Source organism: Nocardia sp. CC213A, from assembly GCF_030766805.1.
GTDB lineage: Bacteria > Actinomycetota > Actinomycetes > Mycobacteriales > Mycobacteriaceae > Nocardia > Nocardia otitidiscaviarum.
Map to the genome: position 1 here is coordinate 1 of NZ_JASFXA010000031.1, position 57,245 is coordinate 57,245.

Annotated in this window: 53 protein-coding genes and 1 pseudogene (1 of these 54 running past the window's edge); 32 read left to right on the forward strand and 22 right to left on the reverse strand. The window is 68.9% G+C overall.

What is annotated here, in order from left to right; all coding sequences use genetic code 11:
* The 5 genes from infB to car form a co-directional block, all read left to right on the forward strand.
* Nucleotides 1-2,101, forward strand: a 2,101-nt coding sequence (infB, locus tag QJS31_RS35145; RefSeq protein WP_306358819.1) for a translation initiation factor IF-2, incomplete at its 5' end; no start/stop codon positions are given.
* A 135-nt stretch (nt 2,102-2,236) separates the two neighbouring features.
* A complete protein-coding gene (locus QJS31_RS35150) occupies nt 2,237-2,527 on the forward strand; it encodes a DUF503 domain-containing protein (protein WP_282783785.1) in 291 nt (96 codons plus the stop codon).
* Between the two features lie 24 nt (nt 2,528-2,551).
* Nucleotides 2,552-3,001: a 30S ribosome-binding factor RbfA gene (gene rbfA, locus QJS31_RS35155; protein WP_039815975.1), complete on the forward strand. Its 450-nt coding sequence runs from the start codon at nt 2,552-2,554 to the stop codon at nt 2,999-3,001.
* Between the two features lie 145 nt (nt 3,002-3,146).
* Nucleotides 3,147-4,187: a bifunctional oligoribonuclease/PAP phosphatase NrnA gene (locus QJS31_RS35160; protein ID WP_282783787.1), complete on the forward strand. Its 1,041-nt coding sequence runs from the start codon at nt 3,147-3,149 to the stop codon at nt 4,185-4,187.
* A gap of 333 nt (nt 4,188-4,520) precedes the next feature.
* Nucleotides 4,521-7,991, forward strand: a complete 3,471-nt coding sequence (gene car, locus QJS31_RS35165) for a carboxylic acid reductase (RefSeq protein WP_282783771.1) — start codon at nt 4,521-4,523, stop codon at nt 7,989-7,991.
* On the opposite strand, the gene QJS31_RS35170 is transcribed toward car, so the two are convergent.
* The 3 genes from QJS31_RS35170 to QJS31_RS35180 are packed head-to-tail and all read right to left on the reverse strand — an operon-like array spanning nt 7,971 to nt 9,560.
* On the reverse strand, nt 7,971-8,843 hold the full coding sequence (locus QJS31_RS35170) for a helix-turn-helix transcriptional regulator (protein WP_306358820.1): 873 nt from the start codon (nt 8,841-8,843) through the stop codon (nt 7,971-7,973). The two genes, car and QJS31_RS35170, sit on opposite strands and share 21 nt — an antisense overlap.
* Complete coding sequence (locus tag QJS31_RS35175; protein WP_282783775.1) at nt 8,840-9,361, reverse strand: DUF6879 family protein; 522 nt, start codon at nt 9,359-9,361, stop codon at nt 8,840-8,842. Before QJS31_RS35175 ends, QJS31_RS35170 begins: the two co-directional genes overlap by 4 nt.
* A complete protein-coding gene (locus QJS31_RS35180) occupies nt 9,342-9,560 on the reverse strand; it encodes a hypothetical protein (protein WP_282783777.1) in 219 nt (72 codons plus the stop codon). Before QJS31_RS35180 ends, QJS31_RS35175 begins: the two co-directional genes overlap by 20 nt.
* Before the next feature lie 333 nt (nt 9,561-9,893).
* Between QJS31_RS35180 and QJS31_RS35185 the strand changes: the two genes are divergently transcribed.
* Complete coding sequence (locus QJS31_RS35185; RefSeq protein WP_282783778.1) at nt 9,894-10,394, forward strand: hypothetical protein; 501 nt, start codon at nt 9,894-9,896, stop codon at nt 10,392-10,394.
* A 260-nt stretch (nt 10,395-10,654) separates the two neighbouring features.
* Nucleotides 10,655-12,208: an HNH endonuclease signature motif containing protein gene (locus QJS31_RS35190; protein ID WP_306358821.1), complete on the forward strand. Its 1,554-nt coding sequence runs from the start codon at nt 10,655-10,657 to the stop codon at nt 12,206-12,208.
* Nucleotides 12,209-12,238: 30 nt separating this feature from the next.
* Here QJS31_RS35190 and QJS31_RS35195 read toward each other — a convergent pair whose 3' ends face one another.
* Nucleotides 12,239-12,928 carry a cysteine hydrolase family protein gene (locus tag QJS31_RS35195; protein ID WP_306358822.1) on the reverse strand — a complete coding sequence of 230 codons (690 nt, stop codon included), beginning with the start codon at nt 12,926-12,928 and terminating at the stop codon, nt 12,239-12,241.
* A gap of 158 nt (nt 12,929-13,086) precedes the next feature.
* On the opposite strand from QJS31_RS35195, the gene QJS31_RS35200 reads away from it, so the two are divergent.
* From QJS31_RS35200 to QJS31_RS35215, 4 genes are all read left to right on the forward strand, one after another.
* Nucleotides 13,087-13,311 (forward strand): hypothetical protein, encoded by a 225-nt coding sequence (locus QJS31_RS35200; protein ID WP_306358823.1) that lies wholly within the window; start codon nt 13,087-13,089, stop codon nt 13,309-13,311.
* 168 nt (nt 13,312-13,479) lie between these two features.
* A complete protein-coding gene (locus QJS31_RS35205) occupies nt 13,480-13,917 on the forward strand; it encodes a DUF2628 domain-containing protein (protein ID WP_306358824.1) in 438 nt (145 codons plus the stop codon).
* Nucleotides 13,918-14,087: 170 nt separating this feature from the next.
* A complete protein-coding gene (locus QJS31_RS35210; RefSeq protein ID WP_282783783.1) occupies nt 14,088-14,339 on the forward strand; it encodes a hypothetical protein in 252 nt (83 codons plus the stop codon).
* A 153-nt stretch (nt 14,340-14,492) separates the two neighbouring features.
* Complete coding sequence (locus tag QJS31_RS35215) at nt 14,493-15,917, forward strand: MATE family efflux transporter (RefSeq protein ID WP_306358825.1); 1,425 nt, start codon at nt 14,493-14,495, stop codon at nt 15,915-15,917.
* Here the strand turns inward: QJS31_RS35215 and QJS31_RS35220 are convergent.
* Entirely contained in the window at nt 15,914-17,041 is a 1,128-nt protein-coding gene (locus tag QJS31_RS35220) for a Rieske 2Fe-2S domain-containing protein (RefSeq protein WP_306358826.1), read from the reverse strand. The two genes, QJS31_RS35215 and QJS31_RS35220, sit on opposite strands and share 4 nt — an antisense overlap.
* A gap of 41 nt (nt 17,042-17,082) precedes the next feature.
* Nucleotides 17,083-17,643, reverse strand: coding sequence for a nucleotide exchange factor GrpE (grpE, locus tag QJS31_RS35225; protein ID WP_282785576.1), 561 nt, complete (start codon nt 17,641-17,643; stop codon nt 17,083-17,085).
* 50 nt (nt 17,644-17,693) lie between these two features.
* Here grpE and QJS31_RS35230 point away from each other — a divergent pair, with 50 nt between their 5' ends.
* The 4 genes from QJS31_RS35230 (at nt 17,694) to QJS31_RS35245 (ending at nt 24,906) form a co-directional block, all read left to right on the forward strand.
* On the forward strand, nt 17,694-19,376 hold the full coding sequence (locus QJS31_RS35230) for an Hsp70 family protein (RefSeq protein ID WP_282785577.1): 1,683 nt from the start codon (nt 17,694-17,696) through the stop codon (nt 19,374-19,376).
* 10 nt (nt 19,377-19,386) lie between these two features.
* A complete protein-coding gene (locus tag QJS31_RS35235) occupies nt 19,387-22,410 on the forward strand; it encodes a hypothetical protein (RefSeq protein WP_306358827.1) in 3,024 nt (1,007 codons plus the stop codon).
* 206 nt (nt 22,411-22,616) lie between these two features.
* Nucleotides 22,617-23,561, forward strand: a complete 945-nt coding sequence (locus tag QJS31_RS35240; RefSeq protein ID WP_372341772.1) for a metallophosphoesterase — start codon at nt 22,617-22,619, stop codon at nt 23,559-23,561.
* Between the two features lie 118 nt (nt 23,562-23,679).
* Entirely contained in the window at nt 23,680-24,906 is a 1,227-nt protein-coding gene (locus QJS31_RS35245) for an XdhC family protein (RefSeq protein ID WP_306358829.1), read from the forward strand.
* 59 nt (nt 24,907-24,965) lie between these two features.
* Here the strand turns inward: QJS31_RS35245 and QJS31_RS35250 are convergent, their stop codons facing one another.
* The 4 genes from QJS31_RS35250 to QJS31_RS35265 form a co-directional block, all read right to left on the reverse strand.
* Entirely contained in the window at nt 24,966-25,109 is a 144-nt protein-coding gene (locus QJS31_RS35250; protein WP_282785533.1) for a hypothetical protein, read from the reverse strand.
* A gap of 172 nt (nt 25,110-25,281) precedes the next feature.
* Nucleotides 25,282-26,724: a DUF1254 domain-containing protein gene (locus QJS31_RS35255; protein WP_306358830.1), complete on the reverse strand. Its 1,443-nt coding sequence runs from the start codon at nt 26,722-26,724 to the stop codon at nt 25,282-25,284.
* A gap of 351 nt (nt 26,725-27,075) precedes the next feature.
* The gene (locus tag QJS31_RS35260) at nt 27,076-27,588 is read right to left on the reverse strand and encodes a nitroreductase/quinone reductase family protein (RefSeq protein ID WP_282785531.1); all 513 of its coding nucleotides are present in this window, start codon (nt 27,586-27,588) and stop codon (nt 27,076-27,078) included.
* 88 nt (nt 27,589-27,676) lie between these two features.
* A complete protein-coding gene (locus QJS31_RS35265) occupies nt 27,677-28,024 on the reverse strand; it encodes a hypothetical protein (RefSeq protein ID WP_282785530.1) in 348 nt (115 codons plus the stop codon).
* A gap of 227 nt (nt 28,025-28,251) precedes the next feature.
* Here QJS31_RS35265 and QJS31_RS35270 point away from each other — a divergent pair, with 227 nt between their 5' ends.
* The 3 genes from QJS31_RS35270 (at nt 28,252) to QJS31_RS35280 (ending at nt 30,184) form a co-directional block, all read left to right on the forward strand.
* Nucleotides 28,252-28,569 carry a helix-turn-helix domain-containing protein gene (locus QJS31_RS35270; protein ID WP_282777634.1) on the forward strand — a complete coding sequence of 106 codons (318 nt, stop codon included), beginning with the start codon at nt 28,252-28,254 and terminating at the stop codon, nt 28,567-28,569.
* Nucleotides 28,566-29,513, forward strand: a complete 948-nt coding sequence (locus tag QJS31_RS35275; protein WP_306358831.1) for an integrase core domain-containing protein — start codon at nt 28,566-28,568, stop codon at nt 29,511-29,513. The genes QJS31_RS35270 and QJS31_RS35275 overlap by 4 nt, the downstream gene beginning before the upstream one ends.
* A gap of 68 nt (nt 29,514-29,581) precedes the next feature.
* Entirely contained in the window at nt 29,582-30,184 is a 603-nt protein-coding gene (locus QJS31_RS35280; protein ID WP_282784331.1) for a hypothetical protein, read from the forward strand.
* Nucleotides 30,185-30,217: 33 nt separating this feature from the next.
* On the opposite strand, the gene QJS31_RS35285 is transcribed toward QJS31_RS35280, so the two are convergent.
* The gene (locus QJS31_RS35285) at nt 30,218-30,436 is read right to left on the reverse strand and encodes a hypothetical protein (protein ID WP_306358832.1); all 219 of its coding nucleotides are present in this window, start codon (nt 30,434-30,436) and stop codon (nt 30,218-30,220) included.
* 82 nt (nt 30,437-30,518) lie between these two features.
* On the opposite strand from QJS31_RS35285, the gene QJS31_RS35290 reads away from it, so the two are divergent.
* A complete protein-coding gene (locus QJS31_RS35290; protein ID WP_306358841.1) occupies nt 30,519-30,929 on the forward strand; it encodes a RidA family protein in 411 nt (136 codons plus the stop codon).
* A gap of 29 nt (nt 30,930-30,958) precedes the next feature.
* On the opposite strand, the gene pip is transcribed toward QJS31_RS35290, so the two are convergent.
* The 3 genes from pip to QJS31_RS35305 form a co-directional block, all read right to left on the reverse strand.
* Complete coding sequence (pip, locus tag QJS31_RS35295) at nt 30,959-31,918, reverse strand: prolyl aminopeptidase (protein WP_306358833.1); 960 nt, start codon at nt 31,916-31,918, stop codon at nt 30,959-30,961.
* Nucleotides 31,919-32,125: 207 nt separating this feature from the next.
* Nucleotides 32,126-32,524 carry a VOC family protein gene (locus QJS31_RS35300; RefSeq protein WP_282784325.1) on the reverse strand — a complete coding sequence of 133 codons (399 nt, stop codon included), beginning with the start codon at nt 32,522-32,524 and terminating at the stop codon, nt 32,126-32,128.
* A 62-nt stretch (nt 32,525-32,586) separates the two neighbouring features.
* Nucleotides 32,587-33,561: a YafY family protein gene (locus QJS31_RS35305; RefSeq protein ID WP_282784323.1), complete on the reverse strand. Its 975-nt coding sequence runs from the start codon at nt 33,559-33,561 to the stop codon at nt 32,587-32,589.
* 63 nt (nt 33,562-33,624) lie between these two features.
* Between QJS31_RS35305 and QJS31_RS35310 the strand changes: the two genes are divergently transcribed.
* The 3 genes and pseudogenes from QJS31_RS35310 (at nt 33,625) to QJS31_RS35320 (ending at nt 35,581) form a co-directional block, all read left to right on the forward strand.
* Entirely contained in the window at nt 33,625-33,978 is a 354-nt protein-coding gene (locus QJS31_RS35310) for a nuclear transport factor 2 family protein (RefSeq protein WP_195147649.1), read from the forward strand.
* Nucleotides 33,979-34,020: 42 nt separating this feature from the next.
* A pseudogene (locus QJS31_RS35315) lies at nt 34,021-34,434 on the forward strand (acyl-CoA dehydrogenase family protein); the annotation flags it as partial.
* Nucleotides 34,435-34,558: 124 nt separating this feature from the next.
* Complete coding sequence (locus tag QJS31_RS35320; RefSeq protein WP_306358834.1) at nt 34,559-35,581, forward strand: alpha/beta fold hydrolase; 1,023 nt, start codon at nt 34,559-34,561, stop codon at nt 35,579-35,581.
* Here QJS31_RS35320 and QJS31_RS35325 read toward each other — a convergent pair whose 3' ends face one another.
* The 3 genes from QJS31_RS35325 to QJS31_RS35335 form a co-directional block, all read right to left on the reverse strand.
* Complete coding sequence (locus tag QJS31_RS35325) at nt 35,582-36,289, reverse strand: TVP38/TMEM64 family protein (protein WP_306358835.1); 708 nt, start codon at nt 36,287-36,289, stop codon at nt 35,582-35,584.
* A 366-nt stretch (nt 36,290-36,655) separates the two neighbouring features.
* Nucleotides 36,656-37,789, reverse strand: a complete 1,134-nt coding sequence (locus QJS31_RS35330) for a TfoX/Sxy family DNA transformation protein (protein ID WP_306358836.1) — start codon at nt 37,787-37,789, stop codon at nt 36,656-36,658.
* 49 nt (nt 37,790-37,838) lie between these two features.
* Nucleotides 37,839-38,435 carry a TetR/AcrR family transcriptional regulator gene (locus QJS31_RS35335; RefSeq protein ID WP_282784313.1) on the reverse strand — a complete coding sequence of 199 codons (597 nt, stop codon included), beginning with the start codon at nt 38,433-38,435 and terminating at the stop codon, nt 37,839-37,841.
* A 61-nt stretch (nt 38,436-38,496) separates the two neighbouring features.
* On the opposite strand from QJS31_RS35335, the gene QJS31_RS35340 reads away from it, so the two are divergent.
* Entirely contained in the window at nt 38,497-39,864 is a 1,368-nt protein-coding gene (locus QJS31_RS35340; RefSeq protein WP_306358837.1) for an FAD-dependent oxidoreductase, read from the forward strand.
* Nucleotides 39,865-40,221: 357 nt separating this feature from the next.
* On the opposite strand, the gene QJS31_RS35345 is transcribed toward QJS31_RS35340, so the two are convergent.
* The 4 genes from QJS31_RS35345 to QJS31_RS35360 all read right to left on the reverse strand — a co-directional run bounded on the left by QJS31_RS35345 (nt 40,222) and on the right by QJS31_RS35360 (nt 45,979).
* Nucleotides 40,222-42,024, reverse strand: a complete 1,803-nt coding sequence (locus QJS31_RS35345; RefSeq protein WP_282785941.1) for a hypothetical protein — start codon at nt 42,022-42,024, stop codon at nt 40,222-40,224.
* Between the two features lie 147 nt (nt 42,025-42,171).
* Nucleotides 42,172-44,436 carry a xanthine dehydrogenase family protein molybdopterin-binding subunit gene (locus tag QJS31_RS35350; protein WP_306358838.1) on the reverse strand — a complete coding sequence of 755 codons (2,265 nt, stop codon included), beginning with the start codon at nt 44,434-44,436 and terminating at the stop codon, nt 42,172-42,174.
* Nucleotides 44,436-45,443 carry a xanthine dehydrogenase family protein subunit M gene (locus QJS31_RS35355; protein WP_282784956.1) on the reverse strand — a complete coding sequence of 336 codons (1,008 nt, stop codon included), beginning with the start codon at nt 45,441-45,443 and terminating at the stop codon, nt 44,436-44,438. Before QJS31_RS35355 ends, QJS31_RS35350 begins: the two co-directional genes overlap by 1 nt.
* A complete protein-coding gene (locus tag QJS31_RS35360) occupies nt 45,440-45,979 on the reverse strand; it encodes a (2Fe-2S)-binding protein (protein WP_372341771.1) in 540 nt (179 codons plus the stop codon). Before QJS31_RS35360 ends, QJS31_RS35355 begins: the two co-directional genes overlap by 4 nt.
* 223 nt (nt 45,980-46,202) lie before the next feature.
* Here QJS31_RS35360 and npt point away from each other — a divergent pair, with 223 nt between their 5' ends.
* The 6 genes from npt (at nt 46,203) to QJS31_RS35390 (ending at nt 53,234) form a co-directional block, all read left to right on the forward strand.
* Nucleotides 46,203-46,877: a 4'-phosphopantetheinyl transferase Npt gene (npt, locus tag QJS31_RS35365; RefSeq protein WP_282784958.1), complete on the forward strand. Its 675-nt coding sequence runs from the start codon at nt 46,203-46,205 to the stop codon at nt 46,875-46,877.
* 6 nt (nt 46,878-46,883) lie between these two features.
* Nucleotides 46,884-47,819, forward strand: coding sequence for a tRNA pseudouridine(55) synthase TruB (gene truB, locus QJS31_RS35370; protein WP_282784960.1), 936 nt, complete (start codon nt 46,884-46,886; stop codon nt 47,817-47,819).
* 89 nt (nt 47,820-47,908) lie between these two features.
* A complete protein-coding gene (locus QJS31_RS35375) occupies nt 47,909-49,198 on the forward strand; it encodes a glycosyltransferase family 4 protein (RefSeq protein ID WP_372341770.1) in 1,290 nt (429 codons plus the stop codon).
* A complete protein-coding gene (locus tag QJS31_RS35380; protein ID WP_282784962.1) occupies nt 49,195-51,339 on the forward strand; it encodes a glycogen debranching N-terminal domain-containing protein in 2,145 nt (714 codons plus the stop codon). The genes QJS31_RS35375 and QJS31_RS35380 overlap by 4 nt, the downstream gene beginning before the upstream one ends.
* A 62-nt stretch (nt 51,340-51,401) precedes the next feature.
* Complete coding sequence (locus tag QJS31_RS35385) at nt 51,402-52,226, forward strand: hypothetical protein (protein ID WP_282784964.1); 825 nt, start codon at nt 51,402-51,404, stop codon at nt 52,224-52,226.
* 105 nt (nt 52,227-52,331) lie between these two features.
* Nucleotides 52,332-53,234 (forward strand): LysR substrate-binding domain-containing protein, encoded by a 903-nt coding sequence (locus tag QJS31_RS35390; protein ID WP_306358839.1) that lies wholly within the window; start codon nt 52,332-52,334, stop codon nt 53,232-53,234.
* Nucleotides 53,235-53,291: 57 nt separating this feature from the next.
* Here QJS31_RS35390 and QJS31_RS35395 read toward each other — a convergent pair whose 3' ends face one another.
* Nucleotides 53,292-54,077, reverse strand: coding sequence for a metal-dependent transcriptional regulator (locus QJS31_RS35395; RefSeq protein WP_282784639.1), 786 nt, complete (start codon nt 54,075-54,077; stop codon nt 53,292-53,294).
* A gap of 188 nt (nt 54,078-54,265) precedes the next feature.
* Here QJS31_RS35395 and QJS31_RS35400 point away from each other — a divergent pair, with 188 nt between their 5' ends.
* The 3 genes from QJS31_RS35400 to QJS31_RS35410 all read left to right on the forward strand — a co-directional run.
* Nucleotides 54,266-55,201: a bifunctional riboflavin kinase/FAD synthetase gene (locus QJS31_RS35400; protein WP_282784637.1), complete on the forward strand. Its 936-nt coding sequence runs from the start codon at nt 54,266-54,268 to the stop codon at nt 55,199-55,201.
* Nucleotides 55,202-55,306: 105 nt separating this feature from the next.
* Nucleotides 55,307-55,576, forward strand: coding sequence for a 30S ribosomal protein S15 (gene rpsO / locus QJS31_RS35405; protein ID WP_282784635.1), 270 nt, complete (start codon nt 55,307-55,309; stop codon nt 55,574-55,576).
* A 371-nt stretch (nt 55,577-55,947) separates the two neighbouring features.
* Nucleotides 55,948-57,245 carry the 5' portion of a polyribonucleotide nucleotidyltransferase gene (locus QJS31_RS35410; protein ID WP_282784633.1) on the forward strand. It continues 952 nt past the right edge of the window, so only the first 1,298 of its 2,250 coding nucleotides appear in the window; the start codon lies at nt 55,948-55,950; its stop codon lies off the right edge, out of view.

Genomic DNA, 57,245 nt, shown 5'->3' on the forward strand with positions numbered 1-57,245 from the left:
TCCGGGCGGTGGCCCGGGTGGCGGCGGTCGTCCGGCCGGTGCCGGTGGTCCGTACCGCGGTGGCGGTGGCGGTGGCGGCACGGGTGCTCCGGGTGCCGGTGGCGGCGGTGCCGCCGCGGGTGGTTTCCGCGGTCGTCCCGGTGGTGGCGGCGGTGGCCGTCCGGGTGCCGGTGGTCGCGGTGGCGCGGCCGGTGCCTTCGGTCGTCCCGGTGGCGCTCCGCGTCGTGGTCGCAAGTCGAAGCGGGCGAAGCGCGCCGAGTACGAGTCGATGCAGGCGCCCGCCGTCGGCGGCGTGCGGCTGCCGCGCGGCAACGGTGAGGTCATCCGCCTCGCCCGCGGCGCGTCCCTCTCGGACTTCGCGGAGAAGATCAACGCCAACCCGGCCTCGCTGGTACAGGCGCTGTTCAACCTCGGTGAGATGGTCACCGCGACCCAGTCGGTGAGCGAGGAGACCCTCGAGCTGCTGGGTGCGGAGATGAACTACGTGGTGCACGTGGTCTCGCCCGAGGACGAGGACCGCGAGCTGCTGGAGAGCTTCGACCTCACCTACGGCGAGGACGAGGGCGACGAGGAGGACCTGCGGGTCCGTCCGCCGGTGGTGACCGTCATGGGTCACGTCGACCACGGTAAGACCCGACTGCTGGACACCATCCGCAAGGCCAACGTCCGCGAGGGCGAGGCCGGCGGCATCACCCAGCACATCGGCGCCTACCAGGTGCTCTCGCACGTCAACGACGCCGACCGGCTCATCACCTTCATCGACACCCCGGGTCACGAGGCGTTCACCGCCATGCGTGCCCGCGGTGCGAAGGCGACCGATATCGCGATCCTGGTGGTCGCCGCCGACGACGGTGTCATGCCGCAGACGGTGGAGGCCATCAACCACGCGCAGGCCGCCGACGTGCCGATCGTGGTGGCGGTCAACAAGATCGACAAGGAAGGCGCGAATCCGCAGAAGATTCGCCAGCAGCTGACCGAATACGGTCTGGTGGCCGAGGAGTACGGCGGCGAGACCATGTTCGTCGACATCTCCGCCAAGCAGGGCACCAATATCGAGTCGCTGCTGGAGGCCGTCGTGCTGACCGCCGACGCGGCGCTCGACCTGCGGGCGAACCCGGATATGGACGCCCAGGGCGTGGCCATCGAGGCGCACCTCGACCGCGGTCGCGGTCCGGTCGCCACGGTGCTGGTGCAGCGCGGCACGCTGCGCGTCGGCGACTCCATCGTCGCCGGTGACGCCTACGGTCGCGTCCGCCGCATGGTGGACGAGCACGGCGAGGACGTCACCGAGGCGCTGCCGTCGCGTCCGGTCCAGGTCATCGGCTTCACGTCGGTGCCGGGCGCGGGTGACAACCTGCTGGTCGTCGAGGAAGACCGCATCGCGCGCCAGATCGCGGACCGGCGCAACGCGCGCAAGCGCAATGCCCTGGCCGCGCGCAGCCGCAAGCGCATCTCCCTGGAAGATCTGGACGCCGCTCTGAAGGAGACCTCGGAGCTGAATCTGATCCTCAAGGGCGACAACTCCGGTACCGTCGAGGCCCTCGAGGAGGCGCTGCTCGGTATCGACGTCGGCGACGAGGTGCGGCTGCGGGTCATCGACCGCGGTGTCGGTGGCGTCACCGAGACCAACGTCAACCTGGCCTCGGCCTCGGACGCGATCATCATCGCGTTCAATGTGCGCGCCGACGGCAAGGCGACCGCGCTGGCCAACCGCGAAGGCGTGGACGTCCGGTACTACTCGGTCATCTACCAGGCCATCGACGAGATCGAGAAGGCCCTCAAGGGCATGCTCAAGCCGATCTACGAAGAGGTCGAGCTGGGTCGGGCGGAGATCCGCCAGATCTTCCGCTCCTCCAAGTTCGGCAATATCGCCGGTTGCATGGTGCTGTCGGGTTCGGTCAAGCGCAATGCCAAGGCTCGCCTGCTCCGCGACAATGTCGTGGTCGCCGAGACGATGACCATCGCCTCGCTGCGACGCGAGAAGGAAGACGCCATGGAGGTCCGCGAGGGCTTCGAATGCGGTATGACCGTCACCTTCAACGACATCAAGGAAGGCGACATCATCGAGGCCTACGAGCTGCGGGAGAAGCCGCGCGACTAGGCGAGTGAACAGCGTCCCGCCGGGCCCGAGGGGTCCGGCGGGACGGTGCTCCCGCCGCGCGCAGCGGCGGGTTCTCATATCCCTGACCGGGTAACTCACGCGCATTTCCCGGGGCGCGTTCATATGACTGAAAAGCTGTTTTTCGGAGCGCTGGAGTTCGATATCTTGCTCGGTGACGTGCGTTCACTGAAGGAGAAGCGCTCCGTCATCCGCCCGATCATCGCCGATCTGAAACGCTTCGGCGTGAGTGTCGCCGAGGGCGGGGAACACGATCTGTACCGGCGTTCGCTGCTCGGTGTGGCGATTGCCAGCTACGGCATGAATCATCTGACCGAAGTGTTGGACAAGTGTGAACGGCACGTCGCGTACCGACCGGAGTTAGAGTTGCTGTCGGTACGCCGCCGCGTCTTCGGACCCGAAGACTGAAAGACGAGTTAGGAGGGACGTCCCATGGTTGATCAGGCCAGGGCACGCCGACTCGCGAAGCGGATCTCCACGATCGTGGCCACTGCCATCGAATACGAGATCAAGGATCCGCGGCTGCGTTTCGTGACCGTCACCGATACCAAGGTGACCGGAGATCTACGCGAGGCCACCGTCTACTACACGGTGATGGGGGAAACCCTGGACACCGAACCGGACTACGCGGAAGCGGCGGCCGGACTGGAGAAGGCCAAGGGCATTCTGCGCTCCAAGGTGGGCGCGGGCACCGGGGTGAAGTTCACCCCCATCCTGTCCTTCGCCCTCGATACCGTGCCGAACGCGGCGCGGGAGATGGAGGAGTTGCTCGCCCGCGCCCGGGCCGCCGACGCCCAGGTGGCGCAGGTGGCGGCGGGAGCCAAGCACGCGGGTGACGCGGATCCGTACAAGTCCGACCGCGACGACGACGCCGAGGACTGAGACGGGTGACGGCGCGGGCCGGTGGGTACTACCCCGGTAATGTGTATTACCGACCGGTCCGCTATCGGGCGGGAATGGAGCCGTCGTGAGTGAGGCCGTGGACGCCGATAACAGCACCGCCACGAGCGCCGATCCCTCCCCTGTGATGAACGATTCGGGTGTCGCACCCGTGGTGGCCGGGATCGGCGCCGAAGAACCGAGCAGTCCGGTCGACCTGTCCGCCGCCGTCGACGTGTTGGACACCGCGCGATCGGTCACGGTGCTCTGCCACGTCCAACCCGATGCCGACACCATCGGCAGCGGACTGGCGCTGGCGCAGGTATTGCACCGGCGCGGGGTGCCGGTGCGGGTGTCCTTCGCGGAACCGGCGGAGGTGCCCGTCTCCATGCGCTCACTGCCCGGTATCGAACTCCTGGTGCCGCCCGATCGGGTGCCCGCCGAGGTCGACGTGCTGGTGGCGGTGGACTGCGGCAGCGTGGGGCGCCTCGGAACGTTGCGCGACCGCCTCGCCGGTGCCCGGGTGAGCCTGGTGCTCGATCACCACCGCTCCAACACCCGCTTCGGCACCGTCAATGTCATCGACGAATCCGCGGAATCCACAGCGGGTTTGGTGGTTCGGGTGCTGGACGCCTGGGGCGAACCCATCGACCGCCCCATCGCGCACTGCCTCTTCGCGGGACTGGTCACCGATACCGGTTCCTTCAAATGGCCGCGCCCCGGCTCGCACACCCTCGCCGAACGCCTGCTGGCCACCGGTATCGACGGCGCCGCCATCACCCGCACCCTGATGGACACCCATCCCTTCGCCTGGCTGCCCATGCTCTCCAAGGTTCTCGGCTCCGCCCGCCTGGAGCCCGCGGCCGCCGGTGGCGCGGGCCTGGTCTACGCCTTCGTCCGGCGCGACGACACCGCGGGCGTCCGCTCGGAGGAGGTGGAGAGCGTGGTCGATATCGTCCGCACCACCGCCGAGGCCGAAATCGCCGCCGTCTTCAAGGAATCCCGCACCACCCCCGACCTCTGGACGGTCTCGCTGCGCTCGCACGCCCGCCCCGACGGCACCCCGGGCGTCGATGTCGCCCGCATCGCCACCACCCTCGGCGGCGGCGGTCATCGCTACGCGGCGGGCTACACCACCTCCGGCACCCCGGACCAGCTCGTGGCCACGCTGCTCGCCGAACTCGGCTGATCCACAGGACGATCCATGCCTTCGCGCCTGCCCGGTGTCGAGGAGCCGGTTCGCCGACAGTGAGGATCGTCACCGCGTGTCGTGCCGCGGTGGCGTCGTGTGGACCTGCCGGGTGGGGAATATCGCCGTGATCGGGGGGCGAGCGGCCGACCATCGCATTCGGGACCCACTGGCGGGGAGCGCGCCGCGCGGCCACGTTGTTACCCGATGGTTCTTGACAGCGGCGGCCGTAAGGCGGACGCTGAGATAGTTACTAAAGCTAAGTTAATTGTGACATGTCCCGTCCGCCGCGTGCGGATGTAATGAATCCGGCAATTGTGCAGGAGGTTGGTCATGCTCGATGATGCACGCGCCGAACGGCGTGAACGGCGAATCGCGGACGCGCTGGCCGATGATCAGGTGCGCGAGGCGGTGGCGGACGCCGCCGTGAGCGACTCGGTGCGCCGGGCGGAGGTGCGACTCGCGAGGATCGTCGACGCGGTGATGTCGGGGTACGGGGACCGGGCGGCCCTGGCGTGGCGGCGGTCGGAGCTCGTCGACGGGGCGGTGCGGCTGCTGCCCGAATACTCGACCATGACCTACCGCGAACTGTGGCGACGAGCCGGCGCGGTCGCGGCCGAATGCGGCGCTGATGCCGAATCCCCGGTCCGCGCAGGTGATTTCGTATGCACGCTGGGCTTCACCAGCCCGGACTACACGGTGGTGGATCTGGCGCTGGTCCGGCTGGCCGCGGTGGCGGTGCCGCTCCAGGCCAGCGCCTCGGTGGCCCAGTGGCGGTCGATCATGGCCGAGACCGAGCCGCGGATGCTGGCGACCAGTGCCGAAACGCTCCCGGCCGCGGTCGAAGCCGTCCTCGGCGGATTCGCGCCGCGCCGGGTACTCGTCTTCGACTACCGGCCCGAGCTCGAGGCGCACCGGTCGGCCGTCGACTCGGCGCGCGAGCGGCTGGCCGAGGTGGGCTGCCAGGTCGCCACCGTGGCCGATGCCATCGACCGCGGGGCGAGTCTCCCCGCACCCCTGTGCATTCCGTCCGACCGTGAACGGCTCGCCCTGCTCATCTACACCTCCGGCAGCACCGGTGCTCCCAAAGGCGCCATGTACACCGACCGGCTCGCAGCCGGTTTATGGTTGTCGGCGAACGACATTCGAGTACCGGCCCTCACCATGAACTACATGCCGCTCAGCCATGTCGCGGGCCGGATGTCCCTCTACGGCACGCTGATGCGCGGCGGCACGGCCTATTTCGCCGCCGCCAGCGATATGTCCACCCTCCTGGATGATTTCGGTCTGGCGCGGCCCACCGAACTGTTTCTGGTGCCGCGCGTGTGCGAGCTGCTCCACCAGCGCTATCAGAGCGAGTTGGACCGGCGGGTGCTCGCGGGTGACGATGTCGAGACCGCCGCCACCGACGTGAAAGCGGAACTGCGGGAACGGGTGCTGGGTGGGCGCTACCTCACGGCGCTGTCGGGGAGTGCGCCGCTGGCCGCCGAGATGAAGACCTTCATGGAATCGTTGCTCGACGATGAGCTGCACGATGGCTACGGCTCCACCGAGGCGGGTGGCAGCGTGCTGCTGGACAACCGCATCAAGCGGCCTCCCGTACTCGACTACCGGCTCGTCGACGTCCCCGAACTGGGCTACTTCCGCACCGACAAGCCCCACCCGCGTGGGGAATTGCTGCTGAAGACCGAAAGCATGTTTCCCGGCTACTACAAGCGCCCGGAGATCACCGCCGAGATGTTCGACGCGGACGGCTTCTACCGCACCGGTGACGTGGTGGCCGAACTCGGCCCGGATCAGCTGGTGTACGTGGACCGCCGCAACAATGTGCTGAAGCTGTCGCAGGGCGAGTTCGTCACCGTGGCCGCCCTGGAGGCCGTGTACGCGACGAGTCCGCTGATCCGGCAGATCTTCGTGTACGGCTCGAGCGAACGCGCGTACCTGCTGGCGGTGGTGGTGCCGACGGACGAGGTGCTGGCGCTGCCGGCCGCGCGGGCGCGTACGGAGGTGGGGGAATCGCTGCACCGCATCGCCAAGGAATCGGGCTTGCAGCCGTACGAGATCCCGCGCGAGGTGCTCATCGAATCCGAGCCCTTCACCATCGACAACGGTTTGCTCTCGGGTATCGGAAAACTGCTGCGGCCCAAGCTCAAAGAGCACTACAGCGAGCGCCTGGAGCGGCTGTACACCGAACTGGCACAGCAGCGCGAGGACGAGCTGACCACGCTGCGGCGCGGCGCGCACGAACGCCCGGTTCTGGAGACCGTGACCCGTGCGGCCGGTGCCGTGCTCGACCTGGCCGCCGGGGAGGTGTCGCCCGACGCCCACTTCGCGGATCTGGGCGGCGATTCCCTGTCCGCGCTGTCGTTCTCGACCCTGCTGCGGGATATCTTCGGCGTGGAGGTGCCGGTCGGTGTCATCGTCGGCCCGGCCACGGATCTGGCGCGGATCGCCGAATACCTGGTGGCCGAACGTGATTCCGGCACCCGGCCGACCGCCGCCGCCGTGCACGGCGACGACGGACTGCTGCGCGCCGACGATCTCGCGCTGGAGGCATTCCTCGATTCCGGCACGCTGGCTGCGGCCACGCGCCTGTCGGCCCCGACGGACCCGCCGCGCACGGTCCTGCTGACCGGCGCCAACGGCTATCTCGGCCGCTTCCTCGCCCTCGAATGGCTACAGCGTCTGGACGATTCGGGCGGCACCCTGATCTGCCTGGTCCGCGGCAGCGACGCCGACGCCGCGCGCCGCCGTCTCGACGCGGTGTTCGCCACCGGCGATCCGGAGCTGGAAGCCCACTACCGCGACCTCGCCGGGCGGCGGCTGCGCGTCCTGGCGGGCGATATCGGCGAACCGAATCTCGGCCTGAGCGAACAGGACTGGCGCGACCTCGCCGAATCCGTCGACGTGATCGTCCATCCGGCCGCCCTGGTCAACCACGTCCTGCCCTACGCCCAGCTGTTCGGCCCCAATGTCGTCGGCACCGCCGAGGTCATCCGCCTGGCCCTGACCGCGAGGCTGAAGCCGGTCACCTACCTGTCCACCGTGGCCGTATCCGCCGGTATCGACCCGGAGACGTTCACCGAGGACGGCGACATTCGCGAGATCAGTCCGGTACGCCGCCTCGACGATGGTTACGCCAACGGCTACGGCAACAGCAAATGGGCCGGGGAGGTGCTGCTCCGCGCCGCCCACGACCGTTTCGGGCTCCCGGTGGCGGTCTTCCGCTCCGATATGATCCTGGCCCACAGCCACTACGCCGGACAGCTCAACGTGCCCGACATGTTCACCCGCCTGCTGCTGAGTGTCCTGGCCACCGGCCTGGCGCCCGGCTCTTTTCACGATGCGCACGGCCGCCGCCATCGTACCCACTACGACGGCCTCCCAGCCGATTTCACAGCCGCCGCCGTCACCACCCTGGGCGCTACGCCCACGAGCGGCTTCGACACCTACGACGTCCTCAACCCCCACGACGACGGCATCTCCCTGGACACCTTCGTCGACTGGCTCATCGACGCGGGCCACCCCATAGACCGCATCGACGACTACGCCGACTGGTTCACCCGCTTCGAAACGGCCCTGCGCGCCCTACCCGACCGGCAACGCCAGCACTCCCTGCTACCCCTCCTGCACGCCTACCGCCGCCCCACCCCACCCCTCCCCGGAGCCGCCCTCCCCGCCAAGCACTTCCGCGCCGCCGTCCAGCAGGCGAAACTCGGCCCGGAAGGGGATATCCCGCACCTGGACCGGGAGTTGATCGAGAAGTACGTCAGCGACCTGCGCCTACTGGGACTGCTCGGGTGAGGGTGGCTCTCCGCCGCGTGCTGTCCGAGCCGCTATCGCACGCCGGATCAGGGCGCGGGCAGCGTCTCCTGTCACCGACTGCCCGGCCAGCACGTCGAATGCCCGACCGTACTGGGCTATCTCCCGAGGCTGGGTGACAGTCAGTTCGGCCGTTACGGTTTCGATCATGACCCGGGCATGGTCGAACATGGCGAAGTTGGTCATCGACACCCGATACGGCGACTCGACGGGGACGATCCCGAGCGCGACCCTCGGCATGCCGAGCACGGCGGACAACCGGTCGAGCTGACCGATCATCGTCTGATCGCTGCCCACCGTGGTCCGTAGGGCTTGCTCCGCGATGATGAAGTGGAACCTGTGGTTTCGGCGGTACAGGATCTGCTGGCGTTCCATCCGTTTGGAGACGCCCGCATCGATGTCGTCGGGCACCTGCTGGAACTCGACAACGCTCCGGAGTACCGCCTCGGCATACTCCGCCGTCTGCAGCAGACCCGGAATCAGGAACGGGTGATAGATCCGCATGACCTCGGTTTCGGCTTCCAGCCTGATCGAAACCTGTTGTCTGTGCTTGGTTCCGGTGCCGAGAACGCGTCGCCACTCGAGCCACGCGGCTTCGATGTTCCGCAGGGTTGCGATCAGGTCCGGTATCTGAGCCTCGGAGCCGGTGTGAGCGCACCACACCCGGATGTCTGCATCGGCGGGCTTGGTTTTGCCGTACTCGATCTTCGAGACCTTGGACTGATGCCAGCCGGCCCGACGGGCGAGCTCGGTGCCGCTGATACCCGCGTCCTGGCGGAGCTCTCGGAGTCGAGCCCCGAGCGCTTCCTTTGCCTGTTCCAGCGAACCGGTCACGCCTCGACGTACTCCGACAGGGGAGTAGCCAGTGACCAGACCCGTTCCTTCACACTTCGGACGTAGGAGACGATCCGAGGGTCGGTGGTCACGGCCCCGCCGACCCAGCGTCCGTTCGCACCGGGCTCGAATACGGTGAATGCCACGACCGAGTCGTCGAACAGCCACCAATCATCCGCGGTCAACTCGTCGGGGGCGATCAGATGCCGCGGCAGATAGCGAACGTCCTCGCCCGCTTCGACATTGAGGCGGGCAACGTGTTTCGCATACCGGGTGTAATCGTTGTGCGGCACCGTAACCACCCGTGCCCGATTGACGGCCACTCCACGACCGGTGGTCGCCCGTACGTGGCTCAGCCACGGCTGAAACCACCCGTAATCGTCGGGTTCGTCGGCGAGGAACCGTACCAGCGGTGGATAGTCCGCCGGGTAGTAGTCGTCCCGCACCTCGAGGTGGAAGGCTTCCCGTTCGGCCTGCCGAAACAGGTCGTTGAACGCTTCACCGTGTGCGAGCAGCATCTCCGTAAAATGTCCTTCCCAGCTTGGCGACCTCGACGCAGGTCTCATCGGGGTAGATGTCCATCTGTCGCAACGCTTCCAGGTCGGTGACCGACGCACCGGACAGAACGAAGGTCCCGCGACCCGTATCGGTCAGGGTCGCCCCGATGAACGTGCCCGGCAGCGCGAAGCCCAACAGCAGATGGGGAATCTCGATCATGCCCGGTGTGCCTGTCCGCCAACCTTGGACGACGTAGGTACCCCTGTCCGTCGCATACAACGAGGGACACCCGCCACCTTCGGTGCCGCCTTTGCCGAGAAACTGTAACCGCATTGTTCGACCCCCACATCGGTGCAAGCGAATTCATGCTCGTATCAGTTCGATGATCCCCCAACGAAGTCGGCTTCGTAGCTGAACAGTCAATATAAGCATTCTCGAGCATAGTCATGGACGAGCGCTGCCCGCAGTACTTAGCGTGAAGTCCGAGCGCTCGGTGGCGGTGCGGTAGTCCCGCTCCCGAGCCTCGACCAACCACCGGACAAGGGGAGCAGGATGGCGAGGCGGACCTGGCTCGGCGAGTTCCCCGGCGGCGTACTCGAACTCGACGCCTACGACGACGATGACGCCGACGGGTATCCGGGCGTGTACCTGGAGATGCGCGGCGCTGTCGGCGAACCCCCGCGAGGAGACGACATGCGTTACAGGCCAACGGCAATCGGGTACCTGCGGACCGACGTATCCGCCACGGCCCGGTTCCATGACGAGTCGCGCATCCGCGAACTGGCCGCCCGGCTCGGCTACGACTTCGCCGACATGATCGTCTACGACCAGAAATTCGGTCGGCCGCCACTGGCCCGGCTGAAGTCCCAGATCGGCCGGCTCGGCGCACGAGCTGTCTTCGTGCCCGGCCTCGTGCATTTCGAGGGCGGGCAGGTGCCCGGATCGCTGACCGAACTGGTCGACGTCATCACCGTGTCGCCGGAAGCGACGTACGAGCGTCGAGCAATACCGTCATCACCAAAGTTGCCACCCCGCAAGGTGAATGGGGCCTAGCGGCATTCTCGCCCTGTGTCGAGCCGGATAGCCGTCGTTATCGTACTCGTCTCGACTTCCTCGCTCCGATAACCGGCTCGGTGATCCGCGCAGGCGCGGCAGCTGCGATTCGTGACATCTCCGGCTTGCCCAACTTCGCTTTCGATGCCGAAGTTCATTTCCTGATGAAGGCGATGAATCCGGCATTTCGGGTCTGAACATCCGCAGTTCAGATAGCCGGTGCCCTTCTGCCGCAATGTATTTCGCGATAGAATGGACGCATGAATCCGGGGGAAGGAATCCACGACATCAGCGGTATCGCCGCTGTGCGCGCGGGCTTGACCGCGTTGCAGTCCGTGGACCTCACCGGCTTCGACGATAGCGAGTTCGAGGGTTTGCTGGCCGAGTTCGAAACCTGCCGCCGCATAGTCGAGTCGGTGTCGCATCGGCTGCTGATCGAGATCGGGGATCGGGCTCTGCCGCGCATGGTCGGACGGCGGGGCCTGCACCGGTATCTGGTGGAAACCCTGCGCCTATCGCGGTTCGAGGCCGCCTCCCGCATCGACGCCGCCCACGCCCTGGGCGTGTTCCACGAACCCAGCGGCGCGGTACTGGAACCGTCGCTGCCCGTCACCGCGGCCGCGCATGCCGAGGGCGCGATCTCGGCCACCCACGCCCGCGCGATCATGCGGGTGATGGACCGGATACCCGACGCCGTCGACACCGCCACCCGCGCGGTCGCCGAACACCACCTCGCCGACGCCGCCCGGGTGTTGGCTCCCGAACAGGTCACCCACGTCGGAGACCGGCTGCTGGGGTTCCTCGACCCCGACGGCACCCTCACCACCGACCGAGACCGCGCCCGCCTGCGAGGGTTCACGCTGTCCCCGCAACGCATCGACGGAATGTCACAGGTCACCGGCTACGTCGACCCCGAACTGCGGGCGCTGCTCGACACCGTCCTGGCCAAGTGGGCACGCCCGGGCATGTGTATGCCCGACGACCCTGACAGCCCACAACTGGGGAACCGTTACTCTGCCTGCGTCCACCCCGATCGGCACGGCCTCGCCGGGCACTGCCCGGGTGGGTGCGGCGGCGATGGGTGCGGCCCGGGTGGGTGCGGCTCCGACTGGTCCGACCCCGACACCGGCCACCCCGCCGGGCGCACCTCTGACGGATGCGTCTCCGGTGGAAACCTCGCCGATGGTGTCGCGCGCGATGGTGTCGACCCGGCGCGGCTTCGCGCGGCGATCGGCCGTGACACCCGCACCGCCGCTCAGCGCAATCACGATGCGTTGAAAGCGTTCCTGTCTTCCGGTGGTGGCCCCGGCCGCCACGATCTGGGCAGCCACCGTGGGGTACCGGTCGCGGTCACCCTCACCATGACCGTCGAGGATCTGCTGCGCGGTGCCGGACACCACGGCAAGCCCCTCTACCTCGGCGAAGGCCCCCGCCTGGCCAGCGGTTGGCAGCGCCGCGCCAAGACCGCCATCGAACGCGACTGCACCCGCCCCGGCTGCACTGCCCCGGCGACGATGTGCGCGATGCACCACATCGTGCCGTGGGCCAAGGGCGGTCTCACCGATATCGACAACCTGACCCTGGTCTGCGACAGCTGCCACGCCCAGATCACCGCCGACCCCGACAACCCGAACGGCTGGACCACCGACACCGCCCCGCCCGGAACAGCACTGGCCGGACGCACCCGGTGGCGACCCCCGGTCGGCATCGACCCGGCACGCCGCCCACAGGTCAACCACCTCCACCACCCGGAGTACATCCTGGCCGAGAGTCTGAAACGCTACCGCGCCAAACTCACCCGCCTCCGCAACTGACCCACCCGCACCGAGACCGCACACGCCCGCTCACGGTGTCGGCACCGAGACGGCTGTCTCATCCCAATAGCCGGCGTCGCGCCCGTAGTTGGGCGTGGTGAAGGCGCGATCCCACGCGGCGCCCTCGGCGAGCAGTTCACGCCAGGGTGAGATCTCGACGTAGAGCACCCGCATCGAGTCGAGGGCTGCGTCGTGCAGTGCGGGTCCGTCGGTGGAGACGGCGTCTTCGGCGACCGCCACCTCGTAGTTGCGCTCCAGGGCCGCGCGTGCGGTCGCTTCGACGCAGACGTTCGTCTGCAATCCCGCGACGAGGAGGCGTCGCACCCCGAGGTTTCGGAGAATCGGGTCCAGTTCGGTGTAGGCGAAGAAGCTGTTCCGGGTCTTCTCGAGCACCAGATCGCCTGGCATCGGTGCGACGGCCGCGAGCAGTTCCCCGCGCCACTGCTGTTCGGCGGCAGTGGCTTTCGGAATGCGATCGGCGCGAGCCCGCAGGTGTCGCGCTGCCCGCGGATCGGCGGCCAGCAGACCCGCCGGACTGGCGACCTGCCGCGAGTAGACGATCGGAATGCGCGCAGATCGGGCCGCGGCCAACAGATCGGCACATTCCGCGACTGTTTCGTCCAACCGCCAGATCGGCGGCCAGCCCAGCGCATCCCGCACCCGGTCCCCGGGGATATAGCCGTTCTGCATGTCGATCATCAACACCGCGAGATCCGCCATGACGCATCGTCTCCTCGTTCCGCCCGAGCCGAATAGGGTGACCCATCGATCATCCACCGCCTCCTCGGAGACCGGGAGTGCCTGTTCGAACCCTGGCTCACCGGCAACTCGTGATGTCAGGCGCGGATGCCCGCTCCGTTCGAACGTAGAGTGAGCGAGTGGAGTCGGACAGTCAACTGGAGGACTTGCGGTCGGTCCTCTCATGCGTCTTCGAAAAGCTCGGCGCCGAAAGCCTCACCGAGCCCGACCGAGTCGAACTGGAGGCGCGTGCCGAGGTCGTGCAGGACCGGATCGACGCGATACAGGACGCCGTCGGCGACGAGGAGCACGCACCCATCCGGACCACGCTGGTGCCGGAGCCTGCGGGCGATCGGTTGTTCTGATGTGGCGCTGAACCGAGTCTCGGATCCACGGTCAAATGTCCGATTCGTGGCTTGTGCTACCGTCCTGGACGCTCCGGCCGATCAGCCTGAACCGGATGTGGTCCTGCCGGAGTCGAGCGCGGGCCACGAGGCTGGAGACGCCGAACGACCTGGATGGGGGAAACACCGATGGGGTATCAGACGAGCACACCGGCCACCTACGACGATCTGAAGCCGAAGTGGCGCGAGCGGTTCGCGTTCTTCGACTCCTACGGACACCCCGGTGCGCCGGAATACCGCCAGGCGGTACGCGGTCTGCCGTTCCGCAAGCAGATGCTCGTGGGGTCGAACTTCATCGCCTTCTTCTTCGGGCCGATCTATTTCTTCGTTCTCGGTCTCTGGAGGAAGAACCTCTCGCTGCTCGGAATCTGGGTCGGGGTCGTTGTCGCGATCATCGCACTGGAAGCGATCATGGAGACAACGGTGCCCGACCTGGTTGCCCGAGGTGTCGGTTTCGGTATGGCCGCGCTGTACATGTCGACCGCGAACTACGCCTATTACCTGCAGCGCACGCGTGGGATCCAGGGGTGGAACCCCTTCGAGGGGATGGGCAAGCGCGCGCCGTAGCCGTTCGTCGGCCCGTCCACGTGCTCTTCACCGGTCGACACCGAGAAGCCGTTTGTCGGTTCGATTGCCGCGGTGAATCGACAACGGGGACGAGGTTGCCGGTGAGACGGCATCAGAACCGCGCCTTGTCATCTCTCACCGGAGGTGCTGTTCTGTGGCAGTCTGGCCGCGTGCGTGAGAGTGAAAAGGCCAGGCATGAAAGCGGAGTCGCTGCGATCATCGAGAGGATCGCGGTCAACAACGGGGGAGCCTTCGGGGTGGAGGTTGGCGTCGGGAGAAGGGTTGAGGTTCGACCTTCGACGCAGCGGATGGCTCAGCCCGCCCGAGTACTCTTCCTCTGTTCGGTGTTCACCGCTGTTCTGCTGGCGGTCCTCCTATGCGTGGGAGTGACTTTCTTCGGGTTCCTGGTCTTCCTCTTCTAGCGGCACGGTTCGCCAGTTCCGGATCGGTACACGGATACGGTTCCGGCCGGCGAATGGCCACACCCCAATCGCCAGGGCGGCTTCGAGCCGGGCCTGCGGGCTTGCCGCGGCTGGTGCTCGGAGCATGTCGGCGGCGTGTGCGATTGTGATCGAATGCGCGAGGGTGATGGCGAAGTGGTCGGGGAGTCGGAGGTCGCGGCGCGGAGTGACGCGGAGACGGTGACCACCGTGCGCCCGGATCGGGGCGCGGATGCGGCTGACGCGGGTCCGCGGCGGATACTCGGTATCGCCGTGCCCACGCTCGGCGTGCTGGTGGCCGAACCGCTCTACCTGCTGTTCGATATGGCCGTCGTGGGTCGGCTCGGGGCGTTGGCGCTGGCCGGGCTGGCGGTCGGGGGATTGATTCTGGTGCAGGTGTCGGCGCAGTTGACGTTCTTGAGTTACGGCACCACGGCGCGGGCGGCGCGGCGGCACGGGGCCGGGGATGAGCGCGGGGCCGTGGGGGAGGGGGTGCAGGCGAGTTGGATAGCGGTCGGGGTGGGGCTGGCGATCGTCGTTGTCGTGCAGACGTTGGCGGGGCCGGTGACCCGGGCCATCGCGGGTGGTTCCGAGATCGCCGACGAGGCGCTGCCGTGGTTGCGCATCGCCCTGTTCGGGGTGCCGCTGATTCTGCTGTCGATGGCCGGGAACGGGTGGATGCGCGGCGTGCAGCAGACGCGGCGTCCGCTGCTGTATGTGGTTGCGGGACTGGCGCTGTCGGCCGTGGTGTGCCCGGTGCTGGTGCACGGGCTGCTGGGCGCGCCGCGCCTGGAGCTGGCGGGTTCGGCTGTCGCCAATCTCATCGGGCAGTGTGTGACCGGCGGGCTGTTCGTGCGCGCGCTGTTCCGCGCCCGGGTGCCGCTGGCTCCGCGACCCGACATCATGAAGGCGCAACTGGTGCTGGGCCGCGACCTCATTGCCCGCAGCCTGGCCTTCCAAGCCTGTTTCGTCTCCGCGGCGGCGGTGGCGGCCCGCTTCGGCGCGGCCTCGGTGGCCGCCCACCAACTGGTCCTGCAACTGTGGAATTTCCTGGCCCTGACCCTGGATTCGCTGGCCATCGCGGCGCAGACGCTGGTGGGTGCGGCGCTGGGCGCGAACAACGTCCGGGGCGCACAGGGACTCGCGCGCCGGATCACCGGCTGGTCCACGATCTTCGCGGTGGCGCTGGCGGTGGTTTTCGCCTTGGGGCACACCGTGATTCCGCTGCTGTTCACCGACGACGCCGGAGTGCTGGACCGCACCCACGTGGTGTGGTGGTTCTTCGTCGCCATCATCCCCATCGCGGGCGTCGTCTTCGCTTTGGACGGCGTGCTGCTCGGCGCGGGTGACGCCGCCTTCCTGCGCAATGCCACCCTCGGTTCGGCCCTGCTCGGCTTCCTGCCGGTCATCTGGCTCTCGCTCGCCTACGACTGGGGGATCGCCGGAATCTGGTGGGGCCTGGTCGCTTTCATGGTGCTGCGCCTGATCACGGTGTCGTGGCGGACGCTGTCGGGACAATGGGCGCGCACGGGCGCCGAGCTGCCGCGCCGCCTCGCCTAATCCCGCTGTTCCAGGTTGGCCGCCACTTCGGCCTGCCAGGCCCGGTTGGCGTGCGTGGTGTCGACCTCGAATTCGAAGCGCTGCGTCATCTCCGGCGTCACATCGGCGACGTCCACGTAGAACTGCTCGTACCAGCGGCGGTGCTGGTACACCGGCCCGTCCTCCTGGGTGAGCAGCGGATTGTCGATGCGGGTCTTGTGTTTCCAGATCTCCACGTCCTGGAGGAAGCCGACGCCGAAGCTCTTGGCGAACGCCTTGGCCAGCTTGTCGGCCTTCTCGGGCGGCAGTCCGGGAATCCGCTGCACGCTCACCCCGTACTGGAGGACGAACGAGTCCTGGGTCACCGGATAATGGCAGTTGATCAGCACCGCTTCGACGGTGTAGTCCTCGAAGTCGTTGTGCAGGTAGTTGATCATGTATGACGGCCCGTAATACGAAGCCTCCGAACGCAAGAGCGCCATCTGCGAATAGTTCGATCCGGTGGCCATGTCGGGCCGACCCTTCGACCGCAGATACTGCGTCGCCACATGTCCTTCGAAGACGTTCTTGAAGTACACCGGATACGCGAAGTGGATATAGAAGAAGTGCGCCATATCCACGTTGTTGTCCACGATTTCGCGGCAGTGCGAGCCCTCGATGAGCATGGAGTTCCAACTCCAGTCGCTCCACAGGTCGGTCTCGATGCCCTCGATGTGGGGAATGGTGACCTCGGGCGGCGGGGGATTGCCCTCCGGGTCGTTCCACACGAACAGTTGCCCGTTCTCCTCGCAGGTGGTCCACGACCGCGTGCGCGCCAGCGGCGGTACCCGGCGCGCGTAAGGGATTGCGGCACAGCGTCCGTCGCCGCGCCAGCGCCAGTCGTGGAACGGGCAGGCGATATCGTCGCCCTTGACGCTGCCGTAGGAGAGGTCCGCGCCCATATGGCGGCAGTAGCCGTCCAGCACGTGCAGCTCACCCTTGCTGTCCGCCCAGACGACGAGCTTCCCGCCGAACGCCTGGATCGCGTGGGGTTGACCGTCGCGGAAGGTCTCCGCCAGTCCGAGGCAGTGCCATCCGCGCGCATAGCGGGTCATCGGCTGCCCCACATCGATGGACCGATAGGTCTGGCTTCGAGTGTGCGCCATGAGCCGAGGGTAAGCACCTCGGCGCAAAATTGCAACCTGTTCTAGTTTTGCGGCGCGGCTGCGGAGCGGTGCCGCCGCACCACCACCCGTGCCGGACGCACCGACCGCTCCGCCACCAGCAGCCCCGGCGCCACCACCGCATCGACGGTGCGGTCCGCCGCCGGATCTTCGGTGGCCGTCACCTCGGCGGCCTCCATGGTCAGCGCGTCGAACGCCGCTCCGGGCTCCGGTTCCACGAGTCGCCCACCGCGCCCGGTGAGCAGACGCTCCACCCGCCCCGCGAAGGTCTCGAACGCGGCCCGCTCGGTCTCGGATCCCGCCGTGTCCGCGAGCGTCCGAGCGTCGCCGTAGAGCGCGAACAGCTCCACCACCAGCGGCAGATCCGCCCCGGCCCGCTCCCGCTGGGCTCGGATCTTGGCCTCGTCGGCCAACCGCTCGATGGTGCCCGCCTGCCGGGCGATCACCCGGGCGAGATCGTCCACGCGCTCGAGCACCCGCTCGGTGAGGTGGTCGGTCACCGGCGCGGACACATCCGGTCCGGGTTCGGTATCGGTCGTCGCGTCGGTCTCGGATTGCCCGGCGGCTGCGGCGGATTCGGTCACCGGCAAACTGTATCGCCGCCGTCGGATTTCGGCTGCTACGATCGCCAGCCATGGGGGTCTTCGGCATAGACCTGGGCACGACGAATTCCGCTATCGCACGTATCGACGCGGATGGTCGCCCAGAGGTTCTGGTTGGGTTGAACGGTGAACCGACGGTCCCCTCGGTGGTCCTGTTCGCCTCCGCGAACGACCACGTGGTCGGCGAGGGCGCGCGACGGCAGGCCCGACTGGATCCGGAGCACGTGTGCGCCCTGGTGAAGCGCCGGATGGGCGATGCGGACTGGCGGTTCATGGCGCACGGGCAGGCGTGGTCGGCGCCCGCGGTGTCCTCGCTGATCCTCAAGAGCCTCGCGGCCGACGCGGAATTCGCGGGGGCGCAGCCGGTGCAGCGGGTGGTCGTCACCGTGCCCGCGTACTTCGGCGACGAGGAACGCCGTGCCACCATGCAGGCCGGAAGTTACGCCGGATTCGACGTGGCCGGCGTGCTCTCCGAACCCATCGCGGCCGCGCTGTCCTACGGTTTCGGGCGGCTCGACGGCAGCCTCGATGTCGGCAAGGGCGACACCCGCGAAACCGTCCTCGTCTACGACCTCGGCGGTGGCACCTTCGACGCCACCGTCATCGAACTGGCCGACCGGCGCATCTCCGTGCTCGCGGTGGAGGGCGACCATCAGCTGGGCGGTGCGGATTGGGACGAGCGCATCGCCCTGCACCTGTCGCAGCGGTTCTGCGCGGAGCATCCGGAGGCCGAGGATCCGCTGGACGATTCGGCCGGATCGCAGATGCTGGTGCTGGCCGCCGAACGCGCCAAACACGAACTGAGCGAGGCCGAGAGCACCGAGGTGGTGGTCGCCCACGACGGGGTCCGCGCGGTCGTCACGCTCACCCGCGCCGAGATGGAGGCCATGACCGCCTCGCTCATGCGCCGCACCCTCGACCTCACCAAGGCGTGCCTGGCCGCGGCCGGGCAGCGCGGTGTGCACGCCGTGGACCGGGTGCTGCTGGTCGGCGGCTCCTCCCGCATGCCCATGGTGGCGCGGGAATTGCAGCGTGAACTGGGCCTGGTGGGCGAACTGCGCGACCCGGACCTGTCGGTGGCGCGCGGCGCGGCACTCTACGGCGAGAAGCTGGAGATGGAACGCCTGGTGGTCGCCGACCTGGTGACTCGCGGGCGGCTGCGCGACGGCGCGGAACTGCGCGAGGCGTCCCCGGCCGATCTGGAGCAGTCCATCGCGCGGGTGGCCGATTCCTTCGGACAACCGGTGGGCCTGGTGCGGCGCATGCTCGAGATCCGGGTCGACACCGTGGTGTCGCGCGGATTCGGCGTGCTGGCGCTGGACCCCTACAGCGGCCTGGCCGCCAGCTGGCTGGTGCACCGCAATCAGACCCTGCCCATTCGGGTGCGCCGCTCCTACGGCACCGTGCGCGCCGATCAGGATCAGATCGAACTCACCATCGTCGAACAGCAGGGCCAGGCCGCCTCCATGCGGCCCGAGGATGCGAAAGTCTTGGTGGAGGGTCATATTCGCAATATTCCGCCCGGCTATTCGGCGGGCAGCGAAGTGCAGGTCACCTTCGAGATGGGGTTCGACGGGGTCTTGCACGTCACCGCCTATCACGTGGAGGCGCGCATGCCGCTGACCCTGTCGGTGCAGACCGGCGCGACCCTGTCGCAGGCGGATGTGGCACGCGAACTGGACCAGTTGCAGCGCACCCGCCGCCGCCCCGCCTAGGCGAGAACAGATGCAGCCCTTCAGCCCCAACGACTATCGCAAACGCGTGCTCGCCGCCGTGGAGCGCCGCGGCGGCCTCGAGCATTCGGATGCCTTCGAGCTCTACGACATTCCGCTCGACGAGGCGACCACGCTCACCGACACCGAGGTGGAAGCGCGGATCGAGCAGGTGTGGGGCTTCTGGCAGAAGCAGCGCGACCATCCGAAGTACCGGGTGCTGGTCGGGCTGCTGGTGGACGGCCACGAAGAGCTGTCGTACCCCCTGCTGTCGGCGGCCGCACGGCGGGTGGAGGCCGATCGGGTACGGCAGCTACGGGCGCGGCGCGAGGGCGAGCGCTACGAGATGCTCGACACCGCCATCGAACGAATGGTGAACCGACACGGCGGAATTCCCGCCGCGAAGCTCCCCGGCCTCGAGGATATCGGCAAGCTCAGCGGACTCGACGCCGACGAGATCGCCGCCCGGCTGCGCCGACACCGGATTCTCGACGAAACCCCCACGGCCGCAGCGCCGCTCACGACCGAGGTGACCGCGCAGCGGCGTCAGCAGATCCGCCAGCTGCTCACCGAGTACGAACGCCTGCTCCCCGGCGACCCCGTTCCGACCCTGCTCGTGCTGCTCGGTCTGGACTACGCCCGCGCCCACGAGACCGCCGAGATCCGGCTGCGTGCCGAAGCGCTGCGCGCCCGCACCCGCGAACTGCCCCCCGGTCGCGTCCGCGTGGTCCTGGACGAACTGCTGGTACACGTCCAGGATCTGCTCGAACCCGGCGGCCACACCGTCGACGACTATCTGCGCGCCATCGCCGCCGACGTCGCCGACCAACTGCGCCCCCAGGTCCGCGCCGCCATCCTGGTGGAAGACCAACTGGTGGAAGCGGATTACGACTTCCTGGTGCACGAGGCCATCGCGGGCGGACTGGACCACTCAACGGCGCAGCAGGTGGTCATCGGGCTCGCGACCGAGCTGGGATCCACCGTGGAGGGCGTCACGGGGGTGCCGGACGCTCGGGGGACGTCTGCACCGGGTGTCGGGCGGGGTGGCGCGGCCCACGACGGATCGCACCGGGAAGCGGCGCAAGGCGATTCGGCCCACGGCGCCTCGCGGAGAGGACCGGAACCGGACGGTTCGGCGCATGGGTCCGCTCACACCACCGAGGCACCTGACGGTGCGACGCAAGGATCCGGATACCGCTCCGGGGGACAGGGCGGTGCGGCGCAGGGGTTCGGATACGACGGTGGGGGACAAGGCGGTTCGGCGCAGAGGTCCGGATACGGCACCGGGGCACAGGGCGGTTCTGTCCACGGTTTCCCGCATGGCGGTGCGGCGCGGGACGCTTCGGGTCACGGCTCCGACCGCCGCGGTTCGACATCCGGGGGCGGGTACGGCACTACCTCCGCGAGTCCGCACCCACGCGCCTGGGAGGAACCCCTGAAGGCCGCACGGGCCGCGCTGCGCGCCGGGCATCCGCGCAAGGCCGCCCACCATGTGGAGCGGGCGCGGCGTGCGGTCGACGCCGACGGCACCGGTATGACCTCGGTGCGCCCCGTGGCCGAGCAGGTGGATCGGGTGCTCGCCGAGGCGGTGGTCCGATGGCGTTCGGCCACCGTCGGCTGCGCGGGCAAACGCTATGTCGAGGCCCTCGACCACCTGCAGTATCTGGAGCGCCATGCCTCCGACGTCCCCAATCCGCAAGGTGGCGCGGATCTTTCGCAGCTCCTCGCGGAGGCCCGCGCCGCCATCGCCGACGCGGACCAGCTGCTCGCCGCCGCCCCCACCGGCCCCCTCGACACCCGCATGCGCGCCATGCGTGCGGTCCTCGAGCTCTGCGCCGACCACACCGGCGCTCGCGCCGCCCTCGCCGCCGTACCCATCGACCCGCCCGGTGCGCTCACGGCCATCCGTCAACCCGACGGCACCGTGACCCTCACCTGGGCACCCTCACCCACCGCGGATGTCGAATACCGCGTCACCCGCCTGCAACCCGATGACACCTGGCGGGTGGTCGGCCGCACCCGCACCACCGAACTCGAGGACGGCGGCGCCCCCGACGGACCGCTCCCGGTCTACGGCGTGGTCGCCACCCTGTCCGGCCGCAGCTCGGACATGAGCCGAACCGACGCCCCGAGCACGCCGCCGCCGACCCCCGCCGCGACCCCATCGATTCCCGGCCGCATCGACATCACCCGCCCGGACCGCCGTGCCGCGCGAGCCGCCGCCCGCGCGAACGCCGCCGCGGGTGCGGGTACGGGCGCTGCTCCGTCGAGCGCTGCTGGCTCGGGTACCGCCGCGGACGCGAGTGCTGCTGCGGACGTGAGTGCTGCTGCGGACGTGAGTGCTGCCGCGGACGTGAGTGCTGCTGCGGACGTGAGTGCTGCTGCGGACGTGAGTGCTGCTGCGGACGCGAGTACCTCCGCTGGTTCGGGTACCGCTGCTGGCTCGAGTACCGCCGCGGACGCGAGTTCCGCGGCCGGCGTGAGTGCTGCCGCTGGCTCCGGTACCGCCGCCGCTGGCCCGAGCGCCGCCACCTGTGCGAGTCGCACAGCGATCCCGGCGACCGCGACCGATATGAGCACCGGAGCCGCCACACCGCTCGCTCCAGGTGGGGCGGGCACTGCCCCTGCCACGACCGGTGCGGCCGCGGCTGATGCCTCCGTGGGTGCGGGCGCGTCGACCGGTGCCGGTGCCCACCCGGGGGCCGCGACGTCGCCGGAACCCGCACCCAGTGGCATCCCCGTGGTCGAGAACCTCGCCATCCGCGGCGATGTGCTGACCTTCGACTGGCCGCTCGGCGTCACCGAGGTCATGGTCGTGGTCCGCACCGATTCCCCGCCGGTCGCCCCCGACGATCCCGATGCCCGCGCCTGGAAGCTCACCAACACCCGCTACCAGATCGACGGCGGCGTCCGCCTGCCCGCCGATATCCCGCGCCCCTGCCATATCGCCATCGCCTCCACCCGGCGTGAGCCCAACGGAATGCTCACGGTGGCGGTCGGGTTCGCGCCGTCCGCCCGCATCCGCTGGGAGTTGTGAGCCCGCACAGCCGTGGGCGGGTGATCAGCAGAGCCGTGGGCGGGGTAATCGCACAGTCGTGGGCGGCTGACCAGCACAGTCGTGGGCGGCTCGAGCAGCGTGCGACCGCGCATGGGAATCTGGTGGGAGCCGCCGCTGTTGCCGCAGGGAGTGCGTGCGGCGCGTGGTCGTGAGCAGAGAGGCGGAGCTGGGTGAATCCGAAGCTGATGGCGGTGAGCGACATCCATGTCGGTCATCAGGGCAACAAACCGGTGGTGGAGCGGATCCGGCCGGACTCGCCCGAGGACTGGCTGATCCTGGCCGGTGACGTGGGCGAGAAGACCGACGACATCCGCTGGGCGCTGGAAACCCTGCGCGGCCGCTTCGCCAAGGTGATCTGGGTGCCCGGAAACCACGAATTGTGGACCACCGCAAAGGATCCCGTGCAGATCCACGGCGCTCCCCGCTACGACTACCTGGTCTCGATGTGCCGCGACCTGGATGTGATCACCCCGGAGGACCCGTTCCCGGTCTGGACCGGCGCGGGTGCGGAGGAGTACGGCGGCGCGGTCACCCTCGCTCCGCTGTTCGTCCTCTACGACTATTCGTGGATGCCCGACGGTGCGCTCACCAAGGCGCAGGGCCTGTCCATCGCCCGGGACCGCAATGTGGTCGCCACCGACGAGTTCCTGCTCTCCCCGCAGCCGTACGCCACCCGCGACGCGTGGTGTCACGCCCGCGTGCAGTACACCCAGCGCCGCCTGGACGCGCTCGCCCCCGATACCCCGCTGGTGCTCATCAACCATTTCCCGCTGCTGCGCGACCCCACCAAGATGCTGTTCTACCCGGAGTTCGCGCTGTGGTGCGGCACCGAACTCACCGAGGACTGGCACATCCGCTACAACGTGGTGTGCTCGGTCTACGGTCACCTGCACATTCCGCGCACCACCTTCCACGAGGGCGTGCGCCACGAGGAGGTGTCGCTGGGCTATCCGCGCGAATGGCAGCGGCGCGGGCTGCCGGACCAGCTGCTGCGCCAGATCCTGCCGACGCCGCAGTACGGCCCGGACGATCTGAATGCCTGGGGCGGACACTTCAAGATCACGCCCGAGATGGAGAGGATGGCGGCGGAGATGCGGGCACAGGCCGACAAGCGGCGCGGACTGGCCTAGCGGAACTGGATTTCGCAGCTCGACGGCTTTCTGCCGGTATCGATCTATCGATAGCCGAATATTCGCCATATCCGCGCTGCGGCGTGCGTGCCGACCGCCTCGCTGTGATGATGGGGGAGTGCGCGAGCTGCTGCCGCAACTGCTCGACCGGGTCCGTCGCGGGCCGGTCGCGCTGGCACGCATTATCGACGTCACCGGCGCGGGACCCCGCGAGGTGGGTGCCGCCATGCTGGTCACCCCGTCGGGTGAGGTCATCGGTTCCCTGTCCGGCGGCTGCGTCGAATCGGCCGTGGTGGACTCGGCGGTCGCCGTGCTGCGCGGCGCGGACGCCGTTCTCGAACGCTTCGGCGTGGCCGACCCCGACGGTATCGCCGTCGGCCTGACCTGCGGCGGCGAGATGGAGATCCTCGTCGAGCGGGTCGACGCCGCGCAGCTGCCGCTGCTCGAGGCCCTGCATCGCGATATTTGTGCCGGTCACCCGGTCGCCCTGGTGACCAGCATCCATGCCAGCCCGTCCTGGCAGCTGCTCCACCCCGGCCCGATCGGTGCCCGACCCCGAGCTGCGTTGTCCCGTGACGCCCTGTCCGGTGACGCGCCGTCCCGTGACGCCCTGGCCGGTGACCCCCTGGCCGGTGACGCGCCCTCCCATGACACCACATCTCGAGACGGCCCGTTCCGAGCTGCCCCGGCCCCGCCCGATGAGGTCTCGCCTCCGTCCCGCGATGCCGTCGGCATGGCCCGGGCGGGGCGCACCGGTGCGATCGGCTCCGACGCATGCGATGACTCCGCCTTCCCGCCGCGCGCCTTCGTGCAGAGCTTCGGGCCGCCCGCCCGCATGATCCTGGCCGGAGCCAATGACTTCGTCCGCGCCCTCAGCCGCACCGCCGCCCAACTCGGCTACCGCGTCACCGTCGTCGACGCCCGCGAAACCTTCACCACCCCGGCCCGTTTCCCCGCCGCCCACGAGGTGGTCGTGGACTGGCCGCACCGCTACCTGCGCCGGGAACGCGAGGCGGGCCGACTCGACCCCCGCACCGTGGTCTGCGTTCTCACCCACGACCCCAAGTTCGATGTCCCCGTGCTCGGCGAGGCGCTCACCATCCCCACTCTCGCTTTCGTCGGAGCACTCGGTTCCCGTCGGACACACCACGACCGTCGCGCCCGTCTCATCGAGGCGGGTCTCACCACGGGGCACCTGCGCCGCCTCCACAGCCCGCTCGGTCTCGACCTCAACGCCCGCACCCCGGAGGAAACCGCCATCTCCATCGCGGCTCAGATCATCGCCGAGACCGGCGGCGCCTCGGCCCGCCCGCTGTCTGCTGTGGATGGTCCGATTCATTACTGAGGCAATGGTTAATGAGGCAATGGCTTTCGGCTGTGGTCGAGACGGCGGGGAGGTCGGCCTCAGCCGATCGCCCGGTCGACGAGTAGCAGGGCGGCGACGAGTCCGGCCGCCACCACCAGGGGATAGTTCCCCGATGCCGTGGTGTAGTCGAGCATCGACGCCACCAGGAGAATCGCGAGGATGAGGAAGAGAAGCCGCTTCACTGGATGCCCCCTTGACCGGCCTCCAGCATAGAAAACGCGGATTACTCAGTGCCACAGGTGAACTCGTTCGTGGCAGCGCCTGGACATCGATGGGGCGGGGGAGGGGCGGACCTGCCCTCCGGAATGGCCGTCCGGCGGCTGAATTACGCTGCCGGACGGCCGGTTCGGTGTGTCAGTCGCGGGTGACGGCGGGCGGGTTCCAGCTACCGTCGATGATCGCCTGATCGGGCCAGTAGAGCCGCAGCAGCATATTGAAGTCTCCGCTGGCAGGCGTGGGCAGCCAGTTGGATTCCTTGTCCGTGCCGGGGTTTTCGCGCTGAATATAGACGTCGACCGACCCGTCGGGACTCTTGGTCAGCCGTTCGCCCCGCACGGCGTAGCGGTTTGCCGGGTTGTCGACGAAGAATCCTTGTTCGTCGTACATGGTGAGCGACCAGAAGCCTTGCACGGGCGGGAGCTGGTCGGCGTCGAAGTGCAGCACATAGGAGTTCTCGGAGGTGAGCTGGGTGTTGCTCGCGTCGACGCGGGTGGCCGGATAGATCGCGTCCTGCGGCAGATTCGCACCGAGACCGGCGTAGGCGACGACCGCGCGGGCGGCGTAGTTGGTGCCGTAGTCGCCGATATCGCTGCGCGCGATCTTCCAGCCGTTGACTTCGTCGTTGCCGAGGTCGACCTCGATCTGCTCCAGCGCCTTCGGCCACGCCTGCTCCCACCGGGCGCGCTCGGCATCCGGGAGGGCGCTCAGGTCGAGCTTCGTCTCCGGGGACCAGCCGATGGACGCCAGCCGGTCGAGCAGGGTCTCGTCGCCGGGACGGGTCTGCGAGTGCGACAGGCTCGAGTAGTACAGCTCCCAGTACTGCTGCGGGGTCAGATCGTGGATGTACTTGGCGACCTCCTGGTCCCGGGGCCAGTCCGGATGCAGGTCGGTGTTGGGCGGGGGCGTGTAGGAGGTGCCGTAGGCGCTGAGCGGGACCGCGGTCATCCGGTCCTGGATGGCGATCACATTCGGTACGTCGTCGGGGCCATCCACCTGGATGCGGCCGATCATCCAGCCGGAATCGGTGGCGAGCCGGTATTCACGCACCCCCTCGGGCAGACTGCCCCGCCAGTCGGGACCGACCAGTGCGAATTCGTAACCCGACACGTCGTCGAGGGTCCTCGAACCCGGGGAGGCGTCGATATTGGTCCACATGTCCATGATCGGGAACAGGTGGTAGCGGTCGCCCATATCGGGAACGCTGATGATCAGCGGCTCCTGCGCGACATCGAAGAACATCGACGTGTAGAGGGTGTCGACATTGGGCCGCACGACGTTCTTGAACGTCGCGTCCGGGAGGAAGTGCAGTGGCGCGAGCTGATTCATCGGGGCCGCACCGATCAATGGATCCCGGGCCGGATAGTTGGTCGACTGCCGCCGCGTCACCTCCACCGCCACCAGGGGGTAGGTGTACACGTACGCCTGTACCGCCAGATCATCGGCGGTCGGAGCGGAGGCCCCGGTCGGCTCCGCCGATTCCGAGGAATTCGACGAGCAGGCCGCCGCCAGCGCGATCACCGCCACCAAGCCCATCGCGACCGCCGCCCTGCCGCGTCCAGATTTCGAACTGCTGATCACCGCATCCTCCTGTGTGGATCCGCCGAGCACAGTCGCGAGTGAGCCAGGTGGCTCACTCCTCGCGAGCGTAGCCGCTTCCTGCGTGCGGAGTTGGAACGACGAGGCCGTCGCGGCATTCCATGGCCTCCAGCGGTCAGCCGGCACACCTCCAGATGCAGTGTGGCGCATCAGCGATCTCGCCCCACCTCAGTCCGGAGGTGTCACGGCGATCACCGTAGACGTCGGTACCGACTTCTTCAGGGTGACCAGCAGCGGACAGTCTCGACCCGCTGCTGTCCGCGCGGTTGTCGACGCGGCCGATTACGAGCTGGCGGGTTCCTGATTCCGCTCGTCCCGAATCGGCTGGGGCGTTCAGCTCTCGTCGTCGAAGGTCAGCACGACCAGCGGTATCGGTCGGTCGACCTTGGACTGGAAGTCCGCCAGCAGTGGGTTCTCGGCCAGCGCCCAGGCCGCGAACTCGTCGTAGTCCGAGCCTTCCAGCACCTTCCCGGTTCCCTGATGGGTCTTACCCCGGAACTCGATGGTGACCCGCGGGTTCGCCTTGATGTTGTACCACCAGGCCGGGTACTTGTCCTCGATGAACGAGCTCACGTACATGGTGTCGCCCCGGTACAGGGGTCCCAGCGGAGTCGTGTGCCGCTTACCGCTCCTGGCCCCCGTGGTGGTGAGCAGGATGAGGTCCCCACCCGCGTAGGCACCGCCCACCTTGCCCGAGTTGTTCCGAAACTCCTCGATCACATCGGCGTTCCAGTCGGCGATGCCGCCTTCTTGGTCCCACGCCTGGTTCCACGGCGCGTTCGGGTCGTCGTAGTCGGTGATCGCGGGCTGATCCGGTTGTTCCGCAGTCGATTCGAAGTCGCTCATGATTCGATTGTGGCGCAGGGATAGGACAGATACTGTCCTAGTTCGGCGCGGGGCTCGAGATTTCTCGGTCGATGGCAGGAGAAGTACGTCACGCAGGACCGTTCACGGCCAGCAGGAAGCTGACGACCCCCACACCGATCAGCAGTGGAATCGCCAGCACTGGCCATATCAGCAAGGAACGCTTACGCGACCAACTCCGCGCCATCAGCACCAGTGCGACGCACCCGGCGCCAAGCGTTCCGAAAAACATCAGGCCAGCGCCTACGTCCACGTAGGTGCGGCACCGGTCGGTGCACGCGCTGGATTCTCCCCCGGGGGCACCGACGAAGCCGATCATCAGCGTCGCGGTCATTCCGGCGAACACCACGAATGCGAGCAGGGCCACTGCTGCGGTCAGGTCGACGGCACGCAAACCTGGTTTGCTGTCAAACTCCACGGCCGCAGCATAATCCGAAATGCGGGCGGGGGAAGTGCGGATCTTCGGCACCATGGGCGGCCCGAATGTCGGTGACTCAGTATGCGCCCCATGACAATCAACTCGTCGAGATGGAGGTCGTTGCGGCGGTGGTGGATGCTGATCGGGGGACAATCTGTCGCGCGTCAGACTTTGTGGCAGGGCCCGTTTCTTGCGGGCGTGACCTGTGAAGAGGAGTCTGATCGTTCATGGCGAGACCAGCGGCTGTGCCGGCCGAGGAGAAGGCCCGGATCGTGTTGTCGATCCTGGCCGGTGAGGTGAGTGTCGCCGAGGCGGCCCGGCGGGCGAAGGTGTCCGAGCAGTCGGTGGGGAACTGGAAGCGGCAGTTCCTCGAGGCCGGCCGCAGCGGCCTGGTAGCGGGGAAGTCCGGGTCCTCGACGCGCGAGCAGCAGCTCGAGGCCGAGATCGCGGACCTGACCCAGGCGTTGGGTGAAGCGCATCTGGCCGCGCGGGTGTGGAAGAAGTCCGCGGAGGGTCGGTTGGGCCCTTCGAGGACCTCGAGGTGATCCGCGTGTCCGCGGGCATGCCGACCACGAGGTTCTGTCAGGTGGTCGGTGTGCCCGAGCGGACGTGGCGGCGTCGGCAGGCGCGCGCCCGGTCCGGTGTGCCGGTGAAGGGGTCGTGGCCGCGTCCGGCCCGCGAAGCCGTGCGGGAGGCCGCGCGGCGGCATGCGCTGGCGCATCCGGCATGGGGGCATCGCAAGGTGTGGGCGATGTGCCGTCACGACGGGCACCGGGTCTCCCAGGCCACCGTGCTGCGGCTGCTGCGTGACGAGGGCCTGCTGTTGCCCGCGGCCTACCAGCGGGAGCGCCGCCAGCTCGCGCAGCGCCGCAAGGTGGCGTTCGCGACCGAGCCCACGGGCCCGAATCAGGTGTGGCAGTTGGACTTCAGTGAGTTCGAGACCACTGCCGGCGGGACGTGGCGCATCGCCGGGTGCCGGGACTACTGGTCGAAATACGAGCACCCCTGGCACGTGTCGCCGACTGCGAACCAGCACGACGCCATCGCCGCGATCGAGCTCGCCCTGGCCGACTACGAACAGCTGCACGGGCATGCGCTGATCGATGCCTGCGAGCGCGACACCGGCGGCAATGTTGTTGCGGCGGTGACGATCGTGACCGACAACGGTGGCCCGTTCCGGTCGTTCCGGTTCGAGGCGTTCATCGCCACCCACCCCGAGCTGGCCCATGTCCGCACCAGGGTGCGCAGTCCGGGCCAGAACGGTTCCCGCGAGCGAGGATTCGGGTCTCTGAAGTACGAGCGCCTGTTCCTCGAGGAGATCGATTCGGCGCTCGACCTCGTCGAGCACGCCGAGAAATACCGCATCGAGTACAACACCGTCCGCCCGCACGAGGCGATCGCCTGGAACCGGCCACACGACGTCCACACCGGGGGCGCCGACCCCTACGTCCCCAACTTTCCCGAACCCGAAAACCTGCCAACTACTTGACGCGGGACAAATCGATACCGGGAACATCTGTGGCCGATGGCGGTGACAGCGCAGCTAGGACGGATGACATGACCGATACCTTGGTGTTGGACGACTTTCTTCCCACTTACGACCACGTCGTCTCCGTTTCGCGGGTTTTCCGAGCGCCGCCCGCGGAGGTTTTCGAGGCGGCGGTTACCATCGATCTGTATCGACTTCCGCTCGCGCGATTGCTGATCGCGGCCCGTGGGCTACCGGCGCGGATCTCCGATGTGCGGGCGCGGCGGCGGGGCGAGGCGGTGCCGCCGGAACCGCCGACGTTTCGGGTGCGGGACCTACCGGAGCACGGTTGGATGCTGTTGGGTGAGCGCCCGCATTCCGAACTCGTCTTCGGCACCGTGACCAAACCCTGGCGTGCGCTCGGTGGTGAACCCGAGAAGCCTGTTACCGCGGAGAACTTCGCCGGTTTCGACGAGCCGGGGTTCGCCAAGATGGCCGAGAGCACCAGGGTCAGCCCCTATGGCGCCCACGCGTGCATCCTCACCCTGGAAACCCGCGTGGCGGCGACGGACGAGGACAGTCGGCGGCGATTCCAACGCTATTGGCGGTTGACCGGACCATTCATCGAACTGATCCGCCCGGCCGTGATGCGTGCCCTCGAGCGGAAGCTCTCACAGCCTGTCGCTGGGTGAGGATCGATTTCGCGGCACTACGCATCACGAAGATCACGCCGTGAATCTCCGGCGGTCGTACACCATGCCCGCTCCGTCGCCCCGCCCGGCCCAGGACGCGGCCAGCGCGCGCGTGGTGTGTCCGGCCAGATCGACCAGAACATGCAGGAAGAAGTAGCCGACGGCCAGGCACACCAGCGCGAGTATCAGCGCGGCGCGCCGTTCGGCAGGCGTGCGCACCGTCGCCCGGCTCCGCCGCCGCCTGTTCCGCATGAATCGAACCCTTGTCATTGGCTTGCGCGTCCGGTCTTCTGGTGGCATCGATGCATCGTCCGGCGTGCGACATGATGGCCACATGCCCGAACACATCACCCTCATCCGCTCCGGCATTCTTTCCGACACGGCTGAATATGCCTACGCCGCGACGGCTCCCGCCGGTGCGCGCTTGATCTTCATGGCCGGAGCCTGCCCCCTCGAGCCCGACGGTTCCACCGCCGCGGTCGGTGACTACGTCGGTCAGGCGCGGAAGGTCATGGCGAACCTGTGCGTCGCCCTTTCCGAAGCCGGTGCCCGTCTCGACGATGTGATCAGCACCCGCGTCTATGTTGCCTCCTCGAACCAAGCGGACCTGGTGGCGGTCTGGGAGGTGGTGAGAGACGCCTTCGACCCTCATGATCCACCGAGTACGTTGCTCGGCGTCACCGTGCTCGGGTACGACAATCAACTCGTCGAGGTGGAGGCTGTTGCGGCGGTGGTGGACGGCTGATCCACGGATTGCTCGGCCGCCGGGCGGACCTACGGCTCGGGCTGCTCGGCGAATGCGGCGATGGCCCGCATCATCGCCTGGATCATCGCGGGACCACCGTGCCCTTCGTCGTCGATCAGGACGAAGCGGGATCCCGGCCATGCCTTGTGCAATTCCCACGCGGTCGCCGCCGGTCCGCTGACGTCGAGCTTGCCCTGGATCAGCACTGCGGGAATGTGATGCAGTGCGGGCAGACCATCCCGCAGCGCTGACGGCGGTAGGAAGGCCGCGTGCTTCCAGTAGTGCACCACCAGTGTGGCGAACACCCGTCGCCACACCGGATCCTGCTCGTCGGCAGCCGGTTTCGCGCCGAGCGAGACGTGTGCGTCCTCCCAAGCCATCCAGGAGTCCACCGCCCGCGTCCGAACCTGTTCATCGGTGTCGGTGAGCAGGTCGTAGTAGGCGTCGACCAGGCGTTGGTCGGGCCGTGCACCGCCCGCGCCGCGAAAGGCGTCCCATTCGACGGGAAACAGCCGTCCCACCGTTTCGGTAATCCACTCCACCGCATCGGAATCGGTGAACGTGGTGGACATCAGCACCAACTGGTCGACCCGCCCCGGGTGGGCCTGCGCATACGCCAACGCCAGCGTGGTACCCCAGGAGACACCGTCGACGAGCCACGACCGTATGCCGAGATGCTCACGCAGGACCTCGATGTCGGCGATCAGATGCGCCGTGGTGTTCGTCGCCAGCGCGGCGGCGTCCGGGGTGACGAGCGGTCGGCTACGACCACAGCCACGCTGCTCGAAGCCGACGATCAAATACCTCTCCGGATCGAACCACCGCCGATAGCCGGACCCGATCCCCCCGCCCGGCCCACCGTGCAGATACAACGCGGGCTTCCCCCGGGGATTGCCGGTGCTCTCCCAATAGATCTCATGCCCATCACCGACAGGCAGCATTCCGCTCGTGTACGGCTCGATCGGTGCGAACAGCGCGGGTGTCGACACGGGTCGACCCTATGCCCCCGGGGCGCAGCCAACACGACGACCCCGAGAATGGAGCACGAACTCGCCGATTGTCTTTGGTCGATCCTCATCTTGGCTCATCGGTATGAGGTTGATATCGAAGCGGCCTTCTCCAGGACGATGGATGAGCTGAAGGAAGTCCTCTCGATTCGACTGCCGGAAGTTCGCGAGTAGCGCTGTCCGCGCGAACTATGTGCTCGACGGGCTCCCTACCGCTTCCACGCGGCGTCGCAGGAGGCAGAATTCGTTGCCCTCGGGGTCGGCCAGGACGTGCCAGGAGACGTCGGGGCCCTGGCCGATGTCGATGGGGCGGGCGCCGGCGGCCAGTAGGCGGTCGAGTTCGGTGTGTTGGTCGCGGTCGGTGGGGTTGAGGTCGAAGTGCAGGCGGAGTTTGGCGCGTTTGGGTTCGGGGTTGGGGAGGAACATGAGGGTGGGTTGGGGACCGCCGAATCCGGTGTCGGGCGGGCCTATTTCGAGGGCGCCGTCTTCCCAGCCGAGTTCCACGTAGCCGAGGACCTCGCACCAGAAGTCGCCCAGTCGTTGCGGGTCGGCGCAGTCGATGAGGAGTTGGGTGATTCGGCAGGCCATGGCGGTGACGCTACCTGGGCGGGATTGCCCCGGGTAGTCGTTTTCGGTGCTGGTCGGCGCGTTCAGGGGGATGCTTCGTAGTGGGCCACGATCGCGGCGGCGCGGTCGCGCAGCGAGGTGCGCAGCCATTGCGGCGCAAGGACTTCCGCACTGGTGCCGAGCTGCCACAGCGCCCATTCGGCATGTCTCGAATCCTGGAAGGTCACTTCCAGCCGGACCCAGCCGTCCGGGTCGTCGGCCTCGGTGCCGACCGACAGTGCGGTGCCCACCAATTCCGCCCGCCGCGCCGGATGCACCCGGGCCAGCACGGTGACCTGCTCGCCGCCGGTGCGGAAGCGGGTGGCGCGCTCCTCCCAGGCCCGCGCCAAATCGACGCGGTCCGGGCGCCGCGCGGGTTCGGGGAGCACTTCCGCCGCCCGGATCCGGGACAGCCGATAGGTGCGCTCCGCCCCGGACCGCGTGGCCATCAGATACCCCTGGCCGCGCACGGTGACCAGGCCGATCGGGTCCACCGTCCGCCACCGCGGCGTCTGGTCCACGGCGGCGTAGTGGATGCGCAGCCGGTACCCGGCGAATACCGCCCGCCGAACCTCGGCCCCGATCGCGTCGGGTACGTCCTCGGCGATCAGACGGCGCGCGAGCAGGTCGGTCTCCGGTTCGATGAGCAGCCGCTGCGCCGCGCCGGTCGCGGTGGCGCGATTGCTGTCCGGGAGCGCGTCGACCACCTTGCGCATGGCCGAGGACAGCGCCGTGCCGAGGCCGAAAGCCAGTGCGCCGCGCCGTGATCCGGCGACCAGCAGAGCGAGCGCCTCGTCGTGGTTGAGCCCGGTGAGTTCGGTGCGGAAGCCGGGCAGCAGGGCGAACCCACCCCGCCGCCCGCGTTCGGCGTACACCGGGATACCGGCCGCGGACAGCGCCTCGATATCGCGCAGCACCGTGCGGGTGGACACCTCGAGTTCGCGGGCGAGCGCGGTGGCGGACAGTCGACCGTGCTGACGCAGCAGCAGCACCAGCGAGACCAATCGGTCGGCGCGCATGCCGAGAACTCTATCGGAAATACCTGACAGAGGATGTCGTGTTTCGTTGGCAGGGTTATCGGCATGACAAACAACGACAAGGCCACCGACCCCAACGACCTGGGCAAGTACTTCATCGAACGCGCCAATGCGGGCGACGTCGACGGACTGGTGGCGCTGTACGAGCCGAATGCCGTCCTGGCCTTCCCGCCCGGCAGCCTCGCCACCGGGCACGCGGAGATCCGCAAGGTCTACGAGCAGTTCGTCGCGGCCGCGCCGGTGCTCACCCCGGGACGGCAGCATCCGGCGCTGGTGAGCGGCGACCTGGCGCTGACCGCGTCCACCCTCACCACCGGTGAGATCACCGTCGAGATCGCCCGGCGACAACCGGACGGATCCTGGCTGTGGGCCGTCGACCAGCCGGCACTCGAGGCGTAACGCGACGGCGGTGGGCCGGTACGGCTCGGCCCACCGCCGCCATCCTGGATGGCGGCGCGCGGAGTCCCCTTCGAACACGGCGAGGGGTCGATGGCCAAACTGGCGGCCAGCGAAATCGCCGTGCGGGCAACCGAACGCGCGATCCAGACGCTCGGCGGATGGGGGTACATCACCGACCATCCGGTGGAGAAGTGGTATCGAGACGCGAAGCTGTACACCATTTTCGAGGGCACCAGCGAAATCCAGCGCATTGTCATCGCCCAGGCGATGGGAGCCGCCGCGGGCCGCCCGCCCCTGCATATCGACCTCGAACCGTCGGGCGGGCCGCTGAACCGGCTGTTCGGACGCGGCACCCCGGCGCGCGGGCGGGCGGCCGCGGCGGCGCTCGGTATGCGTGACCGCGTGCCCGCTCCGGTCGTGCGGGCCGCGATGAAGGTGCGGCGGCCACCACGCTGAACCGGTCCACCTAGGTGGCGATTCGCTCCACCCTGGGCGGCGGCGCCCACCCCTCGGTGGGCTGATATCGGCGCTCCGGACGGCGGACAGTGGAACATGTCCCGCCCAGCAACCGGAGCCACCGATGTCGATCACGAGCACCACCGCCACCTCGGCGCACCGTCGTGCCACGGTCCGGACAGCGGACGGCGTCGCCCTGGCGGTGCGGGAGTACGGCCCGCGCGACGCGCCGCTGACGGTGGTCCTGCTGCACGGACACTGCCTGCGCGCCGAGTCCTGGACCTACGTCCGCGACGCCATGGCGCGGTATCCGGGCGCGCGTGTCGTCTGCTACGACCATCGCGGGCACGGGGCGTCCGCCGCCGCGCCCCGGCACACCTATCACCTCGAACAGCTCGCCCGCGACCTGCGCGACATCCTCGACGCGGTCGCCCCGACCGGACCGGTGATCCTGGTCGGGCACTCGATGGGCGGCATGACCGTGCTCACCTACGTCAGCCAGCGGCCGCACGAGATCGGCACCCGCATCGTCGGCGTCGGCCTCATCGCCACCGCGGCGAGCGGCCTGGCCGACGCCGGTTTCGGCCGCCTGCTGCACAATCCGCTCATCTCGCTGTTCCAGACCGCCGTTCGGTTCGCGCCCACGGTGATGCAGCGGGCGAAACTTCTCGCCTGCAAGGTCTTCGCGCCGATCGTGCGGGCCGCCGAATTCGGTGACCGCAAGGTCAGCCCCCGGGTGCTCGCGCTCGCCAACGCCATGCACAACCAGACCTCGATCGTCACCATGGCCGGCTTCCTGAGTTCTTTCATGAGCTACGACCAGACCGACGCTCTCGCCGTCCTGTCGAAGGTCCCGACCCTGGTGGTGTGCGGTGCGGCCGATCTGATGACGCCGCCCGCGCACTCGGTCGCCATCGCCGCCGCCGTCGACTACGCGGATCTCGTCGTGGTCGACACCGCCGGACATTCGGTGATACTCGAACAACCGGTGCCGGTGGCCGACGCCATATGCCGCCTCATCACCCGGGCGGCGGCCGGCGCGCTCCGCGACGCGGTCGGTCACCCCGGGCTGCCGCGGCCGCTCCGCCCCGTTCACGCGGCGGCGGACGGCCGGGCCGGAGCGGTGCGGGTGCTGGACGCGGCGTGATCAGGGCGTGGTCGTGACCTTCGGACCCGTCCGGGATCGCCGCCACAGGCGGTACCCGCGATGCGCGGTGAACGCGCCGAGAATCGCGACCACACACCAGACCGCGATCGCGGCGTAGGCCAGCGGGGCGGACAGGTCGCCGATCGACGCGCCGAGCGCGGTGTAGACGAAAGCACGCGGGGCGGAACCGATGAGTGCGCCGACCGCCATCTGCCACAGCGGGATTCCGAGTGCGCCGAACAGATAGGCCGCCATCGCGTCGGAGACGCCGGGGATGAAACGCTGGCCGACGACGGCCCACAGGCCGCGGCGGCGGAGTTGGGCGTCGAGCGCTGCGGCGCGGTCGGTTCCGAGCAGTTCGCGGGCACTCGCGTGACCGGCGCGTCGTCCGAGGAACGCGCAGAGGGTCGCCGTTCCGGTTGTGCCGCCCAGCGTGACGAACGTTCCGACCAGGGGGCCGAACAGCAGGCCGCTGCCCGCCGCCAGGATCGGCCCCGGCACGAAGGTCGCGCCGAGCAGCGCCGCGGCCGCCGCGTAGGCCAGCGGCGCGGCGGGGCCGGTCGCGGCGACCAGGGTGCGTACACCGTCGATATCGATCACGCGCGCGATGGCGACCAGATAGAACATCGTCGACAGGAACGCCACGCACAGTGCGAGGCGCAGGACATGCCGCCGTCGGCTGGTCGGCGGCCCGTCGATCGCGGTCATGGTGCATCACCCTGCCGCATCGGGGAGCGATGCCGCGACCTGGGCACTCATCCGATGCCGCGACCTGGGCACTTATCCGATGCCGCTGTCGGCCGGATCACCCGGACCCCACCACGCGTGGCGGCACCGGAGCGCAGTGCGCGTCCAGCACTACGGTCCCCCCGCACAGCGGCCGCCCCGGGCCGATCGGGCGCGGGCGGCGGCGAGGGTCGCCTCGGTGAGCCGCGATCCCGGCCATCGTCGTGCGACCGCGATGTCTTCGCCCGCCGCCGCGTCGGTATGCGAAGGGACTCCGACGAAAGGTCCGAACTTGCGCGTGCCACCGCATGAGCGGACCTGTGGCGCGGTCGTGGATCGCGCCTCGGATCAGCGTGTGGCCGGAAGGCGCACTCGTCGGGCACCGTGTCGGGGTGCGCGCGGGGAGCGGCGTTCCGGCGTGGGAGCGGGCAGTTCGCCGAGGGCCGCGAGCAGTTCGCGCCGCCGGGTCGCGGAGACGCCGCGCCGATCGCGACATGTGAGCGCGGCCTCCATCGCCCACAGCATGTCGAGGGTCAGCCCCTGCACCCGGGCGGCGTGCAGGCGGCGATAGGCCTCGACCGCGCCGACGGCGGCGAGCTCGTCGAGGGTGGTCACGTCGGCATGGGACAGGACCGCGGCGGCGTCGCGGCCGAGGTGGTAACCGCGATCCCGCCACTCACGGATTCTGAGATGAGCGTCGCCCCGGACGCTTTCGGCCTCCCGCCAGACCGCGACGCGGAGGGATTCGGGATCGGTGGGCGCGTTCGCGCGTGACAGGACTTGGGCGCGGGCCTGGTTGGCCACGTGCACCATCGGGCGGAACCGCCGGAAGATCTGGATCTCACCGTCGTACCCGTGATCCCAGGGGCCGAGATAGGCGTAATCGCTGCCGTATCCGTTCGCCGTGTCGAGCCCGGCGGCGTGCAGCGCCCACGCGCGGGCCTCATCGGGGGTGCGCGGAGCCAGGACGAGCAGGCCGCTGCGACGGCTGACGATGCCCCGGTCCTTGCGCCGGCGATAGCGGTCCCACCAGGCGTCGCGCGCGGCGGGCTCCAGCGTGCGATCGAGGCCGAAGGTGTGCCAGCGTACGGTGCCATCCGGATTCGACAGCGGCAGGCGGCTTTTCAGCCGCCGGGCGGTGTGATCGTCGAAGGGCGTGCACCAGCCGGGGACCAGCACGATGGGATCGGCGGGGTCCGCGTCGAACGGGTTCGGGCACAGGAACGGGCGGTCGATGAGCACGACCGTTCGCGGGCGTGCCTGATACGACAGTCCCCACAGCAATCGGGCCAGCAGCCGCGCGCCGTGCTCGTCGGAGAGCACATGCCAGGTGTCGTGGAACCTGTTCGTGCTGAATCTCGCGTGGGTGCCCGGCCGCGGGGTGATCACGGTGTGGACGTGACCGGGCGACCGCACCTGGTGCCGGTGCAGTTTGAGGCCGTCGGAAACGGATCGGGCGGTGGCCGGACGTTGCTGCTTCATCGGGATCCATGACGCCACAACGGTGTTCGCCGCACAACCGAATTTCGGGCTACGACCGGTCCGCGGCCAGCCCGCCGAGTAGTTCGTGCACCAGCCTGGCGCTCAGCGCCCGTGCGTGTCCGGGGTCGTCGGTCTCGGTGATGGTCAGCGGCAGCTCGGTGAGCGCGCCGTAGAAGGCGCTCGCGATCAGCTCGGCGGGGTAGGGCCGGATGAGTCCGGCGGTCAGCAGTTCGCGGATCGCCTCCAGGAGCAGACCGCCGAGATGCCGCTGGTCGAGTTCGCGCCAGCGCTGCCAGCCCAGGGCGATCGGGCCCTGTTGCAGCACGATATGCCGGTAGTCGGGTTCCGCGCAGATCTCGAGGAATTCCGCGACACCGCGGTCGATCCGCTCGAAGGAATCCGACACCGCGGCGGTGGCACGTCGGATGCGTTGCGCCGCTCGGGCTTCGAGCTGTTCGACCACCGCCTCGAACAGGCCGCGCTTGCCATCGAAGTGGTGGTAGAGCGCCCCTCGGGTGAGGCCCGCGGCGCGCACTAGCTCCTCGGCCGAGAGGTTCGCGTACTCGCGTTCGGCGAACAGCCGCGCGGCGGTGTCGATCAGCGTCTGGCGGGTGTTCTCGGCGTACTTCTCCCGCAGGGATTCCATACGCCATGGATATCACATACAGTGTGCATGTCAGATACACGCTGTATGAAGGCGGGCGCTCATGGATGAGTCGGTGGATGTCGTGGTCGTCGGGGCCGGGATCGCGGGACTGGTCGCCGCCCGCGAGCTGGTACGCGGCGGGGCCGAGGTGCTGGTGCTGGAGGCGCGCGACCGGGTCGGCGGCCGGCTGCTGAACGGCGAACTGCCCGGCGGAGCGCCCATCGAGGTGGGCGGCCAGTGGGTCGGGCCGAGGCAACATCGCATCCTGGCATTGCTCGAGGAACTGTGTCTGGACACCTATCCGACGCATACCGCCGGGCGGAGCATCGCCGAAATCGGTTCGGCCCGATCGGAGTACACCGGCCGTATCCCGAAGTTGAACCCGCTGGCGCTGGCCGACGTCGCACAGGCGCAGTGGCAGCTGGACCGGATCGCGCGTCGCGTCGCGGCGGGGGAGCCCTGGCTCGCGGCGGAGGCCGAAACGCTGGACGGGCAGACCTTCGCGACCTGGCTGCGGCGCACCGCCCGCACCCCCGGCGGCAGGTCCTTCTTCCGGATCATCACCGAGGCGGTGTTCTCCGCCGAACCCGAGGACATGTCGGCGCTGTGGGCGGCCTTCTACGTCGGCGCGGCCGGTGGTGTGGACGCGTTGATCAGCACGGCGGGCGGGGCGCAGCAGGACCGTGTCGTCGGCGGTTCGCAGACCATCGCCACGGTGCTGGCCGCGGAACTGGGGGAGCGGGTCGTCCTCGGCGCGCCGGTGCGCGATATCGAATGGGACGCCGCGGGGGTCCGGGTCCGCGCGGGCCGCACCGCGGTGCGGGCCCGGCGCGCGGTGGTGGCGGTGCCGCCGCCACTGGCGGCGCGCATCCGCTTTACGCCGGGACTGCCCGGTGATCGCGACCAACTCGTACAGCGGATGCCGATGGGCCGGGTGATCAAGGTCAATGTCGCCTACGACGAACCCTTCTGGCGGCGAGCGGGTTTCAGCGGTCAGGCCAACAGCGACCGGCGTCCGCTGGGCACCGTCTTCGACAACACTCCGCGCGACGGCGCACCCGGTGTGCTGGTCGGATTCCTGGAGGGACGGCACGCCGACGCCGCGGCGCGCCTGGACCTCGCCGACCGCCGCGCCCGGGTCATCGACGACCTGGTCGGCTATTTCGGCCCGCGCGCCCGCGACCCCATCGCCTACCTCGAACGCGACTGGGCCGAAGAGGAATTCAGCCGCGGCTGCTACGGGGCCTTCACCCCGCCCGGCGCCCTCACCCGCTTCGGTCCGGCGCTGCGCGCGCCAGTCGGCCCCCTGCACTGGGCGGGCACCGAAACCGCCACCCGCTGGGCCGGATACATGGACGGCGCGGCCGAATCGGGCCACCGGGCCGCGCGGGAAGCCGCCGCCGCGGCCGCCCCGCGTCCGACCGCGTGAAGCCACTCGGAAGCCGTGGCCCGCGTGTGACCGTGTGCGTCACTCGGGAGCTGTGGCCCGCGTGTGACCGTGTGCGTCACTCGGGAGCTGTGGCCCCGCGTGTGACCGTGTGCGTCACTCGGGAGCTGTGGCCCCGCGTGTGACCGTGTGCGCCACTAGGGAAGCCGCTGGCCCGCACGTGACCGCGTGAACCGACCCCACGCGGCCGCCCGCATCGTTGTACGGCCCGCGTGCGATGCCGTGGCGGTGGCGGTGGCGGGGTCGATCGTCCGCTGTGCGGTTCGACGATTCGGAACGGGCCGTGCGCGAAAGGAATCCGCGCCGTCGTCGCGTATCGCCCGGCGGCTCGGAGTCGGTTCAGCGGGCGCTGGCGCGGAACGGTTCGGTCGGAGCGCCGAGATTCGGTGCGCCCAACAGGTCCTGCGACGACAGCGCGTAGATGCCGTCATTGGTCAGCAGCCAGACGATCTTGCGGTCGTACTCCACGTACACGCCGTGCGTCGGATTGCTCCGCGCCCAGTCCTCGGTCTCCGGACCGAAGGTGGGCGGTGCGAAGTATCCGGCGATGCGCGGGCGGTGCGGATCGGAGACGTCGAAGAACTGCGCTCCCGCGTTGTAGAAGTCGTAGACGAGCAGTCCGTCCTTCGGGTCGCCGGGGGAGGTGTAGTACCCGCTGCGCTTGGGACCGAAGCTGCCGCCGCGCTGGCAGAAGTCGGTCACCACGGCCTCTTTCGGCGGTGTCGGGCGGGGCAGCCGCCCGACGATGCGCGGATGCGCCGGATCGCGGGCATCCACCTGGAAGATGTCCTTGTAGGGCTCGTAGCAGTCCTCGGACAGCGGATATCCGCTCAGATAGACCATGCCCGTCCGTTCGAACTGCGAGACGTCGATATTGTCGGCCTCGGTTCCGGCGACCGACATCGGGACGTCGAGATGGCCGATCTCGCGCAGATTCGCCGGATCGGAGATGTCGAGGATCGACATGCCGAGACCGCCCAGGGCCGCGAATCCGTACCTGCCGCCCTCCTCGACCGGCGTGGGAATGTAGAGCGGATTGCGCGAACCCATCCACGAGGTGCGGTTGCCGCAGCGGGGATTGGTCCGGTAGGCGTCCTCCTCACCGCGCACCGTGCCCTCGCGATGCCAGGTGTCCAGCAGTCGGGGGCGGGCGGGGTCGGCCATATCCCACGCCTGGAATCCGTTGGCGTACAAGTACGTCGGATACTCCTGCAACGACCAGTCGTCGCTGGGCGCGGTCGCGATGAACATGTAGCGCCCACCGTCCCACTGCGGGACGTCGAGGGATCCGGAGCCCTGCTGCGGTGCGCCGAGATCGGGTGCGAGCGGATCCCGCTGGTGTTCGTCGGTGCTCACCGTCGCCAGCAGCTGCCAGTCCCGTTTCCGGGGGCCGTTCAACTTGTAGACCTTGAACCCCTTGAGTTGGGTGTCGGCCCGGGCGGCGGCCACCCCGGCGGGCGCGGCGTACTTGCTGTGCTCGGGGGTGTCGCCCATCCAGAACGGCACCTGGCGGCGCATCTCGAAGCTCTGCACCATGATGTAGCCGTCGTACCGGTCGCTCCACTGGATGGTGGAAGCGCCCCAGAAATCACCGGCGGCCCAATCCTTTCCGGCGACGGCCTCGTCATTCCCGTCGACACCCGCCACATCGTCGCGCGACAGCGATTCGACCACCCGCACATCGGTGACATCGGTGATGTCGTAGACGCGGGCCTCGCTGCGGTCGTACTGGAACATGTAGCGCCGACCGTCGAAATCGACGATGTTCTGCCAGGAGTGGAAGGGATCGGGGGTGAAGCGCGCACCCGGATAGTGCGCTTCCACGGTCACATTGTCGCTGCGGTAGGTGTTCGGGTCATAGCCGCCGGTCTCGGGGAACAGATCCTCGCCGCCGCCCGGGAACGGATGCTGCTCCTCCTCGTTCACGTAGGTCAGCGACGGATGCAGGAACGACCCGTCGTGCTGCATGCCGTAGCTGCCCGGGTCGATCGCCGCCGGACGCCTGTCCTCGCACACCAGCGGGATCTCGGGATCCGCCCGGGCGACGTCGGCGCCTTCGTCGTCCACGATCCGGGTGACCAGCACCCCGCCCGCCACAGCGACGACCGCCAGCCCGGCGGCCCATCTCATTCGCGATTTCACGGCACCGAGTCTGGTCAGCGTGGGCCTTCGGCGGTTCCTCCGCGCAGGCGGCTCCCGGCCGCCGGATTCCGCCCCGGCGGCTCTTGTGCCAGCGGATGTGATGTGATATTTGGTCGGACCGACGCCGCTGCGGCGTGCGGACGAAGGTCAGGGCGTCATCGGCTCGGCGAGCAGATGTTCGATGCGGAGCGGGATCTCGCGGATGGTTCGGCCGGTGGCGTGGCGCACCGCATTGACGATCGCCGCCGCCGCGCCGACCATGCCGAGCTCGCCGAGCCCCTTGACCCCCAGGGGATTCACCACGGAATCGGCGACCTCGACGAAGGAGATGTCCACCTCCGGGGCGTCGGCGTTGACCGGCAGCAGGTACTCCAGCAGGGAGGAATTCGCCCAGCGACCGTCGCGGGTATCGGGCAGGCTGGCCTCCATGAGGGCCTGCGACAGTCCCCAGTTCATCCCGCCGAGCACTTGACTGCGGGCCAACTTGGCATTGAGGACGCGGCCGGGGGCGAACGCGCCGACCATGCGCCGCACCCGCACCAGGCCCAGATCCGCATCCACGGCGACCTCGGCGAACTGCGCGCCGAAGCTCATCCGGCCGTAGGGCAGGTCCTGCGCCGGGGGATGCCAGGTGCCGATGGTCTCCACATCGGTGAGATGGTTGCGGGACAGCAGATCCGAATATGCCTCGGCCACACTGGGATCGGACTTCAGGCGCAGCATGCCGCCGCCGCCCTCGATGGCGTGCGCGGGCAGTCCGTGCAGGACCGACTCGGCATCCGCCACGGCCAGCGCGATCAGCTGGGCCAGCAGTTCGGTGCAGGCGGTGTGCACCGCCGCGCTGATCATGCCCGCGCCCATGGAGCCCACGGCCGCCGCGATATTCGGATAGTCGGTATCGCCGATATCGACCCGCACCCGTGCCCAGGGGACGCCGAGCGCATCGCCCGCCACCTGCGCCATGGTGGTCGCCACCCCGGTCCCGAAATCCTGGGTGCCCGCCTGCACGATCAGGGAGCCGTCGGCGAGCAGGCGGGCGTGCGCGCGCTGCGGCTGACCGGGCAGGAAGACCGGGTACCCGGCGGTGGCCACACCCCAGCCGATGAGCCAGTCGCCGTCGCGGCGCATCCTGGCGCGGCGGTCGCTCGCCGACCAGCCGAAGCGTTCGGCGGCCAGGTGCAGGCATTCCGCGTAGCCGTCCGAGGACCACGGATGCCCGCTCTCCGGATCGAGCGCGGCGTGATTGCGCAGCCGCAGTTCCACCGGATCGATCTCGATGGCGTCGGCCAGCTCGTCGATGGCGCACTCCATGGCCACCATGCCGGAGGTCTCCCCGGGCCCGCGCATGAAGGTGGGCGTCATGGTGTTGCCGCGCACCAGCCGGTAGCGCCCCTCCCAGTTCGGGATTCCGTACGCCTGCCCGGCCACGCCCAGCGACAATTCGGCCCAGTCGTCGAACGGGGAGGTGACCGACAGCTTGTGGTGCCGCAACCCGGTGAACATGCCCTCGTTGTCGCAGACCAGCGTGACCCGCTGCTCCTGTTCCTCGCGTAAACCGGTGCCGTAGAACATCTGCTCGCGGGTGAGCACCAGTTTCACCGGCCGTCCCAGTTCGCGCGCGATCATGGGTGCGAGCGTCACATGCGGCCACATCATGGCCTTGGCTCCGAAACCGCCGCCCACGTAGTGCGCGATCACCCGCACATTGCTCGGTGAGATGCCGAGGTAGGCGGCGATGGTGGCCTGCGTGGCGCTCACCCCCTGGGTGGCGTCGTACACCGTGACGGTATCGCCGTCCCAGACCGCCGCCGTCGCCGAGCATTCGATCGGATTGTGGTGGTTGGCGGCGAAATGGTAGGTGGCGTCGACGGTATGGGCGGCGTCGGCGGCGGCCGCGGCGACATCGCCGCGCGACTGCACGGCGGGCACCAGCCCGCAGAAGACCGTGTCCGGCTGGTACTGCCGATCGCGGCCGTCGGCGAGGCGCACCAGCGCCGGACGTTCGTCGTAGTGGGCGTCCACCATGTCGGCCGCCTGCTGCGCCGCCTCGAAGGTGTCGGCCACGACCACCGCGATGGGCTGGCCGAAGTAGTGAATCACGGTGTCCTGCATGGGGAAGAAGGTCTGCCCGGGTGCGGGGCCGCCGAATCCGGAGGGGAAGACCGGCGGCACCGCCGCCACCCGGGGCAGGTTCTCGTGGGTGAACACCGCGATCGCGCCCGCGGCCATGGCCCGGCGGGTGTCGATGGATCGCACCGCGCCGCTGCCGATCCGGGCGCCGACGATCACCGCGTGCGCCACCCCGGGCAGCGGGATCTCGGCGGTGTAGTGCGCGGCCCCGGTCACCTTGGCGCGACCGTCGACGCGATCGAACCCCTGTCCGACGAGTCGTCGGGGGACGGTGGCGGTCATCACCGGCCTCCCGATGGATGCACCTGCGGTCGAACGGTTTCCAAGGCTCGCACCAGGGTGCGCGCGCCGAGTTCGATCTTGAAACGATTCATCGGGTGGGTATCGTCGGCCGCCTCGAGCTCCGCCGCCGCGGCCAGCGCGAAATTCGGTGTGGTGGCGGGCTTGCCGAGGAGCAGCTCCTCGGCGACCCGTGCCCGCCAGGGTTTCGTCGCCACCCCGCCGAGACCGATGCGCACATCCACCACGGTCCCGTCGGCCACATTCATGGCCACCGCCGCCGAGGCGAGGGCGAATTCGTAGGATTCGCGGTCGCGCACCTTGAGGTAGTGCGAATTCCGCGCGAAGGGCAGGGCTGGCACGTCGACGCGGGTGATGAGTTCGTCGTCGGCTAGGGGGTGTTCGAGGTGCGGGGTCTCACCCGGTTCCGGGAAGAAGTCGTCGAAGGCGATGCTCCGCTCCCCACGCGGCCCCCACACCGTCACCGTCGCGTCCAGGGCGACCAGCGGAATCGCCACATCGGAGGGGTGGGTGGCGAAGCACAGGGGACTGGTGCCGAGTACCGCGTGCCCCCGGTGGATGCCGTCGACGGCGGCGCAGCCCGAGCCCGGATCGCGCTTGTTGCAGGCGGTTCCGGGTTCGCGGAAGTACGCGCAGCGCACCTTCTGCATGAGGTTGCCGCCCAGGGTGGCCATATTCCGCAGCTGTGCCGACGCGCCCTTCCAGAGCGCCACCGACAGGAATGGGAAGCGTTCCACCACACCGGGATCCGCGGCGATCTCGCTCAATCTGGCGAGTGCGCCGACGCGCAGCCCGCCCTCGGCGGTGTGCTCGATGCCGCCGAGCGGCAGCCAGGTGATGTCGACGACATTGTCCGGTTCCATGGCCCCGGTGCGCAGCAGGTCCACCAGAGTCGTTCCGCCCGCCAGGAATACGGTGTTCGGCCGGGAGGTGACGGTGGTGACCGCCTGCTCCAGGCTGTGCGGGCGGGCATAGGCGATCGGTTTCACCGCGCACCCCCGCGCATGGCGTCGCGGCCGACGCGCACCGCGTCGCGAATGTTCTGGTAGGCCGCGCAGCGGCAGATATTGCCGCTCATCCACTCCGCGATCTCGGTATCGGATTCGGCGTGGCCCTCCTCGATGCATTTGATGGCCGACATGATCTGCCCGGGAGTGCAGTACCCGCACTGGAATCCGTCGGCCGCCAGGAAGGCCCGCTGCACCGGATGCAGGTTCTCGCCGTCGGCGACGCCCTCGATGGTGGTGATCTCGCGGCCCTCCGCCGCCAGGGCCAGGGTGAGGCAGGCCAGCACCCGGCGATTGTCGATCCACACCGTGCACGCCCCGCAGCCGCCCTGATCGCAGCCCTTCTTGGTGCCGGTGAGTTGGAGGTGCTCGCGCAGCGCGTCCAGCAGGCTGGTGCGCGGCTCCAGCACCGCGTAGCAGTCGTGCCCATTGACGCTCAATGTGGTCATGATGCGGGACGGTCCGATGAATTCGGCCGGTTCCGCGGTGGACCGGCTGGTCGACGGCTCGACGGTCATACCTCACCCTCCTGCCCCGCGGTCGCGTGGACGCGCCGCGGAAAGTGCTGGACTGTGTGCGGATATGAATCAGCAACATCGTAGCAACCGATTGGTGTCCGTGGCTGGGGCGGGATCGCCCGGTCGCGCGCTCGGGGCGGCGGGCTAGGCTCGTGACGGCACAAATCACGAGCAGGAGGCGGTCATCGAACAGCGGGCAGTCGCGTCCGAGGGGTCGGCGCGTTTGATCGGCAGAATTCTGCCCACCGGGGTCGCCGCGGCCGAACTGCTGGCGTACCCGCCGGAGCTGAAGGCGCATCCCGGCGAGGAGCATCTCATCGCCAAGGCGGTGGAGAAGCGCCGCCGCGATTTCATCGGCGCGCGCCACTGCGCCCGCCAAGCCCTGGCCGAACTCGGCGAACCCGCCGTGGCCATCGGCAAGGGCGAGATGGGCGCGCCCGTCTGGCCGCGCGGGGTCGTCGGCAGCCTCACCCACTGCGACGGGTACCGCGCCGCGGCGCTGGCGCACCGGCTGCGTTTCCGCTCGGTCGGCATCGACGCCGAACCGCACGGCGCGCTGCCCGACGGCGTCCTGGACTCGGTCAGCCTGCCCGCGGAACGCTCCTGGTTGGCCGCCGCGCTGCCCGGCACCGATCTGCACCTGGACCGGCTGCTGTTCTGCGCCAAGGAGGCCACCTACAAGGTCTGGTATCCGCTCACCGCGCGCTGGCTGGGCTTCGAGGACGCGCACATCACCTTCACCGTGGACGAGGAGTCCGACGGCGGCGGGTCGGGCACCTTCCGCAGCGAACTGCTGGTCCCCGGCCACACCACCGACGGCGGCTCGCCGCTGACCTCGTTCGACGGCCGCTGGCTCATCGCCGACGGCCTCATCCTGACCGCGATCGTGGAGGGCTGAGACCGCATGGGCGAGAAGCGAACTCCCGTCGTGGACGCGCTCGGCGGCCTGCTGATCGTGGACAAGGACGGCGGCTGGACCAGTCACGACGTGGTCGCCAAGGCCCGACGGCTGCTGCGCACCAAGAAGGTTGGGCACGCGGGCACCCTCGACCCCATGGCCACCGGGGTGCTGGTGCTCGGCGTGGAACGGGCCACCAAGATGCTGGGCCTGCTCACCCTGACCACCAAGGCGTACACCGCCACCATCCGGCTCGGGCAGTCCACCGTGACCGACGACGCCGAGGGTGAGGTCACCGCGACCACCGCCGCCGGACATCTCACCGATGCCGACATCGCCTCCGGCGTGGCGGCATTGACCGGCGACATCCAGCAGGTGCCCGCCACCGTGAGCGCCATCAAGGTCAATGGCGAACGCGCCTACGCCCGCGCCCGCGCGGGGGAGGACGTCCGGTTGGCCGCGCGTCCGGTCACCGTCAGCCGGTTCGATGTCCTGGCGCGCCGGGAGGTCGACGGCGAGGACGGGCGGTTCGTGGACCTGGATGTCGAGGTCGAATGCTCCTCGGGCACCTATGTGCGGGCGCTGGCTCGCGATCTCGGCGCGCGGCTGGGCGTGGGCGGGCATCTGACCGCGCTACGCCGCACCCGCGTGGGGCCGTTCACCCTCGAGCACGCGCGCACCCTGGCGGAGTTGACCGCGGCGGCCGAGGCGGAGGAGCCGTTGCTCAGCCTGGATGTCGATGCCGCTGCCCGGACCGCGTTCGCGGTGCGTGCGATCGACGAACGGCAGGCCGAGGATCTGCGCAATGGCCGCTGGCTCGAACCGGTCGGTCTCTCAGGTGTTTACGCCGCCATCGACCCCTCCGGTCGGGCCATCGCCCTGCTTCAGGAAAGCGGCAAACGCGCCTCTTCGGTCATGGTCGTGCGACCGGCTAACCTCTGAATCCGGCCCGCCACCTCGTAGAGGTTTGAGTTCCGCGCATTGGTGGAATGTGCTACGCGGAGTCATTCACCTCAATGAGGAGGCTTGGAATGAGTTTCGAGGAGCCGGAATCCGACGAGGATTATCCCGCCACCATTTTCGATTTCGTACGTTCGGCTAGGGCGGTTTCGCCCGGTTCGGGCACCGGCCCGGACAGGCCGTTGAATATCGTCATGGTGGCTCCGCCGTATTTCGATATCCCACCGGCAGGGTATGGCGGCGTAGAGGCGATAGTGGCGACACTGGCCGATGAACTCGTGGATCGTGGACATCGAGTGACCCTCATCGGTGCAGGTCGACCAGGTACCAAGGCCCGATTCATCCCGGTTTGGAATGAAATTCAGGCGCATCGGCTCGGCGAGCCGTATCCTGAGATCGTGCATGCCATGAAGGCTTTACGCGTCATCATGGAATTGAACGGAGAAGACTCCGTCGATATCGTGCACGATCACACTTTCGCCGGTCCGCTGAACGCCGCGGCGTATCGCACGCTCGGTATTCCGACGGTGGTCACCGTGCACGGTCCGGTCGACCCGGACATGCACGAGTACTATCGGTCCTTTGACCAGGACGTGCAGTTGGTCGCCATCAGCGACCGGCAGCGCGAATTGGTGCCGGATCTGAATTGGATTGCCCGCGTACACAATGCGATTCGGCCGGAAGAATGGCCGTTCCGCACCGAGAAGCAGGATTACGCGCTGTTCCTCGGCCGGTACGCGCCGTACAAGGGACCGCATCTGGCGCTCGATGCCGCACACGCGGCCGGACTGCGCCTGGTGCTGGCGGGCAAGTGCAACGAGCCGCCCGAGAAGAAGTACTTCGAGGAGGCCGTCCGACCACTGCTCGCCGACGGCGACGACGTCTTCGGTGAGGCGGACGCGGTCGCCAAGCGGCATCTGCTGGCGGGCGCGCGCTGCCTGCTCTTCCCGATCCGCTGGGAGGAGCCCTTCGGCATCGTCATGATCGAGGCCATGGTGTGCGGTACCCCCGTCATCGCGCTGCGCGGCGGCGCGGTCGACGAGGTGATCGAACACGGTGTCACCGGCTTCATCTGCGACGATCCGGAGCAGCTGCCCGAATTCATCGCGCGGGCCGACGAAATCGATCCCTACGCCTGCCGGGAGCGGGTGGAGCGGCTGTTCGCCTCCGACCGGCTCGCGTCCGGCTACGAGACGGCCTACCGCCGTGCCGTGGCCGCACGGGGCGCGGCCGAGCGGGTCGCGGCCGGGCGGCGGGTCGAGGCCGAAGCCGTGCCGATCCTGGTACCCGAGCAGCGGTTGGCGACCCCGACCGTGCTGGGTACGGCGGCGGTCAGCGGGGCGGTGCGCAGCCCGCAATGAGTATCTTCAATGCCGGTCAGCCCCCGATCGCCGATGGTCACGGCGGCATCGTGACCATGGTCGAGGCGAGCACCTTCTGTTTGTCGGACCAACTCGGCGATATCCACGCGGGCACTTCGCAGGGCCTGTTCTACCGGGACGCCCGCGTCCTGGCCCGCTGGGAGCTCCGGCTCGACGGCCATGCCCCGGAACAGCTTTCGGTCATGATGCCGGAAGCGTTCCGGGCACGGTTCGTCGCGCGGAAACAGCCGCGGCCCGGCGTGGCCGACGCCACCGTGCTGGTACTGCGCAAGCGGATGATCGGTGACGGCATGCGCGAGAAGATCGTGGTGCACAACCTCGGCGACGAGGACACCGCCATGACCATCACGCTCACCGCCGACTCCGATTTCGCGGATCTGTTCGCGGTCAAGGCGGGCCGGGTGGACGGCGGCGGATGTGAACTCAACATCTCCGACAGCGCCCTGCACCTCACCGACCGCAAGGACTCCGGTCGCGGCCTCACGGTGACCGCGACCGGGGACCCGGTCGTCCAGCTCGGCACCATGAGCTGGCGGATCGTCGTACCCCGCCGCGGCACCTGGCAGACGGTGGTGCTGTGCCAGCCGATCCTGGAACACCGCGCGGTGCCGATGAACCTCACCGCGGACGACGAGGACAGCCCCACCAACAAGATTCGCCAGTGGCGAGCCACCGCCACCCGGCTCACCACCGGCGATGTCGGCCTGACCGCCGTCCTGCAGCGCACCGAGAGCGATCTCGGCGCGCTGCGCATGGACGATCCGGCCGACGGCACCGCGTACGTGGCGGCGGGCGCGCCGTGGTTCATGGCGCTGTTCGGCCGCGACAGTCTGCTCACCTCCTGGATGGCGTTGCTGCTGGACTCCGACCTGGCGTTGGGCACCCTGCGTCAGCTCGCGAAACTGCAAGGCACCCAGGTGGATCCGGTCACCGAGGAGGAGCCCGGCCGCATCATGCACGAAATGCGGCACGGGCCCGGTGGTGACCAGGTGCTCGGCGGCACCGTGTATTACGGCACCGCCGACGCCACCCCGCTGTTCGTCATGCTGCTCGCCGAATGCTGGCGCTGGGGCGTGGAGGAGTCCGCCATCCGCGAACTGCTGCCCGCCGCCGACGCCGCCCTGGAATGGATCGACCGCTTCGGCGACAGCGACGGCGACGGGTTCGTCGAGTACCGCCGCAAAACCGATCGGGGTCTGGCCAATCAGGGCTGGAAGGACAGCTGGGACTCGATCAGTTTCGCCGACGGACACCTCGCCGAACCGCCCATCGCGCTGTGCGAGGTGCAGGCCTACACCTACGCCGCCAAGCTCGGCCGCGCCGAACTGGCCGAAGCCTTCGGTGAGAAGCGTCGGGCCACGCGGCTGCGGGCCGAGGCCGAGAAACTGCGCGAGCGGTTCGACGATGCGTTCTGGCTGCCCCGATCCGGTTGGTACGCCATGGCACTCGACGGCGGCAAACGTCAGGTCGACGCGCTCGGCAGCAATGTGGCGCACTGTCTGTGGACCGGAATCGTGCCCGACGAACGCGCCGCGCAGCTCATCGAACATCTCGGAAACGCCGATATGGACACTGGTTTCGGGCTGCGCACGCTGTCCTCGTCCATGCGGCGGTTCAATCCCATGGGCTACCACAATGGTTCGGTGTGGCCGCACGACACCGCCATCGCCGTCGCGGGACTGCTGCGCTACCGGCACCTGCCCGGAGCCTGGGAGTTGGCCGAGCGGCTGGCGGGCGGACTCACCGAGGCCGTCATGAGCTTCGGCGCGCGGCCGCCGGAGCTGTACTGCGGCTTCGGACGCTCCGAATTCCGTTCTCCGGTGCCGTATCCCACCTCCTGCTCCCCGCAGGCGTGGGCCAGCGCCGCCCCGCTGCTGCTCATGCGCTCCTTCCTCGGGCTCACACCCAATGTGCCGCGTCGCACCCTCACCGTCACCCCGCGACTGCCCGAGCGGGCCGGGCGGGTACGGCTGGCGGATCTGCGCCTCGGCGCGGCGACGGTGACCATCGAGGCCGAGGGAACCTCGGTCACAGTGGAAGGGCTGCCGGGGGACTGGGAACTGATCCAGGACGGGGCCGCTCCCGTCATGCCCCAGGAACTAGGGGATGAGCAGCGGTAATCGCAGCCGGTCCGGAGCCGATATCCCCGATGTCGGGATGATGCGACCGGAGGTCTACGACTATGCGAACGCGGCGAATCCTACAGGCGGTACTGCTGGGCGGGGCGTTGGTGGCGGTGACGGCGTGTGAGAACGCCGAACCGGATCCAACGCCCGGCACCACCGCCCCCACGGTGACGGTGACAGCACCGCCGTCCGGCGGGCCGACAGTCGTTCCGGGCGTGACGAATCCGAGCGCGCCCGCAGCGACGCGGACCGATCCGAGGACCACCGTCACGCCGCCCGAAGACTCGGAGCCGCCGCGCGGCAGCGGCACGGTCGTGATCCGGACCGCCAGCCTCTCCGGCACCGCGATTCCGTATGTTCCGGTGGAACTGGCGCTGTTCCGGCCCTGTGATCCACTAGCCCACGATCTGCCGGAGGGCACACCCGAGGCCGAGCGGTGGACCGCGACCACCGGAATCGACGGGCAGGCCGCCTTCTCGGTTCCGGTGGGCTGCTACCGGTTCGGCATGAATCCACCCCCCGGGACCGACCCGGTGCCCGAGGGTATGCACACGCTGTTCGTGGAGTCCGACGGCCAGACCGTGTTCGGCAGCTTGCGATTCCAGGATCCGGCGCCCGAACCGGTCTGCGCCGCACAGACCATCGTGCACGATCTGGATGCGGGGCCGCCGTTCACCACCGCCACGCCCAGCGTGGCGTACTGTGACCGGTCCTGGGCGGTCATCGCCTGGGATATCCCGGGCGACAGTCAGCGGATGGTGCGCCGGGTGGATGGTGCGCCGTGGACCACTTACGTGTACTTCCCCAACGACGTGTGTCGGGCGCAGGCGCGGGCCGACGGGGTGCCGGTCGGACTCGAGGAGTACTTCCCCGTCTGCTGAGCGGCGGGTGGCATCCGTCACACGACCGCGCGGACCCGCTGCTTGTGGCCTCGGCCCGATTCGTCGCCGGTTCACCTCCGGTGACGGGGTGGCTAGGGTTCGGGTGTGGTGGAGTTGCGGCAGTTACGGTATTTCGTCGCCGTGGCGGAGGAGTTGCATTTTCGGCGGGCGGCGGAGCGGTTGTTCATCTCGACGCCGACGCTGAGCCAGCAGATCCGGGCCATCGAGCGCGAGGTCGGCGGGCTGCTGCTGGTGCGCGGGCCGCAGGGGGTCGAACTCACCGCCGCCGGGGAGGTGCTGTTGGCCTCGGCGCACGACGTGCTGGCGGCGGCCGAGGGCGCGGTGCGCCGCACCCGCGCGGCCGTGCGGGCGGACGCGGCCTTCCGGCTCGGCGTGGTCAACGGTGCGCCGTTCGGACTGTCGGCTCGCATGGAGGCGCTGCTGCGCGCCCACAAACCCGGCCTGCGAGTGGCGTTGACCACGGGGACCTCCGCCGAACAGGTGCGCCTGGTCGATCAGGACGAGGTGGATCTGGCGGTGCTGCGCGGCCCGGCGTCGCTGCCCCCGCACCTCACCCAGGCGCACGTCATCGAGGAGGAACTCGGCGTGCTCATGTCCGCCGCCCACCCCCTCACCGCCCACGACGCCATCGACCCCACCGCCCTGTCCGGCCTGGAACTGATCCTGTTCGCTCGCGCCTCCGCCCCCGAACTACACGACGACCTGCTGCGCCAACTGCGCGAGCGCGGCGCGGACGTGGTGCTCAGCGACAGCGCCCTCGGCCACGCCCAGATGCTGTCGCTGCTCCCGCTGCGCCCCGACGCCATCGGCCTCGGCTCCGGCCGCACCGCCGGAACCCCCGGATTGGCCTGGCGGCCACTGCGTTCCGGCCCCCTGCGCATCACCTACCTCGCCGCCTGGCGCACCGCCACCCGCGACCCGCTGGTCCGTGAGATAGCCGACATCCTCACCACCGGCCCCTCTCGCTGCTGCGCAACCCGTTCGTGACCGGTACGGTTCTGCACGTCGACGGCGGGCACCGACTGGTCTGAACCCGCCGGGGGACTAGGCCGTCAGCCAGATGGCCTCGGCGGCGATACCGCCCAGGTCGATGGTGCGGTCGTCCACGCGTATGGCGATGGTGCCCGCGAAGTCCCGCCGCTCCACCACCGCGATCGGGGTGTCCAGGGCGATGCCGAGCGAATCGAAGTAGCGCAGCATGGCCGGGTCCGAATCGGAGATTCGCGCGACGCGCCCGGATTCGCCGTCGTGGAAATCGGAGAGCTGGCGGGCCGGGGGAGTGGGCACGGCGCCGTCCACCGAGGGAATCGGATCACCGTGCGGATCGCGGTCCGGATGGCCCAGCTTGGCGTCGATGCGCGCCATGAGGGTTTCCGAGACCGCGTGCTCGAGCACCTCCGCCTCGTCGTGCACCTCGTCCCATCCGTAGCCGAGCTCCTGCACCAGGAAGGTCTCGATGAGCCGGTGCCGCCGCACCATGGCGACGGCCGCCCGGCGGCCCTCCTCGGTCAGCGTGATGGCCCCGTAGCGGGCGTGCTCGACCAGCCCCTGGTCGGCGAGCTTGCGCACGGCCTCCGACACCGTCGAGGCCGACACCCCGATCCGCTCGGCCAACAGCTTGGTCGACACCTTCTCCTGCGACCACTCCTGCGCGGTCCAGATCACCTTCAGATAGTCCTGCGCGACCGACGACAGCACCGGTGCGACACTCGTGCTCGAGCTCACCGCGGCGGTGGCGACATCTCCGAGGGGTGCGGATGCGGACGGATCGGCCAGCTCGCGGCGCGTGGCGATGTCTCGTTTTCCTGGCACGTCCCCGAGCTTAGGCATACCTCGCCCGGTTTCCCACATCGGCGCGCCCGCTGGTCGGGCCGGTGCGCGGCAGTGCGAACGGTGCGGTGACGGTCGGTGGCGCGCACTCGGCGCGGAGGTGAAGCGGGGGTGGCGGGGGTCGGTCCGGCGGTGAACATCACCACGGCCGAATATTGTCTGTGACGCGCTTTCCGTAAGCTGCGCTTGTGCAGAGATGGCGAAGTCTCGATGAGATGCCCGCGGAGTGGGGCCGGTGCGTGCTCACGATCGGGGTGTTCGACGGCGTGCACCGGGGTCACGCTCAGCTCATCAGCCGCGCGGTGAAATCCGCTGCGGCACGGGGCGTTCCCGCGGTGCTCATGACCTTCGACCCGCATCCGCTCGAGGTGGTGCGGCCGGGTTCGCATCCCGCGCAGCTGACCACGCTGGACCGCCGCGCCGAACTGGTGGCCGAACTCGGCATCGACGTCATGGTGGTGATGCCGTTCACCCAGGAGTTCATGAAGCTGACCCCGGAGCGCTACGTGCAGGAGCTTCTCGTGGACAAGCTGCACGTGGCCGAGGTGGTGGTGGGCGACAACTTCACCTTCGGCAAGCAGGCCGCCGGCACCGTGGACACCATGCGCGAGCTGGGCGGCCGCTACGGCTTCGACACCGACGGGGTGCAGCTGCTCGGCGAGCACGCGGTGACCTTCTCCTCCACCTACATCCGCTCCTGCGTGGTTGCCGGTGACATGGCCGCCGCCGCGGAGGCGCTGGGCCGTCCGCATCGGGTGGAGGGCATCGTGGTGCGCGGCGACGGGCGCGGCAAGGGGCTCGGTTTCCCGACCGCCAATGTGGCCCCGCACCTGCATGCCGCCGTTCCCGCCGACGGCGTGTACGCGGGCTGGTTCACCGTGCTGGACTCCGGCGACCCGGTGCGCCGCATGGCCGCCGTCTCGGTGGGCACCAACCCCACCTTCGACGGCCGCAACCGCACCGTGGAACCGCACGTGCTGGACTTCGACGGCGACCTCTACGGCAAGCGCGTGGCGGTGGACTTCGTCGAACAGCTGCGCGGGATGCGCAAGTTCGACTCCGTCGACGAACTCGTGGAGGCCATCGGCCGCGACGTGAAACAGGCCCGCGAAATCCTCGCCTGAGGGTTCATGTACTCTGGTCCGCTGGGTTTGCTGCGGTCCGCGGCGGCACCCACCCAGGGTCACCTGGCACTTCGAGCGCGGACTGGAAAATACAGGAGAAATTCTGTGGCTCTGACCACCGAGCAGAAGAAGGCGATCCTCACCGAGTACGGCGTCCACGAGAAGGACACCGGTTCCCCGGAGGCGCAGATCGCGCTGCTGTCGAAGCGGATCGCCGACATCACCGAGCACCTCAAGAAGCACAAGCACGACCACCACACCCGCCACGGTCTGATGGCGCTCATCGGTCGTCGCAAGCGTCTCTCGAAGTACCTGCAGGACAAGGACATCGAGCGCTACCGTGCCCTGATCGAGCGGCTCGGCCTGCGTCGCTGATCATCGCGACACAACTCCGGGTTCCCGGAGCCTGTTGACGAAGCAGCCAACGGGGAGGCTTAGAATCTCCTCGTTGGCTATTCGTGCATGCGGCCATCGGTGCATGCACGACCAACGCACAGCCGTATGCACCCGTCGCGTGGCGTCGGTCTTCGGTAGTGGCTTTTCGGTGCGCCGCACTCGCGCGGCCCGGAGGGCTTCGATCGATGACCGCCTCCGCGTCGCTGTATCCAAGGGGATATCGGCACGGGTGTGCGCGCTGCCGCCAGGAGGGCTGTGGCGTGTCCACGCCGGGTACGGCTGACGATGCCGGATCGCGCGCTGACCTAGCGCACGCGGGTCCGGCGAGACGAGAGGTTGAGAGAAGAACAATGACAGAGACTGTGACGACCGGTTCCGCCGCCGAGGTCGAGCCCGGCGTTTTCGAATCCGTAGCGCTCATCGACAACGGTGACCTCGGAACCCGCACCATCCGCTTCGAGACCGGCCGCCTGGCCAAGCAGGCCGCCGGCTCCGTCGTCGCCTACCTGGACGACGAGACCATGCTGCTGTCGGCCACCACCGCGGGCAAGCAGCCCAAGGACCAGTTCGACTTCTTCCCGCTGACGGTCGACGTCGAGGAGCGGATGTACGCCGCGGGCCGCATCCCCGGCTCGTTCTTCCGCCGCGAGGGTCGCCCCTCCACCGACGCCATCCTGACCTGCCGCCTGATCGACCGCCCGCTGCGCCCGTCCTTCGTCGACGGCCTGCGCAACGAGATCCAGGTCGTGGTGACCGTCATGTCGCTGGATCCCAAGGATCTGTACGACGTGGTCGCCATCAATGCCGCGTCGGCGTCCACCCAGCTCGCCGGTCTGCCGTTCTCCGGCCCGGTCGGCGGCGTGCGGGTGGCGCTCATCGACGGCCGCTGGGTCGCCTTCCCGACCGTGGAGCAGCTCGAGGACGCGGTCTTCGACATGGTGGTCGCCGGTCGCGTGGTCGACGGTGACGTCGCCATCATGATGGTCGAGGCCGAGGCCACCGAGAAGGTCATCGAGCTGGTCGCGGGCGGCGCGCAGGCGCCCACCGAGGCCGTGGTCGCCGAGGGTCTCGAGGCCGCCAAGCCGTTCATCGCCCGCCTGTGCAAGGCGCAGCAGGATCTGGCCACCCTGGCCGCCAAGGAGACCGAGGAGTTCCCGCTCTTCCTGCCCTACCAGCCGGATGTCTTCGAGGCCGTGGAGGGCACCGCCAAGCGTCCGCTGAACGAGGCGCTGTCCATCGCGGGCAAGCAGGAGCGCGAGGAGAAGATCGACGAGATCAAGCTCGAGGTGCTCTCCAGCCTGGCCGAGGATTTCGAGGGCCGGGAGAAGGAGATCGGCGCGGCGTTCCGCTCGGTCACCAAGAAGCTGGTGCGCCAGCGCATCCTGTCCGACGGCTTCCGCATCGACGGTCGCGGCCTGGCCGATATCCGCGCCCTGTCCGCCGAGGTCGCCGTGGTGCCCCGCGCCCACGGTTCGGCGCTGTTCGAGCGCGGCGAGACCCAGATCATGGGTGTCACCACCCTCGACATGGTGAAGATGGCGCAGCAGGTCGACTCGCTCGGCCCGGAGACCTCCAAGCGCTACATGCACCACTACAACTTCCCGCCGTTCTCCACCGGTGAGACCGGTCGCGTGGGTTCGCCCAAGCG

What these genes read in the sequence shown, in the direction of transcription:
- QJS31_RS35180 (WP_282783777.1), bottom strand. Translation starts at nt 9,560, where the DNA reads ATGATCGAGATTCCCCATCTGCTGTTGGGCTTCGCGCTGCCGGGCACG.
- QJS31_RS35300 (WP_282784325.1), bottom strand. Translation starts at nt 32,524, where the DNA reads ATGGCCTGCCGAATCACCCAACTCCTCATCGACTGCGCCGACCCGCAA.
- QJS31_RS35235 (WP_306358827.1), top strand. Translation starts at nt 19,387, where the DNA reads ATGCAGCCCTTCAGCCCCAACGACTATCGCAAACGCGTGCTCGCCGCC.
- QJS31_RS35320 (WP_306358834.1), top strand. Translation starts at nt 34,559, where the DNA reads ATGTCGATCACGAGCACCACCGCCACCTCGGCGCACCGTCGTGCCACG.
- QJS31_RS35380 (WP_282784962.1), top strand. Translation starts at nt 49,195, where the DNA reads ATGAGTATCTTCAATGCCGGTCAGCCCCCGATCGCCGATGGTCACGGC.
- QJS31_RS35290 (WP_306358841.1), top strand. Translation starts at nt 30,519, where the DNA reads ATGCCCGAACACATCACCCTCATCCGCTCCGGCATTCTTTCCGACACG.
- QJS31_RS35385 (WP_282784964.1), top strand. Translation starts at nt 51,402, where the DNA reads ATGCGAACGCGGCGAATCCTACAGGCGGTACTGCTGGGCGGGGCGTTG.
- QJS31_RS35360 (WP_372341771.1), bottom strand. Translation starts at nt 45,979, where the DNA reads ATGACCGTCGAGCCGTCGACCAGCCGGTCCACCGCGGAACCGGCCGAA.
- QJS31_RS35205 (WP_306358824.1), top strand. Translation starts at nt 13,480, where the DNA reads ATGGGGTATCAGACGAGCACACCGGCCACCTACGACGATCTGAAGCCG.
- QJS31_RS35305 (WP_282784323.1), bottom strand. Translation starts at nt 33,561, where the DNA reads ATGCGCGCCGACCGATTGGTCTCGCTGGTGCTGCTGCTGCGTCAGCAC.
- QJS31_RS35220 (WP_306358826.1), bottom strand. Translation starts at nt 17,041, where the DNA reads ATGGCGCACACTCGAAGCCAGACCTATCGGTCCATCGATGTGGGGCAG.
- car (WP_282783771.1), top strand. Translation starts at nt 4,521, where the DNA reads ATGCTCGATGATGCACGCGCCGAACGGCGTGAACGGCGAATCGCGGAC.
- QJS31_RS35240 (WP_372341772.1), top strand. Translation starts at nt 22,617, where the DNA reads ATGGCGGTGAGCGACATCCATGTCGGTCATCAGGGCAACAAACCGGTG.
- QJS31_RS35375 (WP_372341770.1), top strand. Translation starts at nt 47,909, where the DNA reads ATGAGTTTCGAGGAGCCGGAATCCGACGAGGATTATCCCGCCACCATT.
- QJS31_RS35325 (WP_306358835.1), bottom strand. Translation starts at nt 36,289, where the DNA reads ATGACCGCGATCGACGGGCCGCCGACCAGCCGACGGCGGCATGTCCTG.
- QJS31_RS35260 (WP_282785531.1), bottom strand. Translation starts at nt 27,588, where the DNA reads ATGAGCGACTTCGAATCGACTGCGGAACAACCGGATCAGCCCGCGATC.
- QJS31_RS35230 (WP_282785577.1), top strand. Translation starts at nt 17,694, where the DNA reads ATGGGGGTCTTCGGCATAGACCTGGGCACGACGAATTCCGCTATCGCA.
- QJS31_RS35280 (WP_282784331.1), top strand. Translation starts at nt 29,582, where the DNA reads ATGACCGATACCTTGGTGTTGGACGACTTTCTTCCCACTTACGACCAC.
- QJS31_RS35195 (WP_306358822.1), bottom strand. Translation starts at nt 12,928, where the DNA reads ATGGCGGATCTCGCGGTGTTGATGATCGACATGCAGAACGGCTATATC.
- QJS31_RS35330 (WP_306358836.1), bottom strand. Translation starts at nt 37,789, where the DNA reads ATGAAGCAGCAACGTCCGGCCACCGCCCGATCCGTTTCCGACGGCCTC.
- QJS31_RS35285 (WP_306358832.1), bottom strand. Translation starts at nt 30,436, where the DNA reads ATGCGGAACAGGCGGCGGCGGAGCCGGGCGACGGTGCGCACGCCTGCC.
- QJS31_RS35185 (WP_282783778.1), top strand. Translation starts at nt 9,894, where the DNA reads ATGGCGAGGCGGACCTGGCTCGGCGAGTTCCCCGGCGGCGTACTCGAA.
- truB (WP_282784960.1), top strand. Translation starts at nt 46,884, where the DNA reads ATGGGCGAGAAGCGAACTCCCGTCGTGGACGCGCTCGGCGGCCTGCTG.
- QJS31_RS35335 (WP_282784313.1), bottom strand. Translation starts at nt 38,435, where the DNA reads ATGGAATCCCTGCGGGAGAAGTACGCCGAGAACACCCGCCAGACGCTG.
- QJS31_RS35215 (WP_306358825.1), top strand. Translation starts at nt 14,493, where the DNA reads ATGCGCGAGGGTGATGGCGAAGTGGTCGGGGAGTCGGAGGTCGCGGCG.
- rbfA (WP_039815975.1), top strand. Translation starts at nt 2,552, where the DNA reads ATGGTTGATCAGGCCAGGGCACGCCGACTCGCGAAGCGGATCTCCACG.
- QJS31_RS35175 (WP_282783775.1), bottom strand. Translation starts at nt 9,361, where the DNA reads ATGCTGCTCGCACACGGTGAAGCGTTCAACGACCTGTTTCGGCAGGCC.
- QJS31_RS35310 (WP_195147649.1), top strand. Translation starts at nt 33,625, where the DNA reads ATGACAAACAACGACAAGGCCACCGACCCCAACGACCTGGGCAAGTAC.
- QJS31_RS35270 (WP_282777634.1), top strand. Translation starts at nt 28,252, where the DNA reads ATGGCGAGACCAGCGGCTGTGCCGGCCGAGGAGAAGGCCCGGATCGTG.
- QJS31_RS35350 (WP_306358838.1), bottom strand. Translation starts at nt 44,436, where the DNA reads ATGACCGCCACCGTCCCCCGACGACTCGTCGGACAGGGGTTCGATCGC.
- QJS31_RS35190 (WP_306358821.1), top strand. Translation starts at nt 10,655, where the DNA reads ATGAATCCGGGGGAAGGAATCCACGACATCAGCGGTATCGCCGCTGTG.
- QJS31_RS35395 (WP_282784639.1), bottom strand. Translation starts at nt 54,077, where the DNA reads ATGCCTAAGCTCGGGGACGTGCCAGGAAAACGAGACATCGCCACGCGC.
- QJS31_RS35340 (WP_306358837.1), top strand. Translation starts at nt 38,497, where the DNA reads ATGGATGAGTCGGTGGATGTCGTGGTCGTCGGGGCCGGGATCGCGGGA.
- QJS31_RS35160 (WP_282783787.1), top strand. Translation starts at nt 3,147, where the DNA reads ATGAACGATTCGGGTGTCGCACCCGTGGTGGCCGGGATCGGCGCCGAA.